This is a genomic window from Pseudomonas sp. GM49, assembly GCF_000282355.1.
Taxonomy (GTDB): domain Bacteria; phylum Pseudomonadota; class Gammaproteobacteria; order Pseudomonadales; family Pseudomonadaceae; genus Aquipseudomonas.
In genome coordinates this window covers 1-54,919 of record NZ_AKJL01000073.1, presented here as the reverse complement: position 1 = coordinate 54,919, position 54,919 = coordinate 1, and the positions used below count along the sequence as shown (strand labels likewise).

At 60.5% G+C, this 54,919-nt stretch carries 56 protein-coding genes (1 of these 56 cut by a window edge); 20 read left to right on the top strand and 36 right to left on the bottom strand.

Annotated elements, in window-relative coordinates:
* On the top strand, nucleotides 1-167 hold the 3' portion of the coding sequence (locus PMI29_RS22450) for a DUF6124 family protein (protein ID WP_007995493.1). Its footprint begins 121 nt before the window's first position; the window shows 167 of its 288 coding nt (coding positions 122-288); its start codon lies off the left edge, out of view; its stop codon occupies nucleotides 165-167.
* 181 nt (nucleotides 168-348) lie between these two features.
* Here PMI29_RS22450 and ilvD read toward each other — a convergent pair whose 3' ends face one another.
* From ilvD to PMI29_RS22470, 4 genes are all read right to left on the bottom strand, one after another.
* Entirely contained in the window at nucleotides 349-2,190 is a 1,842-nt protein-coding gene (ilvD, locus tag PMI29_RS22455) for a dihydroxy-acid dehydratase (RefSeq protein ID WP_007995492.1), read from the bottom strand.
* A 361-nt stretch (nucleotides 2,191-2,551) separates the two neighbouring features.
* Nucleotides 2,552-3,010, bottom strand: a complete 459-nt coding sequence (locus tag PMI29_RS22460) for an REP-associated tyrosine transposase (RefSeq protein ID WP_007995491.1) — start codon at nucleotides 3,008-3,010, stop codon at nucleotides 2,552-2,554.
* 192 nt (nucleotides 3,011-3,202) lie between these two features.
* Complete coding sequence (locus PMI29_RS22465; RefSeq protein ID WP_007995490.1) at nucleotides 3,203-4,399, bottom strand: MFS transporter; 1,197 nt, start codon at nucleotides 4,397-4,399, stop codon at nucleotides 3,203-3,205.
* A gap of 232 nt (nucleotides 4,400-4,631) precedes the next feature.
* Nucleotides 4,632-5,828 (bottom strand): class I SAM-dependent rRNA methyltransferase, encoded by a 1,197-nt coding sequence (locus tag PMI29_RS22470; RefSeq protein ID WP_007995488.1) that lies wholly within the window; start codon nucleotides 5,826-5,828, stop codon nucleotides 4,632-4,634.
* 153 nt (nucleotides 5,829-5,981) lie between these two features.
* Here PMI29_RS22470 and PMI29_RS22475 point away from each other — a divergent pair, with 153 nt between their 5' ends.
* Both PMI29_RS22475 and mutM read left to right on the top strand, forming a co-directional pair.
* Nucleotides 5,982-6,851 (top strand): HDOD domain-containing protein, encoded by an 870-nt coding sequence (locus tag PMI29_RS22475; protein WP_007995487.1) that lies wholly within the window; start codon nucleotides 5,982-5,984, stop codon nucleotides 6,849-6,851.
* 42 nt (nucleotides 6,852-6,893) lie between these two features.
* The gene (gene mutM / locus PMI29_RS22480; RefSeq protein ID WP_007995486.1) at nucleotides 6,894-7,706 is read left to right on the top strand and encodes a bifunctional DNA-formamidopyrimidine glycosylase/DNA-(apurinic or apyrimidinic site) lyase; all 813 of its coding nucleotides are present in this window, start codon (nucleotides 6,894-6,896) and stop codon (nucleotides 7,704-7,706) included.
* 135 nt (nucleotides 7,707-7,841) lie between these two features.
* Here the strand turns inward: mutM and PMI29_RS22485 are convergent, their stop codons facing one another.
* The 5 genes from PMI29_RS22485 to PMI29_RS22505 form a co-directional block, all read right to left on the bottom strand.
* Nucleotides 7,842-8,093, bottom strand: a complete 252-nt coding sequence (locus tag PMI29_RS22485) for a YfhL family 4Fe-4S dicluster ferredoxin (protein ID WP_003195146.1) — start codon at nucleotides 8,091-8,093, stop codon at nucleotides 7,842-7,844.
* A gap of 198 nt (nucleotides 8,094-8,291) precedes the next feature.
* On the bottom strand, nucleotides 8,292-8,771 hold the full coding sequence (gene coaD / locus PMI29_RS22490; protein WP_007995484.1) for a pantetheine-phosphate adenylyltransferase: 480 nt from the start codon (nucleotides 8,769-8,771) through the stop codon (nucleotides 8,292-8,294).
* A 115-nt stretch (nucleotides 8,772-8,886) separates the two neighbouring features.
* Entirely contained in the window at nucleotides 8,887-10,482 is a 1,596-nt protein-coding gene (locus tag PMI29_RS22495) for a GMC family oxidoreductase (RefSeq protein WP_007995483.1), read from the bottom strand.
* Nucleotides 10,483-10,560: 78 nt separating this feature from the next.
* Nucleotides 10,561-11,106 carry a hypothetical protein gene (locus tag PMI29_RS22500; RefSeq protein WP_007995482.1) on the bottom strand — a complete coding sequence of 182 codons (546 nt, stop codon included), beginning with the start codon at nucleotides 11,104-11,106 and terminating at the stop codon, nucleotides 10,561-10,563.
* A 28-nt stretch (nucleotides 11,107-11,134) separates the two neighbouring features.
* Nucleotides 11,135-12,565, bottom strand: coding sequence for a coniferyl aldehyde dehydrogenase (locus tag PMI29_RS22505; protein WP_007995481.1), 1,431 nt, complete (start codon nucleotides 12,563-12,565; stop codon nucleotides 11,135-11,137).
* A 146-nt stretch (nucleotides 12,566-12,711) separates the two neighbouring features.
* Here PMI29_RS22505 and PMI29_RS22510 point away from each other — a divergent pair, with 146 nt between their 5' ends.
* Nucleotides 12,712-13,383: a TetR/AcrR family transcriptional regulator gene (locus tag PMI29_RS22510; RefSeq protein ID WP_007995480.1), complete on the top strand. Its 672-nt coding sequence runs from the start codon at nucleotides 12,712-12,714 to the stop codon at nucleotides 13,381-13,383.
* 32 nt (nucleotides 13,384-13,415) lie between these two features.
* The gene (locus PMI29_RS22515; RefSeq protein ID WP_007995479.1) at nucleotides 13,416-14,270 is read left to right on the top strand and encodes a sulfurtransferase; all 855 of its coding nucleotides are present in this window, start codon (nucleotides 13,416-13,418) and stop codon (nucleotides 14,268-14,270) included.
* A gap of 131 nt (nucleotides 14,271-14,401) precedes the next feature.
* Here PMI29_RS22515 and PMI29_RS22520 read toward each other — a convergent pair whose 3' ends face one another.
* The 7 genes from PMI29_RS22520 to PMI29_RS22550 all read right to left on the bottom strand — a co-directional run bounded on the left by PMI29_RS22520 (nucleotide 14,402) and on the right by PMI29_RS22550 (nucleotide 22,683).
* A complete protein-coding gene (locus tag PMI29_RS22520; RefSeq protein WP_007995478.1) occupies nucleotides 14,402-15,241 on the bottom strand; it encodes an AraC family transcriptional regulator in 840 nt (279 codons plus the stop codon).
* A 3-nt stretch (nucleotides 15,242-15,244) separates the two neighbouring features.
* The gene (locus tag PMI29_RS22525; protein ID WP_007995477.1) at nucleotides 15,245-16,240 is read right to left on the bottom strand and encodes a hydrolase; all 996 of its coding nucleotides are present in this window, start codon (nucleotides 16,238-16,240) and stop codon (nucleotides 15,245-15,247) included.
* A gap of 97 nt (nucleotides 16,241-16,337) precedes the next feature.
* A complete protein-coding gene (locus PMI29_RS22530) occupies nucleotides 16,338-17,783 on the bottom strand; it encodes a M16 family metallopeptidase (RefSeq protein WP_007995476.1) in 1,446 nt (481 codons plus the stop codon).
* Complete coding sequence (locus PMI29_RS22535) at nucleotides 17,776-19,122, bottom strand: M16 family metallopeptidase (protein ID WP_007995475.1); 1,347 nt, start codon at nucleotides 19,120-19,122, stop codon at nucleotides 17,776-17,778. The genes PMI29_RS22530 and PMI29_RS22535 overlap by 8 nt, the downstream gene beginning before the upstream one ends.
* Nucleotides 19,123-19,248: 126 nt before the next feature.
* Nucleotides 19,249-19,845, bottom strand: a complete 597-nt coding sequence (rsmD, locus tag PMI29_RS22540) for a 16S rRNA (guanine(966)-N(2))-methyltransferase RsmD (RefSeq protein WP_007995474.1) — start codon at nucleotides 19,843-19,845, stop codon at nucleotides 19,249-19,251.
* Nucleotides 19,845-21,335 carry a M16 family metallopeptidase gene (locus PMI29_RS22545; protein ID WP_007995473.1) on the bottom strand — a complete coding sequence of 497 codons (1,491 nt, stop codon included), beginning with the start codon at nucleotides 21,333-21,335 and terminating at the stop codon, nucleotides 19,845-19,847. Before PMI29_RS22545 ends, rsmD begins: the two co-directional genes overlap by 1 nt.
* Complete coding sequence (locus PMI29_RS22550; RefSeq protein ID WP_007995472.1) at nucleotides 21,328-22,683, bottom strand: M16 family metallopeptidase; 1,356 nt, start codon at nucleotides 22,681-22,683, stop codon at nucleotides 21,328-21,330. Before PMI29_RS22550 ends, PMI29_RS22545 begins: the two co-directional genes overlap by 8 nt.
* Nucleotides 22,684-23,026: 343 nt before the next feature.
* Between PMI29_RS22550 and ftsY the strand changes: the two genes are divergently transcribed.
* The 4 genes from ftsY to rpoH all read left to right on the top strand — a co-directional run bounded on the left by ftsY (nucleotide 23,027) and on the right by rpoH (nucleotide 27,146).
* Nucleotides 23,027-24,484, top strand: a complete 1,458-nt coding sequence (gene ftsY / locus PMI29_RS22555) for a signal recognition particle-docking protein FtsY (protein ID WP_007995471.1) — start codon at nucleotides 23,027-23,029, stop codon at nucleotides 24,482-24,484.
* Entirely contained in the window at nucleotides 24,481-25,152 is a 672-nt protein-coding gene (gene ftsE, locus PMI29_RS22560) for a cell division ATP-binding protein FtsE (protein ID WP_007975383.1), read from the top strand. The genes ftsY and ftsE overlap by 4 nt, the downstream gene beginning before the upstream one ends.
* Nucleotides 25,149-26,171, top strand: a complete 1,023-nt coding sequence (gene ftsX, locus PMI29_RS22565) for a permease-like cell division protein FtsX (protein WP_007995470.1) — start codon at nucleotides 25,149-25,151, stop codon at nucleotides 26,169-26,171. Before ftsE ends, ftsX begins: the two co-directional genes overlap by 4 nt.
* Before the next feature lie 120 nt (nucleotides 26,172-26,291).
* Complete coding sequence (gene rpoH, locus PMI29_RS22570; protein WP_007975386.1) at nucleotides 26,292-27,146, top strand: RNA polymerase sigma factor RpoH; 855 nt, start codon at nucleotides 26,292-26,294, stop codon at nucleotides 27,144-27,146.
* A gap of 101 nt (nucleotides 27,147-27,247) precedes the next feature.
* Here the strand turns inward: rpoH and mtgA are convergent, their stop codons facing one another.
* Nucleotides 27,248-27,970: a monofunctional biosynthetic peptidoglycan transglycosylase gene (gene mtgA, locus PMI29_RS22575; RefSeq protein WP_007995468.1), complete on the bottom strand. Its 723-nt coding sequence runs from the start codon at nucleotides 27,968-27,970 to the stop codon at nucleotides 27,248-27,250.
* Nucleotides 27,971-28,044: 74 nt separating this feature from the next.
* On the opposite strand from mtgA, the gene PMI29_RS22580 reads away from it, so the two are divergent.
* The 4 genes from PMI29_RS22580 (at nucleotide 28,045) to trmB (ending at nucleotide 30,287) form a co-directional block, all read left to right on the top strand.
* Nucleotides 28,045-28,413 (top strand): DUF423 domain-containing protein, encoded by a 369-nt coding sequence (locus PMI29_RS22580; RefSeq protein ID WP_007995465.1) that lies wholly within the window; start codon nucleotides 28,045-28,047, stop codon nucleotides 28,411-28,413.
* Nucleotides 28,414-28,496: 83 nt separating this feature from the next.
* Nucleotides 28,497-28,697, top strand: a complete 201-nt coding sequence (thiS, locus tag PMI29_RS22585) for a sulfur carrier protein ThiS (protein ID WP_162130672.1) — start codon at nucleotides 28,497-28,499, stop codon at nucleotides 28,695-28,697.
* Nucleotides 28,698-28,757: 60 nt separating this feature from the next.
* Nucleotides 28,758-29,552: a thiazole synthase gene (locus PMI29_RS22590; RefSeq protein ID WP_007975390.1), complete on the top strand. Its 795-nt coding sequence runs from the start codon at nucleotides 28,758-28,760 to the stop codon at nucleotides 29,550-29,552.
* Nucleotides 29,553-29,561: 9 nt separating this feature from the next.
* Nucleotides 29,562-30,287 (top strand): tRNA (guanosine(46)-N7)-methyltransferase TrmB, encoded by a 726-nt coding sequence (gene trmB, locus PMI29_RS22595; protein WP_007995461.1) that lies wholly within the window; start codon nucleotides 29,562-29,564, stop codon nucleotides 30,285-30,287.
* Nucleotides 30,288-30,404: 117 nt separating this feature from the next.
* On the opposite strand, the gene PMI29_RS22600 is transcribed toward trmB, so the two are convergent.
* The 10 genes from PMI29_RS22600 to PMI29_RS22645 form a co-directional block, all read right to left on the bottom strand.
* Nucleotides 30,405-30,728, bottom strand: a complete 324-nt coding sequence (locus tag PMI29_RS22600) for a DUF3392 domain-containing protein (RefSeq protein ID WP_007995458.1) — start codon at nucleotides 30,726-30,728, stop codon at nucleotides 30,405-30,407.
* A gap of 9 nt (nucleotides 30,729-30,737) precedes the next feature.
* Nucleotides 30,738-31,943 (bottom strand): radical SAM family heme chaperone HemW, encoded by a 1,206-nt coding sequence (gene hemW, locus PMI29_RS22605; protein ID WP_007995456.1) that lies wholly within the window; start codon nucleotides 31,941-31,943, stop codon nucleotides 30,738-30,740.
* A complete protein-coding gene (rdgB, locus tag PMI29_RS22610) occupies nucleotides 31,940-32,536 on the bottom strand; it encodes an RdgB/HAM1 family non-canonical purine NTP pyrophosphatase (protein WP_007987823.1) in 597 nt (198 codons plus the stop codon). Before rdgB ends, hemW begins: the two co-directional genes overlap by 4 nt.
* Nucleotides 32,533-32,967, bottom strand: a complete 435-nt coding sequence (locus PMI29_RS22615) for a DUF4426 domain-containing protein (protein WP_007995454.1) — start codon at nucleotides 32,965-32,967, stop codon at nucleotides 32,533-32,535. The genes rdgB and PMI29_RS22615 overlap by 4 nt, the downstream gene beginning before the upstream one ends.
* 26 nt (nucleotides 32,968-32,993) lie before the next feature.
* Entirely contained in the window at nucleotides 32,994-33,614 is a 621-nt protein-coding gene (gene metW / locus PMI29_RS22620) for a methionine biosynthesis protein MetW (RefSeq protein WP_007995452.1), read from the bottom strand.
* Nucleotides 33,615-33,621: 7 nt separating this feature from the next.
* Nucleotides 33,622-34,761 carry a homoserine O-succinyltransferase MetX gene (gene metX, locus PMI29_RS22625; RefSeq protein WP_007995450.1) on the bottom strand — a complete coding sequence of 380 codons (1,140 nt, stop codon included), beginning with the start codon at nucleotides 34,759-34,761 and terminating at the stop codon, nucleotides 33,622-33,624.
* Between the two features lie 181 nt (nucleotides 34,762-34,942).
* Nucleotides 34,943-35,239: a DUF167 domain-containing protein gene (locus PMI29_RS22630; RefSeq protein WP_007995448.1), complete on the bottom strand. Its 297-nt coding sequence runs from the start codon at nucleotides 35,237-35,239 to the stop codon at nucleotides 34,943-34,945.
* Nucleotides 35,240-35,243: 4 nt separating this feature from the next.
* A complete protein-coding gene (locus tag PMI29_RS22635; RefSeq protein WP_007995446.1) occupies nucleotides 35,244-35,834 on the bottom strand; it encodes a YggT family protein in 591 nt (196 codons plus the stop codon).
* A gap of 10 nt (nucleotides 35,835-35,844) precedes the next feature.
* Entirely contained in the window at nucleotides 35,845-36,663 is an 819-nt protein-coding gene (proC, locus tag PMI29_RS22640; RefSeq protein ID WP_007995445.1) for a pyrroline-5-carboxylate reductase, read from the bottom strand.
* A gap of 34 nt (nucleotides 36,664-36,697) precedes the next feature.
* Nucleotides 36,698-37,384, bottom strand: coding sequence for a YggS family pyridoxal phosphate-dependent enzyme (locus PMI29_RS22645; protein WP_007995443.1), 687 nt, complete (start codon nucleotides 37,382-37,384; stop codon nucleotides 36,698-36,700).
* Between the two features lie 56 nt (nucleotides 37,385-37,440).
* Between PMI29_RS22645 and PMI29_RS22650 the strand changes: the two genes are divergently transcribed.
* Nucleotides 37,441-38,475 (top strand): type IV pilus twitching motility protein PilT, encoded by a 1,035-nt coding sequence (locus PMI29_RS22650; RefSeq protein ID WP_007995442.1) that lies wholly within the window; start codon nucleotides 37,441-37,443, stop codon nucleotides 38,473-38,475.
* 131 nt (nucleotides 38,476-38,606) lie between these two features.
* On the opposite strand, the gene PMI29_RS22655 is transcribed toward PMI29_RS22650, so the two are convergent.
* Complete coding sequence (locus PMI29_RS22655; protein WP_007995441.1) at nucleotides 38,607-39,227, bottom strand: C40 family peptidase; 621 nt, start codon at nucleotides 39,225-39,227, stop codon at nucleotides 38,607-38,609.
* A gap of 251 nt (nucleotides 39,228-39,478) precedes the next feature.
* Between PMI29_RS22655 and PMI29_RS22660 the strand changes: the two genes are divergently transcribed.
* Nucleotides 39,479-39,898, top strand: a complete 420-nt coding sequence (locus PMI29_RS22660; RefSeq protein WP_007995439.1) for an NINE protein — start codon at nucleotides 39,479-39,481, stop codon at nucleotides 39,896-39,898.
* Between the two features lie 95 nt (nucleotides 39,899-39,993).
* Here the strand turns inward: PMI29_RS22660 and PMI29_RS22665 are convergent, their stop codons facing one another.
* The 8 genes from PMI29_RS22665 to gshB form a co-directional block, all read right to left on the bottom strand.
* Nucleotides 39,994-40,392 (bottom strand): hypothetical protein, encoded by a 399-nt coding sequence (locus tag PMI29_RS22665; protein WP_007995438.1) that lies wholly within the window; start codon nucleotides 40,390-40,392, stop codon nucleotides 39,994-39,996.
* 557 nt (nucleotides 40,393-40,949) lie between these two features.
* Nucleotides 40,950-42,221: a dihydroorotase gene (locus PMI29_RS22670; protein ID WP_007995436.1), complete on the bottom strand. Its 1,272-nt coding sequence runs from the start codon at nucleotides 42,219-42,221 to the stop codon at nucleotides 40,950-40,952.
* Nucleotides 42,218-43,222: an aspartate carbamoyltransferase catalytic subunit gene (locus PMI29_RS22675; RefSeq protein WP_007939362.1), complete on the bottom strand. Its 1,005-nt coding sequence runs from the start codon at nucleotides 43,220-43,222 to the stop codon at nucleotides 42,218-42,220. The genes PMI29_RS22670 and PMI29_RS22675 overlap by 4 nt, the downstream gene beginning before the upstream one ends.
* A gap of 27 nt (nucleotides 43,223-43,249) precedes the next feature.
* On the bottom strand, nucleotides 43,250-43,753 hold the full coding sequence (pyrR, locus tag PMI29_RS22680) for a bifunctional pyr operon transcriptional regulator/uracil phosphoribosyltransferase PyrR (protein ID WP_007995435.1): 504 nt from the start codon (nucleotides 43,751-43,753) through the stop codon (nucleotides 43,250-43,252).
* A gap of 82 nt (nucleotides 43,754-43,835) precedes the next feature.
* Nucleotides 43,836-44,273, bottom strand: a complete 438-nt coding sequence (gene ruvX / locus PMI29_RS22685) for a Holliday junction resolvase RuvX (RefSeq protein ID WP_007995433.1) — start codon at nucleotides 44,271-44,273, stop codon at nucleotides 43,836-43,838.
* Nucleotides 44,273-44,845, bottom strand: a complete 573-nt coding sequence (locus tag PMI29_RS0129895) for a YqgE/AlgH family protein (RefSeq protein ID WP_033052118.1) — start codon at nucleotides 44,843-44,845, stop codon at nucleotides 44,273-44,275. The genes ruvX and PMI29_RS0129895 overlap by 1 nt, the downstream gene beginning before the upstream one ends.
* A gap of 170 nt (nucleotides 44,846-45,015) precedes the next feature.
* Nucleotides 45,016-45,915, bottom strand: a complete 900-nt coding sequence (locus PMI29_RS22690; protein WP_007995430.1) for an energy transducer TonB — start codon at nucleotides 45,913-45,915, stop codon at nucleotides 45,016-45,018.
* A gap of 65 nt (nucleotides 45,916-45,980) precedes the next feature.
* Entirely contained in the window at nucleotides 45,981-46,934 is a 954-nt protein-coding gene (gene gshB, locus PMI29_RS22695) for a glutathione synthase (protein ID WP_007995429.1), read from the bottom strand.
* 291 nt (nucleotides 46,935-47,225) lie between these two features.
* On the opposite strand from gshB, the gene pilG reads away from it, so the two are divergent.
* From pilG to PMI29_RS22720, 5 genes are all read left to right on the top strand, one after another.
* Nucleotides 47,226-47,630, top strand: a complete 405-nt coding sequence (gene pilG / locus PMI29_RS22700) for a twitching motility response regulator PilG (protein ID WP_007987791.1) — start codon at nucleotides 47,226-47,228, stop codon at nucleotides 47,628-47,630.
* A 58-nt stretch (nucleotides 47,631-47,688) separates the two neighbouring features.
* On the top strand, nucleotides 47,689-48,054 hold the full coding sequence (gene pilH / locus PMI29_RS22705) for a twitching motility response regulator PilH (protein ID WP_007995426.1): 366 nt from the start codon (nucleotides 47,689-47,691) through the stop codon (nucleotides 48,052-48,054).
* Between the two features lie 10 nt (nucleotides 48,055-48,064).
* Nucleotides 48,065-48,604 carry a chemotaxis protein CheW gene (locus tag PMI29_RS22710; protein WP_007995424.1) on the top strand — a complete coding sequence of 180 codons (540 nt, stop codon included), beginning with the start codon at nucleotides 48,065-48,067 and terminating at the stop codon, nucleotides 48,602-48,604.
* Nucleotides 48,605-48,756: 152 nt separating this feature from the next.
* Entirely contained in the window at nucleotides 48,757-50,817 is a 2,061-nt protein-coding gene (locus PMI29_RS22715) for a methyl-accepting chemotaxis protein (RefSeq protein ID WP_033052117.1), read from the top strand.
* Nucleotides 50,818-50,854: 37 nt separating this feature from the next.
* The coding region (locus PMI29_RS22720) for an Hpt domain-containing protein (protein WP_007995420.1) at nucleotides 50,855-54,919 on the top strand (4,065 nt) is incomplete at its 3' end.

The following is a 54,919-nucleotide window of genomic DNA, read 5'->3' as shown; positions in this document are numbered from 1 at the left end:
TGGCCCACGCCTGCGAATCCCTCGCCTCGGCCAATGTCATGGCCAGCGATTTCGCCGGACTGCTGGAAGGCTCGCAACGCAGCACGATGCTGGGGATCGCGCAGGTCATCATGCTGGGTGAGCTGGCGGTGAACCAGGCACTCGATAACCTCGATCCGCAGGACTAGCGGATGCGCTGTTTATTGTAGGAGCGAGCTTGCTCGCGATGGTCGTAAACGATGACGCGTACTTTCTGATTTAACGCGTCGTCCTTGCGACCATCGCGAGCAAGCTCGCTCCTACAGTGGATCGATGCAAACAAAAATGCCCCGCACTTGGCGGGGCATTTTTATGTTCGAAGCTTGAAGCTTACAGCCCGTCAAGCATCGCCTTGTTACGCACAGCACCCTTGTCGGCGCTGGTCGCCAGCAGGGCGTAGGCTTTCAGTGCGGTGGTCACTTTACGTGGACGCACCTCAACCGGTTTCCAGCCTTTCTTGTCCTGCTCGACCCGGCGAGTGGCCAGTTCTTCGTCGCTGACCAACAGGTTGATCGAGCGATTCGGAATGTCGATCAGCACCTTGTCGCCGTCCTGCACCAGGCCGATCGCGCCGCCGGCAGCCGCTTCAGGCGAAGCGTGGCCGATGGACAGGCCCGAGGTGCCGCCGGAGAAACGGCCGTCGGTGAGCAGGGCGCAGGCTTTGCCCAGGCCTTTGGATTTCAGGTACGACGTCGGGTACAGCATTTCCTGCATGCCCGGGCCGCCTTTCGGGCCTTCGTAGCGAATGATGACGATGTCGCCTTCCTTCACTTCGTCGGCGAGGATGCCGCGTACGGCGCTGTCCTGGCTTTCGAAGATCTTCGCGTTGCCTTCGAAGACGTGGATCGACTCGTCGACGCCAGCGGTTTTCACCACGCAGCCGTCCAGGGCGATGTTGCCGTAGAGCACGGCCAGGCCGCCTTCTTTCGAGTAAGCGTGCTCGACACTGCGGATGCAGCCGTTTTCACGGTCGTCGTCCAGGGTTTCCCAACGGGTCGACTGGCTGAACGCGGTTTGCGTCGGGATGCCCGCAGGACCGGCCTTGAAGAAGTGGTGCACGGCTTCGTCGGTGGTCTGGGTGATGTCCCACTTGGCGATGGCTTCTTCCATGCTGCGGCTGTGCACGGTCGGCAGCTGGGTGTGCAGCAGACCGCCACGGGCCAGCGAACCGAGGATGCTGAAGATCCCGCCGGCACGGTGCACATCTTCCATGTGGTATTTCTGGATGTTCGGCGCGACCTTGCACAGTTGCGGCACGTGACGGGACAGACGGTCGATGTCGCGCAGGTCGAAATCGATCTCGGCTTCCTGGGCGGCGGCCAGCAAGTGCAGGATGGTGTTGGTGGAACCGCCCATGGCGATGTCCAGGGTCATGGCGTTTTCGAACGCCTGGAAGTTGGCGATGTTGCGCGGCAACACCGACTCGTCGTTCTCGCCGTAGTAGCGCTTGCACAGCTCGACGATGGTGCGGCCGGCCTGCAGGAACAGTTGTTCGCGGTCGCTGTGGGTGGCCAGGGTCGAACCGTTGCCCGGCAATGCCAGCCCCAGCGCTTCGACCAGGCAGTTCATCGAGTTGGCGGTGAACATGCCGGAGCACGAACCGCAGGTCGGGCAGGCGCTGCGCTCGTACTCAGCGACTTTCTCGTCAGAAGCGCTGGAGTCGGCGGCGATCACCATGGCGTCGACCAGGTCGAGGCCGTGGGAGGCGAGTTTGGTCTTGCCGGCTTCCATCGGACCGCCGGAAACGAAGATCACCGGGATGTTCAGGCGCAGGGACGCCATCAGCATGCCGGGGGTGATCTTGTCGCAGTTGGAAATGCACACGATCGCGTCGGCGCAGTGGGCGTTGACCATGTACTCGACGGAGTCGGCAATGATCTCGCGGCTCGGCAGCGAATACAGCATGCCGTCGTGGCCCATGGCGATGCCGTCATCGACCGCGATGGTGTTGAATTCTTTTGCCACGCCACCAGCGCGTTCGATTTCGCGGGCGACGAGTTGGCCCAGGTCTTTCAGGTGCACGTGGCCCGGTACGAACTGGGTGAACGAGTTGGCAATGGCGATGATCGGCTTCTTGAAATCGTCATCTTTCATCCCCGTGGCGCGCCACAGTGCGCGGGCACCGGCCATGTTGCGGCCGTGGGTGGATGTTTTCGAGCGGTAATCAGGCATGAAGCACTCCGGGCGGCTAATCAGGTATCAAAAGGGAAGTGAGCTTCTATTGACGTCTGGAACACTCAGAAATGGCCGCGTGTCCGGAAGTTGCCGATAACTTTGCGGGATCGCCGCGCGCTTCAGCTTGAGCTCATAAACCCGCCGGGGATGACTGGCGATGAATGTTCGCGATTCTACACGGCTGGCGGCTGGAGGGAATGCCTGCAAACCTGGAGGCGGCGCTTACGAGACGTGCGGGCGCGTTTTCTGTAGGAGCGAGCCTGCTCGCGATAAACCTGAGAGCGCCGCGGGGTACCAGGTTTCCCGCGTTATCGTTGACGACCATCGCGATCAGGCTCGCTCCTACAGGGAATACGTATTAGAGCCAGATGGCATCCCACAGCGAGTAATCACCTACATGAGCGACAAGCCCGGCGCGCAATGGGTTGGCGATGATGTATCGGGCGGCTGCTTTCAAATCTTCCTCGCGACGCAAGGCCCGGTCGAAGTAACCCTTTTGCCATACAGGTGCACACAGGCTTCGCTGCTGATTGATGTGTCGTGCACAGCGGGATTTGGTGGCTTGCATCAGTTTTGGCAGATCACCGTTATGCAGTTCCACCAGCCAATGAAAGTGGTCCGGCATGACCACCCAGGCTATAGAAGTGGCATTTCCGGTTTCCTGAGCTTTTCTGAATTCCTGCACCACCAGACGACCCATGCGCCAATCGTTGAAGATCGGTTGCCGTTCATGGGTGACCGCGGTCAGGAGATAGATGCGACCAGGCTCTGAATGACGACCGGTACGTAAATTATGGGCTTTCGGCGTGTTGGACATTCCGTTGTCCTCTTCTGAGATGTGAAGAGAAACGATAGGTACGCAATGGGTGCTTGTCGCAGTGACAGTGGTTCTGGATATGTCATGTAAATGTAGGAGCGAGCTTGCTCGCGATGGACCCGAGAGCGCCGCGGGGTACCAGGCTACCCGCGTTATCGTTGGCGACCGTCGCGAGCAAGCTCGCTCCTACAGTCAGTGCCCTATCCTGGCATTCGTCAGCAACCCCCAAAGGCTGAAGGCGATGAAGCCAACAGCAATGGTCATCAGCAAATTGTGCCCGGTTTGTGCGAGCGCAGCGCTGCTGACCGCGGCGGTGACGAACATAATGCTATTGCCTGCAGATGCTGCCGTTCCGGCGCTGCTTGAGAACAGCAACATTGCTGCGGAAATTGCGGCAGGTCGCACAAGGGTGACTGCCAGAGCACTGATCAGCATCGGTATGAGCAGGGTGATAGTTGTCATCAATTCATAATTGACGATCAATGCTAACAACACACCGGCGGCACCCAGCAATCCGAGCCCGATGTTGATTTGCAGCGTGAGGGAGATGTGTTTCTGCACGGTGCTGGCAACTACTCCACCAAGGAAATAAGCCAACCCATACACCATAAGCACCAGCGCGTACTGGTATTCGGATAACTTGAACTCATCCATGAAAATCAGCGGCGTCACGCTGATCAATGCGAAATAACAGGCAAACACTAACGCGGCAATCCACCAGTAGCGGATGAAGTCTCGACTTCCAACAATGGAATTCAGCGTGCGTAGAGCGGAAACCGGTGTTCTTTGATGGCTGACTGCTTTGGAGGGCAGTATTACTTGGGCATGGATAAACATGCCGAGCGCCATGAGCGCAAAACCATAAAAACTTCCCTGCCAATCGAACGTGGTTTGCAACCATGATCCCAATAACGGCGACAGTGCAACAAAGGAGCCGCTCAGTGTCATGTAATAAATTCGCACTCGGGCGCGATCCTGTTCTTCGAACAAGTCCTCCACCAGTGCATGACCCAGCACAAAGAAACCACACCCGATTGCCTGGATGACGCGAAACAATAGGAAGCTCAGGTAGTCCGTAGCCAGCACGCACCCTATCGAGCCGAGCGTAGAAACAACGATGCACCCAAGAAGAACTTCCTTGCGGCCCCACTTATCCGAGAGCGGGCCAGTTATTAATTGAGAAATCGCAAAAACCAGCGTGAACAGGCTGGTTGATAGGGCGATTTCTGCGGTTGAAGTGTTGAATTCCCCGGCCAAGGCAGGAAAAGAAGGCAGGAGGATATTCAGCGGGAAAAAACTGATCAACGAGATGTTGGTAATGAGGATAAAGCGGGAGGCCCGTTTGCGTTTCAGGTCGCTACTTAGAGCTGGGTAAGAGGACTCAGACATTGTTTTTGTTTTCCTGAGTGATCAAGCGTTCGTGCTTGAAACCAGAAACCGATACTAGTCTGGGACGCAGGGAGTTCAATCAAAAGCGCTGTAGGAGGCTTCCTGTTTTGATGCCGGGAACCTCTGTAGGAGCGAGCCTGCTCGCGATGGACCCGAGAACACCGCGGGGCACCAGGCTTCCCACGTTATCGTTTACGACCATCGCGAGCTCGCTCCTACATTGGTTTGCGTTTTAGCTGTTTGGCAGCAAGCGGCAAGTAATGCTCTTGATGTAGCGGGTTTCAGCAATCGCAGGGTGCACCGGATGATCCGGCCCCTGGCCGCCACGTTCCAGCATCTGGATATTGCGGTCCAGGTGGCGGGCGCTGGTGAGCAGGATGTTCTGCAGGTCGTCTTCCGGCAGGTGCATCGAGCACGATGCACTGACCAGGATGCCGTCCTTGGTCAGAAGGCGCATGGCTTGCTCGTTCAGGCGGCGGTAGGCGCCTTCGCCGTTCTTCATGTCTTTTTTGCGTTTGATGAACGCCGGCGGGTCGGCCACGATCACGTCGAAGCGTTCTTCGCTGGCTTTCAGCTCTTTCAGTGCTTCGAACACGTCGCCTTCGATGCAGGTCATTTTCTCGGCGAAACCGTTCAGTGCGGCGTTGCGCTCGACACCGTCGAGTGCGAAAGCCGACGCGTCGACGCAGAACACTTCACTGGCGCCGAACGCAGCAGCCTGCACGCCCCAACCGCCGATGTAGCTGTACAGGTCCAGAACGCGCTTGCCTTTGGCGTACGGTGCCAGGCGTGCGCGGTTCATGCGGTGGTCGTAGAACCAGCCGGTTTTCTGGCCCTGGATGACCGGTGCTTCGAATTTCACGCCGTTTTCTTCCAGCGCGACCCACTCCGGCACCAGGCCGAACACGGTTTCGACGTAGCGGTTAAGGCCTTCGGCATCACGGGCAGCGGAGTCGTTCTTGAACAGGATGCCGCTCGGCTTGAGCACTTGGGTCAGCGCTGCAATCACGTCGTCTTTATGGGCTTCCATGGTCGCCGAGGCGATCTGCACCACGAGGATGTCGCCGAAACGGTCAACCACCAAGCCTGGCAGCAGGTCGGAGTCGCCGTAGACCAGGCGATAGAACGGCTTGTCGAACAGGCGATCGCGCAACGACAGGGCCACGTTCAGGCGGTGTACCAGCAGCGATTTGTCCAGCGGCAGCTTGATGTCGCGCGACAGTACACGGGCGCAGATCAGGTTGTTCGGGCTCATGGCAACGATGCCCAGCGGCTTGCCGCCGGCGGCTTCGAGGATCGCCTGGTCGCCGGCCTTGAAACCGTGCAAAGGCGTAGCGGCTACATCGATTTCGTTGCTGTAGACCCACAAGTGACCGTTGCGCAGACGACGGTCGGCGTTGGCTTTGAGGCGCAGGCTAGGCAGGGACATGTCGTCGCTCCGGAAAAAAGAGCGGGAGTATAGCGTGTTGAGCCCCCGGATTGGCCTGCAAGTGGACATGTGGCGAGTGTTGTCTTGCGATTTGGTATGTCGGATCCAACTTCATAAAGGTTAGAATCGCCGTCTGACCCAGAGTGTGTGCACATGTCCCAAGAGCTGACTTCCGAACAGATCCAACAAGCCCTGCAGGGCATCAGCGTACCGGCCCAGCCGCAGATCATGGTGGATTTGCAGATGGAGCAGTACATGCCCGACCCGGATCTGGAAGTCATTGCCAAGCTGATATCCCAGGATCCGGGCCTTTCCGGTTCCCTGCTGAAGATCGTCAATTCGCCGTATTACGGGCTGAGCAACAAGATTGCCTCGATCCAGCGTGCGGTGAATCTGCTGGGCAGCCGCTCGGTCATCAACCTGATCAATGCGATGTCGATCAAGGGCGAGATGAATGACGACACCATTGTCACCCTGAACCGTTTCTGGGACACCGCTCAGGACGTGGCGATGACCTGCCTGACCCTGGCCAAGCGCATCGGCGTTGAAAATGGCGACGAGGCGTATGCCCTGGGCTTGTTCCACGACTGCGGCGTGCCCTTGATGCTCCAGCGTTTCCCGGACTACATGGGCGTTCTGGAGCAGGCCTATGCCAACGCCAGTACCGAATGCCGGGTGGTGGACACGGAGAACCTGGTGTTCAATACCAATCATTCGGTGGTCGGGTATTTCACGGCCAAGTCCTGGCGCCTGCCGGAACACGTGAGCGCCGCGATCGCCAATCACCACAATGCTTTGGCGATATTCAGCGATGAATCTTCGCGCAACAGTGCGTTGAAGAACCTGCTGGCGATCCTGAAGATGGCCGAGCACATTTGTGCGTCGTACCGGGTGTTGGGCAATCAGACCGAAGATCACGAGTGGAACAGTATCGCGCCGCTGGTGCTCGACTATGTCGGCCTCTCGGACTACGACTTCGAGACCCTCAAACAGACGATCCGCGACCTCGGCACTCATCGTTGAGTGCCGGACCTTTCCAGGCCATGCGCCTGATCCGAGAGCGCCATGCCTGAATTGCCAGAAGTCGAAACCACCCGTCGCGGCATCGCGCCGTACCTGGAAGGCCAGCGTGTCAGCCGGGTGATCGTGCGTGAGCGCCGCTTGCGCTGGCCAATTCCCGAAGACCTCGATGTGCGCTTGTCCGGGCAGCGCATCGTGCTGGTGGAGCGGCGCGCCAAGTACCTGCTGATCAATGCCGAAGTCGGCACCTTGATCAGCCATTTGGGCATGTCAGGCAATTTGCGTCTGGTGGAGGCCGGGTTGCCGGCGGCCAAGCATGAGCATGTGGACATCGAGCTGGAGTCGGGCCTGGCCCTGCGTTACACCGACCCGCGACGTTTCGGCGCAATGCTCTGGAGTCTCGATCCGCTCAATCACGAATTGCTGATCCGCCTGGGACCTGAGCCGCTGACCGACCTGTTCGACGGCGAGCGCCTGTTCCAGCAGTCCCGTGGACGTTCGATGGCGGTCAAGCCGTTCATCATGGATAACGCGGTGGTGGTGGGCGTCGGCAATATCTATGCGACCGAAGCGTTGTTCGCCGCTGGAATCGACCCGCGCCGCGAAGCCAAGAGCATTTCCCGTGCGCGGTATTTGAAACTGGCCATCGAGATCAAGCGCATCCTGGCGGCCGCCATCGAGCGCGGCGGTACCACGCTGCGGGACTTTATCGGCGGTGACGGTCAGCCTGGTTATTTCCAGCAGGAACTGTTCGTGTACGGCCGCGGCGGCGAACACTGCAAGGTCTGTGGCACGGGGCTGCGGGAAGTGAAGCTCGGGCAGCGTGCCAGCGTCTTTTGCCCGCGTTGTCAGAGCTGATAGTCAGTCATAGCTTCAGTGAGGCTGATGACGCCTTCGCGAGCAAGCTCGCTCCCACAGGGGATTTGTGAACGGCGCAGATCTAATGTGGGAGCGAGCTTGCTCGCGATGACGCCCGAAAGAACGCTACAACATTCAAGCCTTGCCGGTAATTTTCCGGTACTTCTCCATCAACTGCTCTTCAGTCTCCGGATGAGCTTCGTCCAGTGGAATGCAATCCACCGGGCAGACTTGCTGGCACTGCGGTTCGTCGTAGTGGCCGACGCACTGGGTGCACAGGTTCGGGTCGATCACGTAGATCTCTTCGCCTTGGGAAATGGCGGCGTTCGGGCACTCGGGCTCGCAGACGTCGCAGTTGATGCAATCGTCGGTGATGATCAGGGACATGCTAACTCCAGCCGGGGCGGCAGGCCCGGGCGCAATAAACCAATGCGTACAATTGTGCCGCATTGGCGCCCGTGTTGCACGCAGGTGCGACGCACTGTAGGAGCCAGCTTGCTGGCGATGGACAAGAGGGCGCCGCGTTTATTCAGGTGGCCCTCGTTATCGTTGACGTTCATCGCGAGCGAGCTCGCTCCTACAGGGTTATTTCTTGAAGCGTTCGGTCAGGGCGTCGGCCACCGCAGGATGCACGAACTTGGTGATATCGCCGCCCAGGGCAGCAATTTCACGGACCAGCGTCGAGGAAATGAACGAGTAACGTTCGGACGGGGTCAGGAACAGGCTTTCCACATCCGGCGCGAGTTGGCGGTTCATGTTGGCCAGCTGGAATTCGTATTCGAAGTCCGACACCGCGCGCAAACCACGCAGGAACACGTTGGCATTCTGCTCTTTGGCGAAGTGCGCCAGCAGCGTCGAGAAGCCGACGACTTCAACGTTCGGCAGGTGTTTAGTGACCTCGCGCGCCAGTTCCACACGCTGTTCCATGGGAAACAACGGGTTTTTCTTGGGGCTGGCGGCGACGGCGATGATCACGTGATCGAACAGGCGCGAGGCGCGTTCGACCAGATCGCCATGGCCCTTGGTAATAGGGTCGAAGGTACCTGGGTACAACACTCGGTTCATCGCGTCGTCCTGGCGGGAATCCGTTGGGGAGTCGGATGGTATCGCAGCCTTCCCGGTCGGCCAAGTCGCCTGTTGGGTAAGAAAGCACTATAGACGATGGGAATAATCGCTATTTTCATGGATTTTTTAAACGCTCGGCCAGGGATGTCGCCAGTTGCGCCGTCAGCCCGTAGACCGATAGCTGCGGATTGGCGCCAATGCTGGTGGGGAACAGCGAGCCGTCGTGAATCGACAGATTGCCCAGTTGATGATGCCTGCCGAGGCTGTCGGTCACCGCTTTTGTCGGGTCTTCACCCATGGCACAACCGCCCATCACATGGGCACTGCCCAGGCGTGTGCGGTACAGCTCCAGGCTCAGGCCGTCGATCAGCGTGCGGGCTTCGGTGAGGGTTTTCACGTAACGGGCGTCGGCGTGCATCGGCATGACGGCCTTGGCGCCACCGGCAAACTGGATCTCAGCCATGCTGTGGAATGCCCGGCGTAAGCCATCCCAGGCGTATGGTGATAGCTGATAATCCAGCACTGGCGTGTCATCGCTGCGCAATTGAACGCTGCCACCGGGGCTGTCCGGGTGAAAACCGTCCCGGAGCAACGCCAGCATGGCGTGGGTATGGGGCAGATTGGCCATGTGCTGTGAGTTTTCCTGGCCGAAACCACCGAGCAACGTCGTGGCCAGCGCCGGGTGCAGGGGCGGGACTTCCAGTTTGTAGGACATCTTGCCGGTGGTGCCGTCCTGCCACTGGAAATGGTCAGAATAGATCGACTGCGGCGCGCCGTAGAACGGGTTGACCACTTCGTCGAACAACGCAGCGGACATGTTCACCGGGTGCAGGAACGTGCGTTTCCCCAGGCTTTTGTGCGGGTCAGGCGCACCGGAACGCATCAGCAAGGCCGGGCTGTTGATGCCACCACCGGCCAGCACGAAATGCCGCGCCTTGACCGTGATGGTGCGCCCGGTCGGCGCGACGCAGCGTTCATCCATCGCCGAACATTGCAGGCCCGTGATCTTGTCGCCGCTGATCGTGAGTTTTTCGGCGCGGGCCAGGTAAAGCAGCTCGCCGCCTTTTTCCAGGGTCGCCGGAATGGTGGTGACCATCATCGATTGCTTGGCGTTGGTCGGGCAACCCATGCCGCAGTAGCCGAGGTTCCAGCAGCCGCGAACGTTGCGCGGGATGACATGCCAGCTGTAGCCCAGCTCCTGGCAACCCTTGCGGATCACATCATTGTTGGCGTTGGGCGGCACCATCCACGGCGCGACGCCCAGACGCTGTTCCATTTTCTCGAACCACGGCGCCATTTCCGCCGGGCTGTGGCCCTTGACGTTGTGTTCTTTGGCCCAGTGTTCCAGGGTCGGCTCCGGGGTGCGGAAACTGGAGGTCCAGTTGATCAGCGTGGTGCCGCCCACCGCCCGGCCCTGGAGGATGGTGATCGCGCCGTCCTTGCTCATGCGGCCGATGCCTTCCTGATAGAGGCTGCTGTAGGCCTGGTCTTCGAGCATCTTGAAGTCGCTGCTGGTCTTGAGTGGGCCTTCCTCGATCAGCAGCACCTTGTAGCCGGCCGCGCTGAGGATTTCGGCGGTGGTGCCGCCGCCGGCACCGCTGCCGATGATCGCCACGTCCGCTTCGAGTGTCAGGTCCTGGGTCAGTTGCGAGCCGTTGCAGGTTTTCCAGCCTCGGGCCATGCCTTCGCGGAACGGATCGGGTACGGGCATCTTCGGGTTCTCTTTTTATTATTGAGGTACACGGTCAAGTGTGGGAGCGAGCTTGCTCGCGATGGGGTCGACTCGATTTCAGACCGTTGGCGGCCCGGGATACCCGCAATGCGCCCACGATTCCTTGCGGCCGTACCAGGCCATCATCACCAGTTGCAGCAAGGAACTGTGACCCATGCGCAACAGGCTCAACGAGCTGTTTTCCCAGCGGTTCAGAAACAGCCGGATATCGTCGGCGCTGGCGTTTTCCCAACTGCCCCAGATCCCGGTCAACGGTCCGCGGGTCACGGCCATGCCCAGCACATCGAAAAGTTGCCGGGTCAACTTGAGCATTTCCGGCGACAGGTGGGCGAGGTTGTAATCCAGGCTTTCAAGCGTGCCCTCGACAGCCTTGGGCATCCGTTCGGGGGTTACGGCACCGTCGAGCATGACCGGGATCAACGCCCGCAAAAACAGCAGATCGCCGCTGCGTAACGTGGTGAAACCACTGGCCGGGACACTTGACGAACAGCCGCTGAGGCTGGCGCCCAACCCTGCAGTGGCAAGAAAGGCGGTGGCGCCGAGGCTGAATTTAAGCAGACCGCGCCGTGACAGCGCGGGTGAATCGGACAGGCTTGGGTTCATTATTGTTATTACCCGACGGTGATGATCGTTAGCGGATGAACAGCTTCTGGATCAGCTTCTGGATGGATTTGCCGTACGGCGGGTAGATCAGTTTCGCCGCGTTGAACCGCTGTTTGATCAGCACGCCCTTGGCCTTGCTGAAGGTCAGGAAACCTTCATGGCCATGGTAGTGGCCCATGCCCGAGGCACCGATGCCGCCGAACGGCATGTCGTCCTGGGCGACGTGCAGCAGCGTGTCGTTCAGGCACACGCCACCGGAATGGGTTTCGTGCAGCACGCGCTGTTGTTCGCGCTTGTCGTAGCCGAAGTAATACAGCGCCAGTGGGCGCGGGCGCTGGTTGATGTAGGCAAACGCCTGATCCAGATCCTTGTACGGCACGATCGGCAGCAGCGGCCCGAAGATCTCGTCCTGCATCACCGTCATGTCGTCAGTGACATTGAGCAGCAGGCTATGGCTCATGCGGCGGCCCTGGCCCTGGTCGAACAGTGGCATCAGCAGCGCACCTTTGCTGGTGGCGTCGCTGATATAGCCGTTGAGGCGTGCCAGTTGTCGTTCATTGATGATCGCGGTGTAGTCCGGGTTGTCGGCCAGCGTCGGATAAAAGCCGCAAACAGCCGTGCGATAGGCCTCGACGAAGCCTCCGACGCGATCCTCCGGCACCAGTACATAATCCGGGGCCACGCAGGTCTGGCCAGCGTTCAAGGTCTTGCCGAAGGCGATGCGCTCGGCGGCGTCCTTGAGCGGCACGTCGCGGGAAACGATGGCCGGGGACTTGCCGCCCAGCTCCAGGGTTACCGGGGTCAGGTTTTCCGCGGCGGCGCGCATCACATGTCTGCCGATGCTGGTGGCACCGGTGAACAGCAGGTGATCGAACGGCAGGCGTGAAAACGCCACGCCCATATCGGCCTCGCCCAAGACCACGCAAACCAGGTCTTCGGGGAAGATGCGCGCCAGCAACTGCTTCATCAGCAAGCCGGTCGCGGGAGTCGATTCACTGAGCTTGAGCATCACCCGATTGCCCGCCGACAGCGCACCGACCAACGGACCGATGGCCAGGTACAGCGGGTAGTTCCACGGCACGATGATCCCGACCACGCCCAGCGGTTGGTAAACGACTTTGGCCGACGCTGGCTGGAATGCTGCGCCCACCTTGCGCCGCGAGGCTCGCATCCAGCCCTTGAGGTGTTTGCTGGCGTAATGGATGCCGTGCAGGCTAGGCATCAGCTCGGCGAGCAGGGTTTCATCGGCGCTGCGATGACTGAAGTCCTGGCTGATCGCATCGATCAGGGCCTGGCGTTCATTGTTCAACAAATCCTTTAGCGCCTTGAGCCATTGCAGGCGCTGCGCAGCCGGAGGCATCGGGTTGGCGGCGTAGGCGGCACGCTGAGCGTCGAACAGGGCCTGAAGCTCTTCCAGCGGCTGCTGTAGGTTCTGCAGGTAGGAAATTTCAGCAGTCATGGTCGGCTCCGGATTTATTGTAATGAGGCACTTTCTAGAGTTTATGCTCTATAAAGTCAAATGACATCCTGGAACAGCTTTGTTTTATCCGCTCGCGGATAGATCTAAGATGCCCGTCAACGCACTCTGAATTAAAGCTCAAGCCAATGGCCCCACGGATCAAAACCAGCGAGCGCATCGTGCAGAACAGCCTGGAGCTGTTCAATCAACAGGGCGAGCGCAGCATCAGCACCAACCACATTGCTGCCCATATGGAAATTTCCCCGGGCAACCTGTACTACCACTTCCCGAACAAGCAGGCGATCATCGCCGTGCTGTTCAGCGAGTACGAAAGCCTGGTGGACAGCTTCCTGCGCCCGCCCCAGGGCCGTGCCGCCACGGTGGAAGACAAGCGCTTCTACCTTAAGGAACTGCTGGCGGCGATGTGGCGCTACCGGTTTCTGCATCGCGATCTCGAACATTTGCTCGACAGCGATCCGGACCTGGCCGACCGCTATCGACGTTTTTCCCAGCGCTGTCTGATCCAGGGAGGGGCGATCTACGAAGGTTTTGTCGCCGCCGGTATCCTGAAGATGGACAAGGTGCAGATTGAATCCCTGACGCTCAATGCCTGGATCATCCTCACGTCCTGGGTGCGTTTCCTGTGCACCACGCGGGAGAACTCCAGCCACCTCAGCGAGCAAGCCATTAAACGCGGTGTTTATCAGGTACTGGTGCTGGAAGCCGGGTTCGTCACGGATCAGTCCCGCGATGCGGTCAATGCGTTGTTCGAAGAGTTTTACGTGCCCCTGGCCCAGGCACTGGAAGAAGTACAGTAGGATCAAGGCCGACTTAATCACAGGAGCCCGTTATGCCCATTGCGCAACTGATCAGCCCGCAAGCACTGGACCTGAAAAAGGACCAGCCGGGGCTGGTGATTCTGGATTGTCGTTTTGCCCTCGAAGACCCGGATTACGGTCAACGCAGCTATGCCGAAGGGCACATCGCCGGTTCGAGCTACGCCGACCTTGAGCGTGATCTGAGTGGCGCCGTGGTCAAGGGCGTGACCGGGCGTCATCCGTTACCCGAGCCGGCGCAGTTGATCGAGCGCCTGCAAGCCTTTGGCATCAACGTCGATAGTGAAGTGGTTCTGTATGACGACGGTCCGGGCGCCTATGCGGCGCGGGCCTGGTGGTTGCTGGCCTGGTTGGGCAAGCGCGACGGTGTGTTCATCCTCGATGGCGGCCTCAAGGCGTGGCACGCGGCTGGTTTGCCGCTGAGTCTGGATGCGCCTGCAATCACCCGTGGCTCCTTCACTGGCAGTCCTGACACGGCGTTGCTGATCAGTGCCGAGCAGCTGCAAAAGCGCCTCGCCCGGCCGGAGCTGACCCTGATTGATGCCCGCGCACTGCCGCGTTTCAAGGGTGAAGTGGAGCCGATCGATCCGGTTGCCGGGCACATTCCTGGCGCTCAATGTGCGGCGTTTACCGACAATCTGGGCAGCGACGGGCGCTTCCTCCCGGCCGATCAGCTCAAGCAGCGTTTCGCCGCAAAACTGGGCGATCGTTCGCCGAATGATCTGGTGGCGTACTGCGGTTCCGGCGTGACAGCGTGCCACAACCTGTTTGCGTTGTGCCTGGCCGGTTATCCGTTGGGTTCGTTGTATGCCGGGTCGTGGAGCGAGTGGATCAACGAGCCTGCGCGGGGCGTTGCCACCGGCGAATAAACGCCACATAACCCTGTGGGAGCGAGCTTGCTCGCGATGGGGCCATCACATTCAATATTGATGCTGATTGTTAAGCCGCCATCGCGAGCAAGCTCGCTCCCACAGGGATGGATGGTGTTTGTGAGATCTCGTTAAGCCTCGAGTCCCCGTTTTGCACTGCGATACGCTCCCGGTCCAACCCCATACACTTGCTTGAACTGCCGGCTCAGATGGCTCTGATCGGCAAACCCCAGTTGTGTCGCGACTTCCAGCGGGAGACAACCACTTTGCAGCAGCGCCCGGGCCCGGGCGATGCGCTGTTGCATCAACCAGGTGTGCGGCGGCATGCCGGTGGCCCGGCGGAACACCCGGGCGAAATGGAATGGCGAGAGATTGACCGCCGCCGCCAGCGCCTCCAGTGAGGGCGGAGCTGCCAGTTGTGCGTGCAGTAGTTCCTTGGCCAGGCTCACGGCCCGGTGTTCCTTGCCGGGTCTATCGGCCTCGGGCACCGCCGCATGACGCTGCAGCAGCGACAGCACCAGTTCGCGCCAGACCGTTTGTTGCTGCAATGCGGTGGCCGGGCTTTCCAGCAAGCGATGGAGTTGGCAGAAGCCGTTCACCAGATCCTGATCGCGATACAGCGTGGCACCGAAGGCCGGCAGGTGAAGGGTTGGCAGTTCGAGTTCGGCCAGCAGCGAGGTTATCTGCCCGCTGTCGGGATAAAACGCCCGGTAAAGCCAGCCATCCTCGGTGCCTTTGTGACCGGTGTGCAATTCATCGGGGTTGATCAGCACCAGCGTGCCGCTGCCCGCGAGGTGTTCGGCACCGCGATAGCGATAGCGCTGGGCACCGGCCATGATCATGCCGATCACATAGCCGTCATGCACATGGGGCGCGAAACGATGATCGATGTAGCGGGCGGACAATAACTCCACCCCGGCCAGTGGCGGGGTTTGCCAGAAGTGGATCGACTCGCCTTGATTTGCGCCCATGATTCAAGCGCGCCCTGTGGCGGCCAGCCACTCGGGGATGCGCCGCTCAAGGTAGTAACCGGGTTGCCTGAGCGTGCCGTCGACGAAGCCGACATGCCCGCCCTTGGCCTGCAGTTCGAATTGCGTGCACGTGGACAACTCATCGACATGCGGCAGGCTGTGGGGAAACACGAAGGGGTCGTCGGCGGCCTGTATCATCAAGGTTGGCGTGCGAATTTCGCCGAGGAAGTAGCGGCTCGAGGCGCGGCGATAATAATCCTCGGCATCGACAAAGCCGTTCAGCGGCGCGGTAACCCGGCCATCGAAATCCCAGAACGTGCGCATGTTTTCCAGCGAGCCAAGCGCGGCCAATGCGGCCAGGCCATCCTCGCGTCCATCATGCTGGAACTGGCGCTGCTTGTTCTTGATGTAGGCGACCATCTCGCGCATGAAATGCGCCTGATAGACCTTTGAGAAACCCTGGTCGATGCGGTCGGCGCAATGGTCCAGGCGGAACGGCACCGACACCGCCACGGCGCCCATCAAGTCGCTATCGCTGCCGGTCTCGCCCAAATGCTTGAGCAGGATATTGCCGCCCAGTGAGTAACCCACTGCATACAGTGGCGCGAGAGGTCGTTTGGCCCGCAAGTGCCTGATGGTTTCAGCAAGGTCTTCGCTGGCACCGGAATGGTAGCTGCGCGGCAACAGGTTGGGTTCGCCCGAACAACCGCGCCAGTTCAGCGCGACGCTGGCCCAGCCTCGGTCGCCCAGGGCTTTTTGCATACCGGCCACGTAAGGCGAATTCGACGAGCCGGTGAGCCCGTGCAACACCAACACCAACGGTGCGTCGGCGCTGTGCGGGCCGTGCCAGTCGAGGTCGAGAAAGTCGCCATCCTCAAGCCACAAGCGTTCTCGCTCGCGTTCGATGTGCACGGTTTTTCGCCACAGCGGCCCCCACAAGGTTTGCAAGTGCGGATTGCTGAGGCCGAAGGCGGGGGTGAAGGACGGCCGTTGGGACATTGCGGGGTGCCGGTGCACAGCTATTCTCGGGGAAAGTGATCATGAATCTGTCCGAAGACGCGGCGGGACAGTTCCGCGACCGCGTCGTCGTGGGTAACTAACTTGCCACAATCTTGCCAGGTGCGCGACACATGGTATTGGTTGCGCTTTCGCCCGGTGCTGGCAGCGATTGTTGATCTGTCTTCGGCCCCAGGATGACAACGCGCCATTGCTCGGCGTGGTGATGTCGGTTCAGCGCGTTTTTGATTGATGCTGGGTTCAGCTTCAAGCCAGCTTGTGTGGGAAAGTCGAGATCCAGTGGCAGATCATGGACGCCAATGTTGTGCAGCTGGCCCGAAATCTGCGCATTGGTAGCGCGGCCCAATGGTGCGCTACCGGCCAAATGCTGTTGGATATCGTCGAGTTCCTGTTGGGTTGGCCCTTGAGCGAGGAAGTCGCTGAACATCGTCTTGATATGGGCCAGCACGGCATCGGCTTGCTCCGGTCGGGTCTGCAATTCAATGCTCAGTGCTGCGTGTGCCTGAAGGGCTGAAAGGTCGGATTCCACGTGATAGGTCAGCCCTCGACGTTCACGAAGTTCATTCATCAGCCGCGTGGCGAAAATCTGGCTGGCCATCCTGAGCGCTACGTAGTCCGGACTGCTTCGCAGGACGCTTGGCTGGGCAAGCCGCAGGTAAGCCTGGGTGGATGGACGCTCGATGCGCAGCAGATTTGGGGACACCGGGCTTGTCACAGGCTGGATTGCGGCAATGGCCGGCCCCTGGGGCAATGCAGCGGATATCTGCGCACCAATGCGCTGGGCTTCCTCCTCCGTAAGGTCGCCGACCAGTGTGATCAGGGCGTTGCCTGTTGTGTAAGCCATGCGATGGAAGGCTTGTGCCTGGGTGCGGGTGATGGAGGCAAGTCCGGCCCGGGTTCCGTAGAGGGACTGAGCATAATGGTGGCCGGGAAACAGCTGGCCAAGGTTCGCTTGTCGGGCTTGTAAGGCATGGGACTGATCTTCAAGGTCCAGAAAATACTGCAGCTGGGATTTCACAGCAGGCAAGGACTCCTCAGGCAGCAACGGCTTGCCGAGTACCTGGGCAAACAGTTCCAGGGCCGGAGTGCGCCGGGCTTCGTCGCTGAGGCTGCGCAGGGAAAAAAGGCTCCGATCCTGGCTTATGTCCATAACCAGCCTTGCCCCCAGATTATCGAACGTCGCCTGTATCGCATTGACGTCCTTGCCCGCCACGCCCTCATTCAAAAGGCTGAAGGTCACCGCTGCCAGGCCGGGTTGCTGCGGGGTGTGGGCGCTGCCGGCAGCAAAACTCACCAAGGCATCAAACATCGGCAGACCAGGGGTGCGGATGAACAGGATCTTCGTTTCGCTGAGCGTTTTGTAGCCCTTGATCGACAGCGTGCGGTGGATAGCCGGAGTCTGTGGTTCATTGAGCGATTGCAGCACTGGTTTCTGGAGCGCCGTGATTGCAGCGGCATGGGCCTGAGCACTCAATAGCATGCCGGCCATGATCAATCCATTGATGAGGCCTTTGAGCTTATCCATTGTTTTTCTCCGGCAAGATTTTCGCGGTACTCAGGCGCTCACGCGTCAGGTAAGTCTTCGCGACCTGTTGAATATCCAGGGGCGTGACCTTGTTCAGCTCATCCGTATCCTGATCGACCAGCCGCCAGTCCAGGTCAATGGTTTCCAGCAGGCCCAAGTTGTAAGCCTGCCTTTCCAGATCATCCTGCGCATAAACCGTGTTAGCGATCAGGAGGTTTTTCGCGCGCTCCAGTTCTGCCGGTTCCGGTGCCTTGCTTTTCAGTGACTCGATCACTTGCCACAGACGGGCGAGGGCTTCGTCAGGGTCGTTGAGTTTGTCCGGATTGAGTTGTGTGGTGATGGTCAGCAACGAATCGCCGCGATTGAAGGCGTCGTACTCTGAGTGGGCCTCAGTGAATATCGCCTCGCCCAGTTGCAGTTGCTGTTTGATCCGCGCGCTACTGGATCCGGCCAGTAACATATTGAGCAAGCGCAGGGCATGGGCGGTCCGACGATCCAGTGCCGTGGCCAGGCTGGGCGCGTTGAAGCTCATGATCAGGCGCGGGGACGCCACCGGTTCGTGCAGGGTCAGCGATCGTTCACCGGCAGAAGCCAGCTCGAGGGGGGCAAGCGCCACAGGTGTCACACGCCGCTGCAGGTGGCCGAAGTACTGCTGTGCCAGCGCCTTGATCCGCTCAGGCGCAACATCGCCAACGACCACCAGCGTGGCATTGTCCGGCGAGTACCAGGCCTGATACCACTGCTGCAATTGAACGGCATTCATTCGCTGCAGGTCGTGCATCCAGCCAAACGTCGGGGTGCGGTTGCCGCTGGCCGGGTAGGCGATGCTGTTCAGTCGTTCGTGAGCCGACGCGGCGATTTCATCATCAACGCGCATCCGGCGCTCCTCCTGAATGACCTTGAGCTCCAGGGCGAAGTCCTGTGCATCCAGCTCGGCCGTACTCATCAGGTCGGCCAGTATTTCGAAAGCGACGCCTGTCCGGGAGGAAGGCAATGTCTGGTAAAAGGTTGTGTAGTCCGTGCCAGTCAAAGCGTTTTCACTGGCGCCAAGCTTCTCCAATATCGCCGCGAATTCTCCGGCGCAGGCTTTGCTGCTGCCCTTGTACACCATGTGTTCGAGGGCGTGGGACAGGCCCGACTGGCCGGGCGGTTCGTAGCTTGAACCGACCTTTATCCAGAGTTGGGCGGTGACGATGGGGGAGCGGTGGTCCTCGCGCACGACAACCTTGAGACCGTTATCCAGCGAGAACTCTTGTGTTGCAGGAGGTGATGCCGCGGCAGCCATGAGCGGCAACCAGGCGATAAAGGACAGCACCAATGTGCTGCGGGAGATGTTCATCCGTGTACATCCTCAGTGGTTTGCAGGTATTTACGCAAACCACTGTGGATCATCCGCAAAGGTGTCAGGCGGTAACTATGTAGTGCACTCCGCAATCGACTCGGGAGCCGTCATCTCGCCGGAGTGTCAGGCGCTTCGTTGCCACAGCGAGTAGTACACGCGCCCGGATTTCTGTTCCCGGTGCAGGCGCCAGTTCTCCGGCAGACCCAGGGTCGAAGGTGCGGACTCGCTTTCGGTGTACACCCAGGCATCTTCGGCCAGCCATTGGCGCTCTTCGAGCAACTTGCAAACGGCGGGCAGCAGGTTCTGGTTGAACGGCGGGTCGAGGAATACCAGGTCGTAGGCCGTTGCGGTCTGGGTTTCCAGATAGCGCAGGGCGTCGGCGGTCTGGACCTGGCCGTTGGTGCACCGCAGGGTGCCCAGGTGCTCCTTCAGGCTGGACACCGCGATGTTGCTGGCGTCGAGCGCCTGGCCCATGGCCGCGCCACGGGACAGTGCTTCGAGGAACAGCGCGCCGCTACCGGTAAACGGGTCGAGCACCCTGGCGCCCGGCACATAAGGTGCGAGCCAGTTGAACAGGGTTTCACGCACCCGGTCTGGCGTCGGGCGCAGGCCCGGGGCGTCGGGGAAGCTCAACTTGCGGCTGCGCCACTCGCCGCCGATGATGCGCAGCTGGTTCACGCCGTTGTGGACGTTTTTGGCGGGTTTTTTTGGACTGGCCATTAATGCTCCGGAACCCCGAGCGGCTGCTCGGAAGGTTTATCAGTAGGGGCCGGTAACGGCTTTTGCGGCACGGTCGGGCCAGCGCTGACGATGACCATTTTGTCCGTGCTCAGGTGTTTGTTCATGGCGGCTTTGACCTGCTCGACGGTCAAGGCCTGGGACTGTTGCATGAAGTCTTCCAGGTGACTCAACGGCAAGTTGTAAAAACCGATGGCGCCCAGTTGGCCGACGATATCGGCATTGCTGGCGGTGGACAGCGGGAAGCTGCCGGCCAGTTCGCGCTTGGCGTCGTCGAGTTCTTTTTCGGTCGGACCGGTTTTAAGGTAGTCGGCGAGCACGTCCTGCACCAGTTTAAGGGTGCCTTCGCTCATCTCGGCGCGGGTTTGCAGGTTGATCATGAACGGACCGCGTACCTGCATCGGGGTAAAGCCCGAATACACGCCGTAAGTCAGACCGCGCTTCTCGCGCACTTCACTCATCAACCGGGTGCCGAAGCCGCCACCACCGAGGATCTGGTTACCCATGGATAACGCGGCGTAGTCCGGATCGTCACGGTCGATGCCCAGTTGCGCGAGCATCAGGTTGGTCTGTTTGGACGGGAACTCGATATGGCCGACGCTGGCCTTGGGTTCGACAGGTTGTGCGATTTTCGGCAAGGCCGGGCCTTTGGGCAGTGCGCCGGAAACCTGTGCGGCAATCGTCTCGGCTTCTGCGCGGGACAGGTCACCGACCAGCGCGATCACCACATTGCCGGCCGCATAGGCTTTCTCGTGGAAAGCACGCAGTTGCGCCAGGGTAATCGCCGGTACGGTTTTCGCCGTGCCGTCGCTGGAATGCGCGTACGGGTGATCACCGTACAAGCGGTCCATCAGCTCCAGGCTGGCCAGTTTGCCGGGGTTCTGTTTCTGGTATTCGAAACCGGCGAGCATCTGGTTCTTGATGCGGGCCAGCGAATCTGCAGGGAAAGTCGGCTTGCCGATGACTTCGGCGAACAGCTTCAGGGCCGGCTCGCGCTTGTCCTTGGCACTCAGGCTGCGCAGCGAAGCGATTGCCATGTCCTTATAAGCGCCGTTGCCGAAATCGGCACCCAGGCCTTCGAAGCCCTGGGCAATGGCACCGACGTCTTTGCCGGCCACGCCTTCGTTGAGCATGGCGTTGGTCAACACCGCCACGCCCGGTGCATCGCCGTCCTGGCTGCTGCCGGCAGCGAAGATCAGGCGCATGTCGAACATCGGCAGCTCATGGGCTTCGACAAACAGCACCTTGGTGCCTTCGGCGGTGTTCCAGGTCTGCACGTCCAGCTTGCGGTGGTCCGGTGCCTTGCCGTTGAGTTCGGTCAGTGATTGCAGTTTCTGGCTGGCCTTGGCCTTGTCCAGGGCTTCGCTGGCATTGGTTTGGCCAGGGCGCGACAAATAGAACGCGGCGGAACCGATAATGGCGACGGCGACCAGGCCGATCAAGGCCAGGCGGGAGGGTTTACGCTCACTCATGAGTCGTCTCCAGAGGCAGTACATGGGCGACGCTGAGACGTTCGCGGGTGAAATACAGCTTGGCGGCTTTCTGGATATCTTCCGGCGTGACGCTTTCCAGGTCGGCCAGTTCGGTGTCCATCAGCTGCCATGACAGGCCAACGGTTTCCAGTTGGCCGATGGCCGTGGCCTGACTGGTGATCGAGTCGCGCTCGTAGACCAGGCCGGCAATGACTTGTGCGCGTACGCGTTCCAGCTCTTCGGCGGTTGGTGCAGTGGTTTTCAGCTGGTCGAGCAGCCTCCACAAACCGGCTTGCGCCTGGGCGATGGTCTTGTGTTTCTGTGTGTTTGGCGATGCCGACAGGGTAAACAAGCTATCGCCACGGGTGTAGGCGTCATAACTCGACGAACCGCCAGACACCAGTTCTTCTCCGCGCTCCAGTTGCGTCGGGATGCGTCCGCTGTAGCCGCCATCGAGCAGCGCCGAGATCAGGCGCAGGGCATTGACCAGGCGTTTGTCTTCGGTGGTGGCAATGCTCGGTACGTTGAAGGCCAGCATCAGGCTTGGCAGTTGGGTTTGCACATGCAGGGTGATCTGGCGCTCGCCGGGTTCGGCCAGTTCCAGCGGTTTTTTCGCGGCCGGCACATCACGCTTGGCGATCGGGCCAAAGTAGCGCTGGGCCAGGGTTTTGACTTCGCCCGGTGTGACATCGCCAACTACTACCAGTGTGGCGTTGTTCGGCACGTACCAGGTCTGGTACCAGTGACGCAGTTCTTCGACTTTCATCCGCTCAAGGTCGGCCATCCAGCCGATGGTCGGCGTGTGATAGCCGCTGGCCGGGTAGGCCATGGCCTTGAAGCGCTCGTAGGCCTTGGACATCGGCTTGTCGTCGGTGCGCAGGCGACGTTCCTCCTTGATGACCTCGATTTCCTTGGCGAACTCGCCGGCCGGCAGGCGCAGGCTGGCCATGCGGTCGGCCTCCAGTTCGAAGGCTACGCCCAGGCGATCGCGGGCCAGCACCTGGTAGTACGCGGTGAAGTCGTCGCTGGTGAATGCGTTCTCTTCGGCGCCGAGGTCGCGCAGTATCAGCGAGGCTTCGCCGGGGCCGACTTTCTCGCTACCCTTGAACATCATGTGTTCCAGGGCGTGGGACAGACCGGTGTTACCCGGCGTCTCGTAGCTGCTGCCGACCTTGTACCAGACCTGGGAAACCACCACGGGCGCACGGTGGTCTTCACGTACGATCACCTTCAGACCGTTGTCGAGGGTGAATTCGTGGGTAGGTTGCGGGTCGGCGGCCATGGCCGAAAGGGGCAGGAAAACTGTGCTGAGGAGCAGGCCTGCGGCGCGGCGGGCAAGAGCATTCATTCGTTTTTAAACCTTTGGGGCTGCCCGCTTGTTCTTAGCGTCAGCGGGCGAGAGGGTGCTAGGATACTGATCCGTTTTACTGGCGGCCACGCCTATCAGGCACTCATGTTTGATCAGGTTGTATGGGTTTGCGACGGAGTGTGGATATTTATCAGCTAAACTCCGCTTTTTCGCCGATTTTGCCGCATCTGTCCCGTGTGAAATCGTTTCCTTGAGGTGGCGTTGTTCACCTCGACAAAATGTTGCGCGTGAACAAGCTGCGTCAATCGCAGTCTGTTCTGCATCGAATTTTTATTTGCCGAGGCGCCATTGGCGCGTCGCTACCGTGAGATAGCCGTCCTCCATGTTTGGTTCCAACGACGACAAGAAGACCCCAGCTGCGGCTGGCGAGAAGAAAAGCCTGTTCGGATGGCTGCGCAAAAAGCCGCAGGAACCCGTCGTCGAACAGCCACAACCCGTTCCTGAACCTGCGCCAGCTCCGGCTCCGGCTCCGGCCCCAGTAATAGACGCGCCCGCGCCGGTTGTTCTGCCGGTCGCCGAACCGGTATTGCAACCGCAGGCCGAGACTGTCGTCGAGCCAGCCAACGAAATCATCGAAGCGCCGCTGACACCGACTGCCGAGCCATGGCTGACCTTGCCCGTGGCAGAAGAGCCCGTGGCGCTGGTCGAAGATGATCTGGCGCCCCACGTGACCCCGCCGATTCCGGCCCCGGCCCCGGCCCCGGCCCCGGCTGCGTTTGCGCCTGCGCCGGTTCATGCACTTGTGGTCGAGCCGGTTGTGGCGCTAGTCGTTGTGGCTGCGCCTGCGCCTGTATCGGTTGTAACCGAACCGGTTGCCCCGGTCGAGCCTGTACGCACCGAAGAAACCAAAGCCGGTTTCTTCGCCCGCCTCAAGCAGGGTCTGTCCAAGACCAGCGCCAGTATTGGCGAAGGCATGGCCAGCCTGTTTCTGGGCAAAAAGGTCATCGATGACGAACTGCTCGAAGACCTCGAAACCCGTTTGCTGACCGCCGACGTGGGTGTCGAGGCCACGTCGGTGATCATTCAGCGTCTGACGCAGAAGGTTGCGCGCAAAGAGCTGGCCGACGCCGATGCCCTGTACAAATCCCTGCAGGCCGAGCTGGCCGCCATGCTCAAGCCTGTCGAGCAGCCGCTGAAAGTCTCCTCACAGAACAAGCCGTTCGTGATTCTGGTCGTTGGCGTCAACGGTGCCGGTAAGACCACCACCATCGGCAAGCTGGCCAAGAAACTGCAGCTGGAAGGCAAGAAAGTCATGCTGGCCGCTGGCGACACCTTCCGCGCCGCGGCGGTGGAGCAATTGCAGGTCTGGGGCGAGCGCAACAAGATTCCGGTGATCGCGCAGCACACTGGCGCCGACTCGGCCTCGGTAATTTTCGACGCCGTGCAGGCCGCCAAGGCCCGTGGCATCGATGTGCTGATCGCCGACACCGCCGGTCGCCTGCACACCAAAGACAACCTGATGGAAGAGTTGAAAAAGGTTCGCCGGGTGATCGGCAAGCTCGATGCCGACGCGCCGCACGAAGTGTTGCTGGTCCTCGATGCCGGTACCGGCCAGAACGCCATCAACCAGGCGAAACAATTCAACCAGACCGTCGAATTGACCGGCCTGGCTTTGACTAAACTCGACGGCACCGCCAAGGGCGGGGTGATTTTCGCCCTGGCCAAGCAGTTTGGCTTGCCGATCCGCTACATCGGTGTTGGCGAAGGCATCGACGATTTGCGTACCTTTGAAGCAGAACCCTTTGTCCAGGCATTGTTTGCCGAGCGGGAGCGTTCATGATTCGTTTCGAACAGGTCGGTAAACGCTACCCGAACGGTCACGTCGGCTTGCATGAGCTGAGCTTTCGAGTCCGTCGTGGCGAGTTCTTGTTTGTCACCGGCCATTCCGGCGCCGGTAAATCCACGCTATTGCGCCTGTTGCTGGCGATGGAGCGTCCGACCAGCGGCAAGTTGCTGCTCGCCGGGCAAGACCTGAGCACCATCAGCAACGCGCAGATTCCTTTCTTGCGTCGGCAGATCGGCGTGGTGTTCCAGAATCACCAGTTGCTGTTCGATCGCACGGTGTTCAATAACGTTGCGTTGCCTTTGCAGATCCTGGGTCTGTCCAAGGCCGAGATCGCCAAGCGCGTGGACTCGGCACTGGAGCGCGTGGCGCTGTCGGATAAAACCGATCTGTACCCGGGCGACCTGTCCACCGGTCAGCAGCAGCGCGTCGGCATCGCCCGCGCCATCGTCCATCGCCCGGCCTTGCTGCTGGCGGACGAACCGACCGGTAACCTCGACCCGCGTCTGGCCGCCGAAATCATGGGTGTGTTCGAAGATATCAATCGTCTGGGTACCAGCGTGCTGATCGCCAGTCACGACCTGGCCCTGATCGCCCGCATGCGCCATCGCATGCTGACGCTGCAACGTGGTCGATTGATCGGTGACGGGGAGGCGGCCGTATGAGTGCAACACGTAGCCCCAAGGTTTCCGAGCGAGTGGCCCCGAAAGCCGCCGATCCGCAACCGCAAAAGAAAAAGCGCGACGATGACGACGGGCCGGACTTCGCCACGTTGTTCCGCGCCTGGATCGAAAGCCATCGCGCCAGCCTGGTGGACAGCCTGCGCCGCCTGGGCAAGCAGCCCATCGGCAGTTTCTTCACCTGCATGGTGATGGCGGTGGCCCTGAGTTTGCCCATGGGGCTGTCACTTTTGCTAAGTAACGTCGAGCGTCTGGGCGGTTCCTGGCAGCGCGCAGCGCAGATTTCCCTGTATCTGGACCTTGAGGCCAAGCCGGTCGAAAGCGAAGCGCTGCGCGATCAGATCAAGGGCATGCCTGGCGTGGCCGATGCCGAATATGTGGGCCGGGAGCAGGCGCTGGAAGAGTTCCAGCAACAGTCCGGTCTGGGCGAGGCGCTCAAGGAATTGCCGGAGAATCCGCTGCCGGGCGTGGTGCTGGTGACGCCGACCGAAGTCGACAAGCCGGCCCTTGAAGCATTAAGACAAAAACTATCCGAGCTGCCGAAGGTACAACAGGCACAACTTGATTTAGTCTGGGTCGAGCGCCTGGCAGCCATCCTCAAGCTGGGTGACCGTTTTGTCTTCGGTCTGACCGTGCTTCTGGTTTCTGCATTACTTTTGGTGATAGGCAATACCATTCGTCTTCATATTGAAAACCGCCGCACAGAGATAGAAGTGATTAAACTGGTCGGCGGCACTGACAGCTATGTACGCAGGCCCTTTCTATATATGGGTGCGCTGTATGGCTTCGGTGCGGGGATTCTGTCCTGGGGCGTACTGGCGTTCGGTCTTGACTGGCTGAATGACGCGGTGGTGGGGCTGGCCGGATTGTACGGCAGTGATTTTGCTCTGGCTGGAGTGCCAGTTGCCGACGGTCTGTCTCTCTTGCTTGGCGCGGTGCTGTTGGGGTATATCGGTGCATGGATTGCAGTCGCACGCCACCTGAGGGAGCTTGCGCCTAAGTAGTATCATTTTGCTCGTATTGACCTTTCAGCGTTTTTGGGTTTTAGGGAACTTGTCTTTCGGTTTCCGGTCAATTTTCGCAGTGCTGAACTGCACGAGTTTGTAAGTCGGAGGTTTTTTCGTATGACCAATTCTTTGCAACCTGCATATGCTCTGGTCCCGGGTGCGAACCTGGAGGCCTATGTGCACACCGTCAACAGCATTCCATTGCTGTCGCCGGAGCAGGAGCGTGAACTGGCCGAGAGTCTCTATTATGAGCAGGATTTGGGGGCGGCTCGGCAGATGGTGCTCGCCCACCTGCGTTTTGTCGTACATATCGCCCGTAGCTATTCCGGCTACGGCCTGGCTCAGGCTGACCTGATCCAGGAAGGCAACGTTGGCCTGATGAAGGCCGTGAAACGCTTCAACCCGGAAATGGGCGTGCGCCTGGTGTCCTTTGCCGTGCACTGGATCAAGGCGGAAATCCACGAGTTCATCCTGCGCAACTGGCGCATCGTGAAAGTCGCGACCACCAAGGCCCAGCGCAAGTTGTTCTTCAACCTGCGCAGCCAGAAGAAGCGCTTGGCCTGGTTGAACAACGAGGAAGTCCATCGCGTGGCAGAAAGCCTGGGTGTAGAGCCTCGGGAAGTGCGCGAGATGGAAAGCCGCCTGACTGGCCATGACATGGCCTTCGACCCGGCTGCCGAAGCGGACGACGACAGTGCTTTCCAGTCGCCGGCCAACTATCTGGAAGACCACCGGTACGACCCGGCCCGTCAACTGGAAGATGCCGACTGGAGCGACAACTCCAACCACAACCTGCACGAAGCACTGGAAGTGCTGGACGACCGCAGCCGTGACATCCTCTACCAGCGCTGGCTGGCGGAAGAAAAAGCCACGCTGCACGACCTGGCGCAGAAGTACAACGTGTCGGCCGAGCGTATTCGCCAACTCGAGAAGAGCGCGATGAACAAGCTCAAGTTGTCGATCGCCGCGTAACCGGCGACCTGGCAATAAAAAACGCCCCGATCATTGATCGGGGCGTTTTTTGTTTGTGCCGATGATCCCTGGTACATCGCTCCCACAGGGGATCTTCAGTGTTATTCGGCCCAAGGCGCCCGGCGCGAGTCGTTCAGCCCGATCAGATAGCTGTCCCCGCCCAACTGACTCATCTGCTGCCTGATCCAGCCGGCCCGACGTGAAACGTAGGTGGTCGGATGGCTCGCACTCCAAACCCGCGGGTTGGGCAGTACTGCGGCCAACAAGCTCGACTGCTGGCGGCTGAGGCCTTTAGCGCTCACGCCAAAGTGATGCCGGGCCGCCGCTTCGGCGCCAAACACACCGTCATCCCACTCGACACTGTTGAGGTACACCTCAAGAATCCGCTGCTTGGGCCAGAACACTTCGATCAGCCCGGTGAACCAGGCTTCCAGGCCTTTGCGCAGCCAGCTGCGGCCAGACCACAGGAACAGGTTTTTCGAGACTTGCTGGCTCAGGGTGCTGGCGCCACGGATCGAACCGCCGCGCTCGTTGTGGGCAAACGCCGCCTGAATCGCGCCGATATCGAAGCCCCAGTGCTCCGGGAATTTCTGGTCTTCGCCGGCAATCACCGCCACCTTGAGGTCGTCGGAGATCTCGTCCCAGGGTTTCCAGGTCCGTTGCAGGTCGATGGGTTCGCCGTCAAACCAGGATTCGATCTTGCGCTCGACCATCAGCGTCGTCCCTGGTGGCGGCACCACGCGAAAGATCAGCACCAGCAAGACGCTGCCACCCATGAACCAGAGTACGGCCTTGGTGAAATGACGGAAATAGATACGCAGCATAGAGATGGCTTGGCCGAACCCGTTGAGCGGGCCATTATACAGACCCTTTGGATCGAAACTGACTGGAGTTCTGCATGCTGCGTGGCTTTCTGATGCTGGCCGCTTTTTTCGGCTTCACCGGTGTCGGTCTCGGGGCCTTTGCCGCCCACGGCCTGAAAAGCCGCCTGAGCGCCGAGTACCTGGCGATCTTCCATACCGGCGTCACCTATCAACTGGTGCATGCCCTGGCGCTGCTCGGTGTCGCCGCGCTGGCCACGCAAATTCCCGGTCGACTCGCCACTTGGGCCTGCGCATCGTTTGCCATCGGTATCCTGCTGTTCTCCGGCAGCCTGTATGTATTGACGCTGACGGGCATCAGCAAGCTCGGCATCATCACCCCGTTCGGTGGCCTGGCCTTCCTGGTGGGCTGGTTTTGCCTGGGCCTGGCCGCCTGGCGTTTGTAACCTACCGCTTGACGCTTGTTGCTGACCTTTAGGTCATGATCAAGCTAGAATGCCTGCCCCTAAAAATGATGGCGGCATCCGGCATGCGCATTCAGTTGAACGGCGAATCCTTTGAACTGCCCGACGGTGAAACCGTTGCGGCCCTGCTGACCCGTCTGGACCTGACCGGACGCCGGGTGGCGGTCGAACTCAATCTGGATATCGTCCCGCGCAGTCAGCATGCAGACACCGCGTTGAACGACGGCGATACCGTCGAAGTGGTGCACGCCATCGGCGGCGGCTAGTAGCCTCGGCCGAGTGGCCACAGAATTCTGCAAGAACCTCACCCCTACAGAGGATTTCCCATGAGCATCGTTCGTAGCGACAAGCCTTTCGTCCTGGCCGGTCGTACTTACCAGTCGCGTTTGCTGGTCGGTACCGGCAAGTACCGTGACATGGAAGAAACCCGCCTGGCCATCGAAGCCTCGGGTGCCGAGATCGTGACTTTCGCCGTGCGCCGTACCAACCTCGGCCAGATCGAGGGCGAGCCGAACCTGCTCGAAGTGCTGTCGCCGGATCGCTACACCTTCCTGCCGAACACTGCCGGTTGCTACGACGCCATCGAAGCCGTGCGCACCTGCCGCCTGGCCCGTGAGCTGCTCGATGGACACAACCTGGTGAAGCTGGAAGTGCTGGCCGACCAGAAAACCCTGTTTCCCAACGTGATCGAAACCCTCAAGGCCGCCGAAACGCTGGTCAAGGAAGGCTTCGACGTGATGGTCTACACCAGTGATGACCCGATCATCGCCCGGCAACTGGCTGAAATCGGCTGCATCGCCGTCATGCCGCTCGCGGGTTTGATTGGTTCGGGTCTGGGGATCTGCAATCCATACAACCTGCAGATCATCCTCGAAGAAGCCAAAATCCCGGTACTGGTGGATGCCGGTGTCGGTACTGCTTCCGACGCCACCATTGCCATGGAACTGGGTTGTGATGCTGTGCTGATGAACTCGGCCATCGCTCACGCCCAGCAGCCGGTCATGATGGCTGAAGCCATGAAACATGCGATCGTCGCAGGCCGCCTGGCTTACCTCGCCGGCCGTATGCCGAAAAAACTCTATGCCAGCGCCTCTTCGCCGCTGGATGGTCTGATCAAGTAAGAGCCATTGATGACTGAATCGAACGACACGCCTATCCAGACGGAAGAAGGCGACGAGCGCCAACACCGCCGCATCAAGAGTTTCGTGATGCGTGCCGGGCGCATGACCGAAGGCCAGCAACGCGGCCTGGAGCAGGGCGCGCCGCTGTACGTGCTGCCGCTGGCCGATGCGCCGGTGGACTTCGACCAGGTGTTCGGTCGCTCGGCACCGCGCTCGCTGGAAATCGGTTTCGGCATGGGCCATTCGCTGCTGGAAATGGCAGCGGCTTCGCCGGATCAGGATTTCATCGGCGTCGAAGTGCACCGTCCGGGTGTCGGGGCGCTGCTCAATGGCGTGTTGACCCAGGGTTTGACCAACCTGCGGGTCTACGATTGCGATGCCATCGAAGTGCTCAACCGCTGTGTGGCCGATAACAGCCTCGATCGCCTGATGCTGTTTTTCCCGGACCCGTGGCACAAGAGCCGTCATCACAAGCGTCGCATTGTCCAGGCGTCATTCGCTGAGCTGGTACGCAGCAAGTTGAAGGTCGGCGGCATTCTGCACATGGCCACCGACTGGGAGCCGTACGCCGAATACATGCTGGAAGTGATGAACGTTGCGCCGGGTTACCGCAACCTCGCCGAAGACGGCAAGTGCGTACCGCGCCCGGCCGAACGGCCGATCACCAAGTTCGAACGCCGTGGCGAACGTCTTGGGCATGGTGTGTGGGATTTGAAGTTCGAAAAACTGGCGTAAAACCTGTGGGAGCGAGCTTGCTCGCGATGGCGGCCTGACAGTCAACAGAGATGTTGGATGTTATGGCCCCATCGCGAGCAAGCTCGCTCCCACAGTTGTTTTGTGTGTGCTGTAGGATTAGCGGCGATCCGCGACCACGCCAATCAACACCAACACCACCAGCAACACCGGCGCCAGGCTGTAGTTGTTGAACTGACTCAAGCCGCGCACGATCCATGGTGTGGCGTAGATCAGCGCCGCGCCGCTGCCAATCATGCACAGCAGGGACATCAGTGGCACGCGCAAGGCGCCGGCGATGCTGCCCAGACGCTGCTCGACCCAGCCTTTGAAATCCGCACCAAACAGCACCAGCAGGCAGCCCACCAGGGCCAGGGCGATTTCCGAGAGGTTGCTGCGGCTCCAGCGAGACACGGTGGCAAGCAGGTCGAGTACCAAATCCATTCGATTTCCTTATGTCAGAAATTTCTGCAGCAAGTCGTTGAGGAAGAGTTGTCCGCGCTCGGTGGCTACCAGACGTGACGGTTCGACCTGCAACAGGCCGCTTTGTTCGGCTTCACGGCGGCCTTCAGCAAGGCTTTCCAGCGTCATGCCGGTACGTTCCGGGTACAGCCGCGATTCGACGCCTTCAGTCAGGCGCAACGCGTTCATCAGGAATTCGAACGGCATTTCATCGTTGCCCAGCGCTTTCTCGCCGGCCCGGAAGCTTTTCGCCGGGTTCAGGTAATCCTTCGGCAAGCGGGTTTTCCAGGTGCGGACAATGCGCCCGTCCGGGTGGCTGAGCTTGCCGTGGGCGCCGGCGCCGATGCCGATGAAGTCGCCAAAACTCCAGTAATTGAGGTTGTGTCGCGCCGGACGACCGGGCTGGGCATAGGCCGAGACTTCGTACTGGGCGTAACCGTGTTTGGCCAGCAGCGCTTGCCCGGCTTCCTGGATGTCCCACAGCGTGTCGTCTTCCGGCAGCGTCGGCGGCTGGTTCCAGAACACCGTGTTCGGTTCCAGGGTCAGTTGATACCACGACAGGTGTGTCGGTTTCAGGGCAATGGCTGTGCGCAGGTCCGCCAAGGCATCGTCCAGGGACTGATTCGGCAAGCCATGCATCAAGTCCAGGTTGAAGTTATCGAACCCGGCCTGCCGCGCCATGCCGGCGGCGCGTACGGCTTCGTCGCCGTTGTGGATGCGGCCCAGGGCCTCGAGTTTTTCTTGCTGAAAACTCTGGATGCCGATCGACAGGCGATTGATGCCCAGTTTCCGGTAGGCCACGAACTTGTCTTGCTCGAATGTCCCCGGATTGGCTTCCAGCGTGATTTCGATGTCGCTGGCAAACGGGATGCGTTGTTCGACGCCTTTGAGCAAGCGACCCAGCGAATCAGCACTGAACAGGCTTGGCGTACCGCCACCAAAGAATATCGAGCTCAGCTCACGACCATAAACGGCGTGCAGGTCCTGATCGAGATCGGCCAGCAAGGCGTCGACGTACTCTTCTTCCGGCAGCACAGGGCTGGCGGTGTGGGAGTTGAAGTCGCAATAAGGGCATTTGCGTACACACCACGGGATGTGGATGTACAGCGCCAGGGGCGGCAGCACTGGCAGGGCCGCCCGAGGCGATTGAACGTCGCCGCCGAAGATCAGCGGCGACGCGGATGATTCACGGGTCATTTCAAGCCCAGACGCTGGCGCAGCAGATCCATTGCACGGGCGCGGTGGCTGATCTGGTTCTTGTCGCCCGGGCTCAACTCGGCGCTGGAGCAATCGCGCTCCGGCACCCAGAACAGCGGGTCGTAGCCAAAACCGTGTTCGCCGCTGGCCTGGGTCAGGATTCGCCCGTGCCACAAACCTTCGCAGAGGATCGGCAATGGATCATCGGCGTGGCGCACCAATGCGAGCACGCAGACGAACTGCGCACCACGCTCGGCTTCAGGCACGTCTTTCAACACGTCGAGCAGCTTGGCGTTGTTCGCCGCATCGCCTTTGCCGTCGGCATAGCGCGCCGAATAGATGCCGGGCGCACCGCCGAGGAAATCCACGGCCAGCCCGGAATCGTCGGCCAGCGCCGGCAGGCCGGAAATGCGCGCGGCATTACGGGCCTTGAGGATGGCGTTCTCGACGAACGACAAACCGGTTTCTTCGGGCTCCACGCTGCTGAACTCGCCGATCGAGCGCAGATGCACCGACTCGCCGAGCATGGCCTGGAGTTCCTTGAGTTTGCCGGCGTTATGGCTGGCCAATACGAGTTGCGTGAAGTTGATCATTGGCCGGGGAAGAGCTCTTGGTTGAAATTGATGGTGTTGATTTTGTCACCGGTCTGCACCTTGATGTCGAAAGTGCGGACCTCCGGTTGATCTACCGGATATTGCGCGATGTAGTAGATCGCACCTTGTTCGGTGATCTGTTTGAACTTCAGTGGCACGGTCTGGCTGGTCAGGTCTTTGACCGAACCGCTCACCTGGGCGATCAGTGGCTTGCCTTCCTTGAGCACCGAGATATTGATCACGCCCTGGTTCTTGCTGCGGATCAGTTCGGCGGACTTGGCAATGTCCGGGGTCAGGTAGGTGGAGTTGAAGGTGTTGTAGTGCACCGTCACGTCGCCGAAGGTTTCCTGGCGCTCGCTCTTGATGGGTTCGGCGCCCATGGCGGTGACGCTCAGGCAGGCAGTGAGTAGAAACAAAGCAAGACGACCCATGATCGTTCTCCTTGAAATAGGGTGGATCAGACCGCGACCTTGTGGTCGGAAAGTCCCGGACTGCTGACGCGGTAGATTCCGATCTCACCTAACAGATTAGGCCATAGCTTACTGGCCCACCCGTGTCGATGCTGTTGATCCACCGCAAGCCGATCAATGACCTTCGCTTCACGTTCGCGACACAAGGCTTCAAAGTCAGCGAAGGTGCAGAAGTGAATGTTCGGCGTGTTGTACCAGGTGTACGGCAGGAACTCGGAAACCGGCATCCGGCCCTTGCTCGCCAGGTACCAGCGGCAGCGCCAGTGACCGAAGTTGGGGAAGGTGATGATGCACTGTCGGCCTACGCGCAGCATTTCCTCGAGGATCTTGTCCGGGTAGTGCACCGCTTGCAGCGCCTGGGTCATGACCACGATGTCGAAACTGTTGCTGGCAAAGTTGCCCAGGCCCTTGTCCAGGTCCTGTTCGATGACGTTGATGCCCTTGGCCACGCACTCGGCAATGTTGTCAGTGTCGTTTTCCAGGCCATAACCGGTGACTTGCTTGTTATCGCGCAGCCAGGTCAGCAGTTCGCCATCGCCGCACCCGAGGTCGAGCACGCGGCTGCCGGCGGGGATCCATTCCTGGATGATTTCCAGATCAGCTCTCATGGCTTTCTCACAACGTAATGCGGTTCATGTAATTGCCGAATGCCTGCAGGTAGCGCGGGATCGGAATCAGGAAGGCGTCGTGGCCTTGCGGTGCGTCGATCTCGAGGTAGCAGACGTCCTTGCGCGCGGCCATCAGCGCGTCCACCAGTTCCCGCGAACGGGCAGGGGAGAAGCGCCAGTCGGTGGTGAACGACATCACGCAGAACTTGGCTTTGGCACCTTCAAAGGTTTTTGCCAGGTTATCGTCGAAGTTCGCCGCCGGATCGAAGTAATCGAGCGCTTTGGTCATCAACAGATACGTATTGGCGTCGAAGCGCCCGGAGAACTCTTCGCCCTGATAACGCAGGTAGCTTTCAACCTGGAACTCGACGCTGTGGAAGTCGTAGTTGAGCTTCTCGCTCTTGAGCCCGCGGCCGAATTTTTCGCCCATGGAATCGTCGGACAGGTAGGTGATGTGCCCGACCATCCGCGCCAGCATCAGGCCGCGCTTGGGGATCACGTTGTGTTCCTGGAACGAACCGCCGTGGAATTCCGGGTCGGTGAGGATCGCCTGGCGCGCCACTTCGTTGAACGCGATGTTCTGTGCCGACAACTTGGGTGCCGAGGCGATGGCCAGGCAGTGACGGATGCGGTCAGGGTAGGTGATGCTCCATTGCATCGCCTGCATGCCGCCGAGGCTGCCGCCGATCACGGCCGCGAACCGGGCGATGCCGAGACGATCGGCCAGGCGCGCCTGGCTGTGCACCCAGTCTTCGACGGTCAGGACCGGGAAATCGGCGCCGAACGGCTTGCCGGTGTCCGGGTTGATGCTGCTCGGGCCGGTGGAGCCGTTGCAGCCGCCGAGGTTGTTCAGGCTGACCACGAAGAACTTGTTGGTGTCGATCGGCTTGCCGGGGCCGATGCAGCTGTCCCACCAACCGGGTTTGCGGTCGTCGGGGCTGTGATAGCCGGCAGCGTGATGGTGCCCGGACAAGGCGTGGCAGATCAGCACGGCATTGCTCGCCGTGGCGTTGAGCGTGCCGTAGGTTTCGTAGATCAGGTCATAGGCCGGGAGCGAACGTCCACAGGCCAAAGCCAGCGGCTCGCTGAAGTGCGCCACTTGCGGCGTCACCAGACCAACAGAATCGGGGGGAAAGGCAGCTGGCATCGACCCTGCTCTCATTGAAATGAGGCGTAAGTCTAAAGACCGCTGGGGTTAGCGGCAAGCAAAGGCCGGGCCTGATTTGATTCATTCAGACCGAGGTGCCCCATTCGCGAGCAAGCCCGCTCCCACAGGGGAACGCATTCCCCTGTGGGAGCGGGCTTGCTCGCGATGAACGATGACACGGTCAGTCCGCCGGGCGCACCAGATCAGGCAAATCCGGCAACTTCTTCGGCGAGCAAATGCGCACCCGTTTCTGCCGGTTCAACTCACCGCTGATCAAACTGACCTGGCTCTTGGACACGCCAAAGGCCTTGGCCAAAAACGCCATCAGATACGCGTTGGCCTTGCCCTCGACCGGCGGCGCGGTCAGGCGGATCTTCAGGCGATCGCCGTGCAGCCCACAGAAATCATCGCTACGGGCTGCCGGTTGCAGGTGACATTCCAGAATCAGGTCGTCACCGTCCCAGCGAAACCAGCTCACCGGGTCAGATCAACACGCGGAGGATTTGCGGCATCATGGTTATGGCGGCGAGGTTGTTGATCACCAGCATGTCGATCAGTTTGATCGCCAGGAACGCAAAGATCGGCGACAGATCAAGCCCGCCCAGGTTCGGCAGGAATTTGCGGAACGGCGCCAGGGCCGGCTCGCAGATGTCGTTCACCAGTTCGGCGCCCGGGTTATGGCTGCCCGGTGCGACCCAGGACAGGATCACACTGATGATCAGGGCAAAGAAGAAGATATTCAGGAATAGTGCGGTCACACCGATGATCGACCAGATCAGCAGCTGCAGCGGATTGCCGGTGGTGCCGTAGGTCAGCAACAGGGTCAGGGCCATCAGTGCCAGTTGCACCAGGATCGCCAGCACCAGCGAGGACATGTCCAGGCCGAACACGCTCGGGATGATCCGGCGCAGCGGCTTGAGCAGCGGCTGGGTGGCCTTCACGGCGAACTGGCAGATCGGGTTGTAGAAGTTTGCCCGCACCAGTTGCAGCACGAAGCGCATCAGCACGATCAGCAGGTACAGGCTGCCGAGGGTTTGCAGCACGTAGACCGCTGCGGTGTTCAATCCAATCATGAAAAGCTCCTTATTGACCCAGTTGTTCGGCCATCTCGGCCGAGCGATGCGCGGCAGCACCGAGTGCTTTTTCGACCATGGCTTCAAAGCCATTGGCCTGGAACGACTTGATTGCGGCTTCTGTGGTGCCCGCAGGCGAGGTGACACGGCGGCGCAGCTCGGCCGCGTCGACGTCGCTGGAGACCGCCATGTGCGCGGCGCCCAGTGCGGTTTGCAGGGTCAATTGCGCGGCGATGTCCGCCGGCAGGCCGAGTTTTACGCCGGCGGCGGTCATGGCCTCGATCAGCAGAAAGAAATATGCAGGGCCGCTACCGGAAACGGCGGTGACCGCATCCAGTTGCTGCTCCTCGTCCAGCCACAGGGCGATGCCGACCGCCGACAACAGCTCCTGGGCTTGCTGGCGTTGTTGCGCCGTGACTTGGTCGGTGGCGAACAAACCACTCACGCCCTGACGCAGCAGCGCCGGGGTATTGGGCATGCAGCGCACGATCGGCTGGGCGCCGAGCCAGTTGTTCATGCTGGCGCAGGTGATGCCTGCGGCAATCGACACCACCAGTTGATGGGGCTTGAGGCTTGGGCGAATCGCTTCGCACACGGCTTTCATTGCCTGTGGCTTGACCGCGAGGACGACGACGTCGGCGCCATCGATGGCCTGGGCGTTGTCGGCGAAGGTTTCGATGCCGTGTTCAGCACTCACGCGGGCGCGGGTTTCTTCGCCCGGATCGCTGGCGCGGATCTGCGCCGCTTCCAGACCCTTGGCCCGCAGGCCGCCGATCAGACTGGAGGCCATGTTGCCGGCACCGATAAAGGCAATACGCGTCTTGCTCATGTCAGGTCCTTATAAAGAGAGTTGTCAGCCATTTTCAAGGCTGGCTGTAGTCGCGAGCGCCAAACAGGGCCGTACCGATACGGACCCAGGTGGCACCTTGGGCGATGGCCGATTCGAGATCGTGGCTCATGCCCATGGAAAGTGTGTCGAGTGGCAGGTTCAGGCTGGCTTGCAGGCTTTGTACGGCAGCAAATGCAGCATCCTGGGCGGCGCGATCTTCAGTCGGCTCAGGGATAGCCATCAACCCGCGCAACTTCAGACGCGGCAAAGCGCTGATGGCATTGGCCAGGGCCGGCAGGTCAGCCGGGGTACAGCCGGATTTGCTGGCTTCACCGCTGACGTTGACCTGAATGCAGATGTTCAGGGGCGGCAAATCGGCGGGACGTTGTTCGGACAGGCGTTGCGCGATTTTCAGGCGATCCACGGAATGCACCCAGTCGAAGTGCTCGGCGATAGCACGAGTCTTGTTCGATTGAATGGGGCCGATGAAGTGCCAGATCAAGGGCAGGTCGGCCAGTTCAAGCTGCTTGCCCAGCGCTTCCTGCAGGTAGTTCTCGCCAAAGTCGCGCAGGCCGGCGGCGTAGGCTTCACGCAGGTCTTGTGCGGGTTTGGTCTTGCTCACGGCCAGCAGCCGGACGCTGTTTTCGGCGCGGTTGGCAGCGAGTGCAGCAGCATCGATGCGCGAACTAACTTCGAGAATGTTGTCTGCTATGGTGGACATCAAGAGGCGCCAGCGGTCTGAAGGTTCGCGGCATTCTACTGGAATTGAGAGACGCTATGGATATCACCGAACTGCTGGCATTCAGCGCCAAACAGGGCGCATCCGACCTGCACCTGTCTGCCGGCCTGCCGCCGATGATTCGGGTGGATGGTGATGTGCGGCGCATCAATCTGCCGGCCATGGACCACAAACAGGTGCAGGCGCTGATCTACGACATCATGAACGACACCCAGCGGGTGGATTTCGAAAAGCATCTGGAAACCGACTTTTCCTTTGATGTGCCCGGCGTGGCGCGCTTTCGGGTCAATGTGTTCAATCAGAACCGTGGCGCGGGCGCCGTGTTTCGTACCATCCCGTCAAAAGTGCAGAGCATGGACGAACTGGGCATGGGCGAAGTGTTTCGCAAGATGACCGACGCTCCCCGTGGTCTGGTGCTGGTGACCGGCCCGACCGGTTCCGGCAAATCCACTACGCTGGCGGCGATGATCGACTACCTGAATACCCATCGCCATCACCACATCCTCACCATCGAGGACCCTATCGAGTTCGTCCACGAATCGCGTAAATGCCTGATCAACCAGCGTGAAGTCCATCGCGATACCCGCAGCTTTGCCACCGCCTTGCGATCGGCACTGCGGGAAGACCCGGATGTGATTCTGGTGGGGGAGATGCGCGATCTGGAAACCATTCGCCTGGCGTTGACCGCCGCCGAAACCGGCCATCTGGTGTTCGGCACGCTGCACACCACGTCGGCGGCGAAAACCATCGACCGGGTGGTCGACGTGTTTCCGGGGGACGAGAAGTCGATGGTGCGCTCGATGCTCTCCGAGTCGCTGCTGGCGGTGGTGTCCCAGACCCTGGTGAAGAAGGTCGGTGGCGGACGCATCGCGGCCCACGAGATCATGCTGGGGACATCGGCGATCCGCAACCTGATCCGCGAGGACAAGGTGGCGCAGATGTACTCGGCGATTCAGTCGGGAGGGTCGTTGGGGATGCAGACGCTGGATATGAGCTTGAAGAACCTGGTGACCAAGGGGTTGATCAGTCGTGATCATGCGCAGGAGAAAGCGCGGTCGCCGGAAGGTTTTTGAGGAAAATGTGTGGTGCTTTCAAGGACGCCATCGCGAGCAAGCTCGCTCCCACAGGGGGGCGCATTCCAATGTGGGAGCGAGCTTGCTCGCGATGGGGTCATTATGTTCGATACAGATTCAGGACACTGAAATCAGCGCTGAACCACCCGCAACTGATTCGGCTCTTTCGGCAGGACCCGCTTGGCAACCATGTAGTGGCTTTCCCAGTACGGTTTCTTCAAAGTGTCGATGGTCACCGACTTGCCACGACGTGGCGCGTGGATGAAGCGGTCGTTGCCCAGGTAAATGGCAACGTGATTGACCCGACGGCTCTTGATATTGAAGAAAATCAGATCGCCCGGCTTCAGGTCGTTGCGATCGACTTTCTCCCCATGACCGCTGGCCATGGCGTTGGAGGTGCGTGGCAGGTCGAACGTGGCGTCGTTGAACGCGTATTTCACCAGGCCGCTGCAATCGAAACCTTTGCTTGGGCTGCTGCCGCCCCAACGATAGGGAGTGCCGAGGACGTTCACAGCGCGGCTCAGCACGTTGCTGCTTTCCTTGGTGCCCATCGGTGGAACCAGGCCGCTTTTGTCGCTGGCCAGGGTTGGAGCATATTTATCGGATTTTTTGTCTTTGCTCGAAGGAGCAGAGGCATGGGATTTTGGGGTGTAACCATTAACGTTAGGAAGACGTTGCTCACGATTGGTGGCGTGGGCGGCCAGTGGCATCAAAAGGCAAATGGTTAGCCATGTCTTGAAAAATGAACGCATTAGGCAAGGCTCTTAATAAGTTAGCGCGCAACTTTATAACAGCTTTTTTGCCGCTTCCGAGGCCGTTGGTCGATTCAACCTGGGGGGCAATGGTGGCAAAAAAGCGGCAAAATGGCGCAATTGTCGGACAGAAGCCCGGTGTTACAAGGCTTAGACGGGAGTGACGGTAGCACCTGCCATACGTCGGGTGCCTGTAAAAAAGTCACAAAGAAATGAAGAATATTTATCTATCGTGCGAATCGAGGTCATTCATGAACCCCTATCAACAGACGATCCAGCAGCAAGACACCCACAGCAAAGTGATCGGTTACCTGCTGTGGATTTTCGGTTTTACCGGCGCTCATCGCTTCTATTACGGCAAGCCGGTGACCGGGACGATCTGGTTCTTCACCTTTGGCTTGCTGGGGATCGGTTGGCTGATCGACCTGTTCCTGATCCCGTCCATGGACCGTGAAGCGGACCTGCGGTTCACCGCCGGGCCGATCGAATACAACGTTGCGTGGATTCTGCTGACGTTTCTCGGGGTGTTCGGCGTGCACCGCATGTATCAGGGGAAATGGATCAGCGGGCTGCTGTACCTGTTGACGGGCGGGTTGTTCTTTATTGGCGTGTTGTATGACTTCTGGACGTTGAATGATCAGGTGTCGGTGCGTAATGCGCAGAGTCGGTGATTTCTGCGGCGTGGGGGCAGGCCCTCTCGCCGCAGGGTTTTACGTCGGGTGACTGATCTAGCTATCCGTCTGCTTGAGTTACGGTCTGTGAGTGGTTACTGGAATACTTTCAGTAATTGAAGTTGAAGTGTTAAAAATGCCATTGTGCTGAAGCTGTAGAAGATTGAAATGATGAAGTGGTTTGGGGTGGCCCAGTAATTTATGCTGTCGGCGAGAATCGCAAGCGATGCAATTGCAACTATTAATGCTGATATTTTTATCAAGGTTGAATTGGTGTGGCGGGCTTTTCTGTATAAAAATATTTGCATTAGGTGAAATATGAATAACACTAAGCCCGCAATCAGGATTGTGCCTATTGGTATTCCGATTGAGTCTCGATCTATGTCGTAAATGCCTGCGCTCAAATTACTTTCTATGGTAAATATTGCTACGCTGGAAGTGATCACTAAAAGCGCTGGGTAGATGTAGTTCAGGTGTTTGTAGAGAGTCTTCATGTGGGCTCTTCCTGAATGCAGAAACTCATAAATAAGGGCTTTTATAGCACTTTTTATTTTAACCAATCATGGAGCATATCCATTTTGGCTGAGGAAGTGATGGGGCATCGCATAGGCTCCCCAGTTGAACCCAGGGTTAACTGTAAAGCCGCCTGATTTTTCCTTGTGCTGTTTTTATATTAAATGATGCGTATTGAATCTGTATTCAATAACTTTGTAGGCTGTTTCTGTATGTTGCGAAGTTCCTTTCGCACAGATGATGAGAAGTCAGAAATTTCTGTTCGTTGGGTAGTTTATTCGCCATCGCTTGTAGAAGTATTCTTGATGCGGCTGTGCTGTTTGGGGAAAGGCAGTGGAGGGCGGGGCAGGAGGGCGATATGACTTCTGGACGTTGAATGACCAGGTTTCTGTGCGTAACGGACAGAACAGAGGCGCCTTCCAGTAAGCCTTCGCGAGCAAGCCCGCTCCCACATTTGATCTTTGGTGTTCACAATTACTGTGTTCATTACAGAACTAATGTGGGAGCGGGCTTGCTCGCGAATGCAGGCGACGCGGTCTTAAGCCTGGTGGCTGATCCGTCCATCCACCAGGGTATAACGCACCACACCCGGCAGGCTGTGGCCAATGAACGGGCAGTTTTCGCCCTTGGACAGCCATGTTTCACCGGCCACGGTCGAGGCCGCAGGGTCGAACAGCACGATGTCCGCCGCGCCACCTACCGCCAGTTTGCCTGCCGGCAGGCGCAGGGCCTCTGCAGGGCCGACGCTCAGGCGTTTCAGTAGCGTCGGCAGGTCCAGCAAACCGTCTTCAACCAGGGTCATCGCCAGTGGCAACAGCAGTTCGACGCTGCTGATGCCCGGCTCGGTGGCGCCGAACGGTGCCAGCTTGGCGTCACGCTCATGGGGTTGGTGGTGACTGGAGATGGCCGAGATCACGCCGGATTTCACCGCGGCGCGCAGGCCCTCGCGGTCGGCGCGGGTGCGTAGCGGCGGCTGGACGTGGTACAGGCTGCTGAAGTCGATCAGGGCTTCGTCGGTCAGGATCAACTGGTACAGGGCGACATCCGCCGTGACCTTCAGGCCCCGGGCCTGGGCCTGGGCGATCAGTTCAACACCGCGGGCGCTGGTGAGCTGGCTGAAGTGTGCGCGCACGCCCGTCTGTTCAACCAGCAGCAGATCCCGGGCCAGGGCGACGGTTTCGGCGCTTTCCGGAATGCCTGGCAGGCCAAGGAAACTGGCAGTCGGGCCTTCGTGAGCCAGGCCACCCTCGGCCAGGTCGTGATCCTGGGAGTTGAAAATCACTGTCAGGTCGAAAGTCGCTGCATAGTCCAGTGCCCGACACAGGGTGCGGGTGTTGCGGAAACTCTCCAGGCCATTGCCGAAGGCCACGCAACCGGCATCGCGCAAGGCAACCAGCTCGGCCAGCTGTTCACCGTCCAGGCCTTTGCTCAGGGCGCCAATCGGGAAGACTTTGGTGTTGCCGGCCTCACGGGCGCGGTCGAGGATCAGTTCGGCCACGGCCGAGGTGTCCAGCACCGGTTTGGTCTTCGGCGGGCAGCACAGGCTGGTCACGCCGCCAGCTGCCGCCGCGCGGGTTTCGCTGACAATCGAGCCTTTGCGGCTATAACCCGGCTCGCGCAGGGCAACGTTGAGGTCGACGAGGCCTGGAGCGGCCACCAGGCCTTTGGCGTCGATCGTGTCGACGGCGATAAAACCGGCGGGTGCAGCGCCAATGGCGACGACCTTGCAGGCTTCAATGTGGATGTCGGTCACTTGATCCAGGCCGCTGGCCGGATCGATCACGCGGGCGCCGAGAATGCTGAGCTTCACTGGGCGTTCTCCTGCTCGAATTGGCGCTGGGCAGTCTGCCCGCTCATGGCCATGGACAGCACGGCCATACGAATGGCGATCCCGTAGGTCACCTGGTTGAGGATCACCGAGTGCGGGCCATCGGCCACCGCTGACTCGATTTCCACGCCACGGTTGATCGGTCCCGGGTGCATCACGATGGCATCGGGCTTGGCCCCGGCCAGGCGTGCGGTGGTCAAGCCGAACAGGCGGTAGAACTCGCCTTCGCTCGGCAGCAGGCCGCCGGTCATGCGTTCACGCTGCAGGCGCAACATGATCACCACGTCGACGTCCTTCAGGCCTTCGGTCATGTCGGTGTAGACCTTCACGCCGTATTGCTCGATGCCGATCGGCAGCAGGGTTTTCGGCGCGATCACGCGGATGTCCGGGCAACCGAGGGTTTTCAGGGCCAGCATGTTCGAGCGCGCGACCCGCGAATGCAGGATATCGCCGACGATGGCCACCGAAAGGTTTTCGAAACCGCCCTTGTGCCGGCGGATGGTCAACATGTCGAGCATGCCCTGGGTCGGGTGCGCGTGCCGGCCGTCACCGCCGTTGATGATCGCCACTTGCGGGCAGACATGTTCGGCGATGAAGTGCGCGGCGCCGGAATCACCGTGGCGCACGACGAACATGTCGGCGGCCATGGCTTCCAGGTTGCGCAGGGTGTCGAGCAGGGTTTCGCCCTTGCTCGCCGACGACGTGGACACGTTGAGGGTGATCACGTCCGCGGAGAGCCGCTGGGCCGCCAGCTCGAAGGTGGTGCGGGTGCGGGTCGAGTTCTCGAAGAACACGTTGCACACGGTCTTGCCGCGCAGCAACGGGACTTTCTTCACGGCCCGGGCGCCGACTTCGAGGAAGGAGTCGGCGGTGTCGAGGATTTCCGTCAGCAGCTCGCGGCGCAAACCGTCGAGCGAGAGGAAATGGCGCAGCTGGCCCTGATCATTGAGCTGCAGCGGGCGCTTGGTTTCTAGAGGCGTCATCGCAAGGGGGACTCTCAATAGGGCGAATTAAAGGGCGAGGTCTTGCAGTTCGAGCGCGAGCTCGGGGCCGGACAGCTTCACCCGTTCGTGGGCCGCCAGTGACAGTGTGGCGCCAACCACGTTCGGGCGGATCGGCAGTTCGCCGGCGTCCAGGTCCAGCAGGCACACCAGCGTCACGCTGGCCGGGCGGCCGTAGTCGAACAGTTCGTTCATGGCGGCGCGGATGGTCCGGCCGCTCATCAGCACGTCGTCGATCAGCACCAGGTGCTGGCCTTCGATCTCGAACGGCAGCGCCGAAGGGCGAACCTGCGGGTGCAGGCCGCTCTGGCTGAAATCGTCGCGGTAGAAGGACACGTCCAGGGTGCCGAGGGGCTCCGCGCTGCCCAGTTCCTTGAGCAGGGCCTGGGCCACCCAGACGCCACCGGTGCGGATGCCGATGAAACGCGGGTCGCTAATGCCTCGTTTGGCCAGATAAGCGTCAAGTCGGGTCGCCATCTGGCTGATCAGTTCGGAGGGATTGGGCAGGCTCATGGTTGCTCCTTCTTGGGCCCGAGCCAGGTGGTGCTTTTGGTGGCTCGGGTGGTTGTAGCTAAGAGAGACGCATCGCGGCTCTTCAGGATTCGAACAGTGCGCCATTTTCGTCGAGCCAACCTTGCAGCAGCAGGGCGGCGGCGATGGCATCGACCGGGTTGTCGCGATAACTGCCTTTCTGGCCGCCGCGGGCCAGGCGTTCGCCCTTGGCCTCGAAGGTGGTCAGGCGTTCATCGTGGGTATAAAAGGGCAGGTTGAAGCGGCCGTTCAGGCGCCGGGCGAACTTTTCCGCGCGGGCGCACATGTCACTGGGCGTGCCGTCCATGTTCAACGGCAGGCCGACCACTACGGCATCGGGCTTCCACTCTTTGATGAGGGCATCGACCTGGTTCCAGTCAGGAATGCCGTTCTGCGCCTTCAGGGTGCACAGCTCGCGAGCCTGGCCGGTAATGACCTGGCCGACCGCAACGCCGATCTGTTTGGTGCCGTAGTCGAATCCGAGAATCAGCCGCAGGGCCATCAGGCGTGCCCCGCCTGGCTGGTCAGCAGGCTGAGGTTGACACCCAGGTGCCTGGCCGCCGCTTCCAGGCGCAGCTCGCTGCTGGTGTTGAACAGGATGTCGGCGTCAAAGGGGCAGGTCAGCCAGGCGTTCTGCGCCAGTTCGGCCTCCAGTTGCCCGGCTTCCCAACCGGCATAGCCGAGGGCAATCAGGCTTTTTGCCGGGCCGACGCCGTCAGCGATGGCGAACAGTATGTCCTGGGTGGTCGACAGGGATAACTCGTCTTCCAGATCAACGGTTGCCTGGAAACTCAGCCCCTTGGGGTGCAAGACGAAGCCGCGATCGGTTTGCACCGGGCCGCCGATAAAGATCGGTACATGCTGGCAGAGCGCTGGCGGTTCGATATCCGGGCGCAATTGCTCAAGGATATCGGCCAGGTTCAGCTCTTGCGGACGGTTGACCACCAGCCCCATGGCACCATTGGCCGTGTGCTCGACGATGTAGGTCAAGGTGTGCGCAAAGTTCGGGTCGGCCATGTGCGGCATGGCGATCAGGAATTGATGCTTGAGGTAGCTGGGGTTGACGTTTTTCATGAGCGTTAGTGTGGCGTTCGAGGGGCGAACTGACAAGCCGGGGATGCACAGGAAATGCCGTAATTCTGTAGGAGCGAGCTTGCTCGCGATGGCGGTCTGGCAGTCGACATCTTTGTTGAATGTGAAGTTGTCATCGCGAGCAAGCTCGCTCCCACAGGGTTTCGGGGTGGTCAATTGCTTGAGAGGCGATCCCCACGGGCAAATTTCCAGGTGCGGATGATTTCCAGGCGGTCGATGTCCGACAGATCCCCGGTAAACGGTGCAAACGGTGCCGCCAGGCGAACGATGCGCTGGGCCGCCTGATCCAGCAGCGGTTGCCCGGAGGACTCCAGCACCAGCACTTCATACAGCGAACCGTCACGATTGATCGACACCATCAAGCGCAAATTGCCGTAGATCTGTTTGCGCCGCGCTTCGTCGGGGTAGTTGAGGTTGCCGATGCGTTCGACTTTCTTGCGCCACTCGTCCTTGTACCAGGCACCCTTGTCGCGCATGGTCGAGGCCGCGCTCAAGCGGTGAATGCGCGGGCGCTTGGCGTACAGCTGTTGTTCGGCGGCCAGTTCCGCTTCGAGGCTGGCGATGTCGCTGGACAGTTGCTCGCTGTCGAACGTCGGCGCCTGGACCTGGGGTTTGACCTCGGTCTTGGGCTCCTCGGTCTTGGCGGGGGCTTTTTTCGGCTTCGGCGCCACAGTGGTCACGGCAGCCTTGGGCGGGGCTTCCTGCACTTCAGGCTTGGCGGCCGGCGGTGGCGTGACTTTCTGCACCTTGTTGTCCTGGAACGGCGCGACCTCGGTGGTCTTGGGAATCGCCTTTTTATCCAGGGTACCGCTGCCTTGCTGATTCTCCTGGGCCAGGAAATCGGCTTTCTCAGGCTTCTTTTCGCTTTTGAAGGTGGCGAGGGTGATTTCCAGGGTTTTGCTGATCTGCCTGGGCTCGACCACTGCAAACCCGACACCCAACAGCAAGGCCAGGTGGATCAGTGCCGCCAGAAATAGGGTAAAACCGAGGCGATCGGCCGGGCGCACGCCACGGTGGGCGAGTTCGGCAGGCAGATCGGACGGGAGGGTCATGACAAGGAAACCAACATCGCGTTTTTCACAGGCCGCGCATGATAACGCAATGTTGGTTTAGCTAATCAACGTGCCTTGAGCTTCTGATCGATGGCATCCATGAGCATGCCGCCGATGTCGGTGCCGAACGCGTTATCAATCTCGCGAATGCAGGTCGGGCTGGTGACGTTGATCTCGGTCAGGTGCTCGCCGATCACGTCCAGGCCAACGAACAACAGGCCTTTTTCCCGCAGGGTCGGGCCGACTTGCGCGGCGATCCAGCGGTCCTTGTCGGTCAGCGGACGGGCTTCGCCGCGGCCACCGGCAGCGAGGTTGCCACGGGTTTCGCCCTGGGCCGGAATCCGTGCCAGGCAGTAATCGACAGGCTCGCCGTCGATCATCAGGATGCGCTTGTCGCCGTCCTTGATTGCCGGCAGGTAGGCCTGGCCCATGATCTGCTGGGCGCCGAGGGCAGTGAGGGTTTCGAGGATCACCGACAGGTTCGGATCGCCCGCACGGTGACGGAAAATCGACGTGCCGCCCATGCCGTCCAGCGGCTTGAGGATCACGTCGCCGTGTTTGGCGGCGAATTCGCGCAACACGTCGGCGCGGCGGCTGACCACGGTCGGCGGCGTGCACTGCGGGAACAGCGTGGCGAACAGCTTTTCGTTGCAGTCACGCAGGCTTTGCGGCTTGTTGACCACCAGCACGCCGGCGCGCTCGGCCTGTTCCAGCAAGTACGTGGAGTAGACGAACTCCATGTCGAACGGCGGATCCTTGCGCATCAGGATCACGTCCAGATCGCTCAGCAGCGCGTCGCTTTCGGCGCCCAGTTCGAACCATTTTTCCGGGTTGGCGAAAACCTGCAGCGGACGCATCCGCGCCCGAGCCTGGCCTTCGCCCTGATACAGGTCGCGCTGTTCCATATAGAACAGCTCCCAACCACGCTTCTGCGCGGCCAGCAGCATGGCCAGCGAGCTATCCTTTTTATAGGAAATGCTGGCGATAGGGTCCATGACAATCCCGACGCGAACGCTCATTGGGTTTTCCTCGAAAATTGGGGGCCGGACGTTGATCTTCTGTGGGAGCGAGCAGGCTCGCTCCCACAAAAAGCGATCAGGCCAAAGGGCCGTATAAAAGTGGCGTCAGAGTGGCGCTGAGTGTGTTCCCGGTCAAGGAAAAACCACCTTGCAGGTCGGCCGATAGATTGGTTTTGGAGACTGTGCTAAAAAGGCTGCCATGTCGTGCTGGCCCTTGAGCATCAAGGGTTTCGAGCCGCGTTAACCGGCAAACGGACAATTTGTTTCGCAAAGGCGACGGTAGAGCATTTTATGGAACAGCACCCCAGCGCCTTGAAGGTCATGGTGATCGACGATTCGAAGACGATCCGTCGCACCGCCGAAACGCTGCTCAAAAACGTGGGTTGTGAGGTCATCACGGCCATCGACGGCTTCGATGCCTTGGCCAAGATTGCCGACAACCACCCCGGCATCATCTTTGTCGACATCATGATGCCGCGTCTGGATGGCTACCAGACCTGCGCCCTGATCAAGAACAACAGCGCGTTCAAGTCCACGCCGGTGATTATGCTGTCATCCAAGGACGGGCTGTTCGACAAGGCCAAGGGGCGCATCGTCGGCTCCGACCAGTTTTTGACCAAGCCTTTCAGCAAGGAAGAATTGCTTGATGCGATCCAGGCCCATGTGCCTGGCTTCGCCGCCGTTTTGCCGCAGTAGGACACGCACAGTGACGCTCGGCCATCGGGCCCGGCGCCGACAAGAAATGGGGAAGACCATGGCACGTATTCTGATCGTCGATGATTCGCCGACCGAAATGTACAAACTGACCGGCATGCTGGAAAAGCACGGTCATGAAGTGTTGAAAGCCGAAAACGGCGCCGACGGCGTGGCCCTGGCGCGCCAGGAAAAGCCCGATGCGGTCCTGATGGACATCGTCATGCCCGGCCTCAATGGCTTCCAGGCGACCCGCCAGCTGACCAAGGACCCGGAAACCGGACACATCCCGGTGATCATCATCACCACCAAGGATCAGGACACCGACAAGGTCTGGGGCACGCGCCAGGGCGCCAGGGACTACCTGACCAAACCGGTCGATGAAGACACCCTGATCAAAACCCTGAACAACGTGCTGGCCGGTTGATCGTCAGGCCATGAACGAGTCGCCGACGGCTTTCGAACTGCTGCTGCAAATCGACCAGCGCTGTCGTTTGCTGGCGGCGGACTTGCCGTCCCAGCCACCCCGGCGGGACAGCTGGAGCGGCATCGGATTTCGCCTGGGTGAGCACTGGTACGTCGCGCCCATGAGCGAAGTCAGCGAAGTCTTGCACGAGCCGCGCTCCACTCAGCTACCGGGGGTCAAACCCTGGGTCAAGGGTGTCGCCAACCTGCGCGGGCGTTTGCTGCCGGTCATGGATTTGGGCGGCTTCTTCGGGCACGAGCTGTGCGTGGTGCGCCGACAGCGGCGGGTGTTGGTGGTGGAACATGAAGAGGTGTTTGCCGGTTTGCTGGTCGATGAAGTCTTCGGCCTCCAGCACTTTGCCCAGGACAGCCTGGAGCCGGTACCGGCAGACGAGTTGAAGGGGCCGGTGGCGGCGTTCGTCAAAGGCCGGTTTCAGCGCGAGCAGAGCTGGCAGGTGTTCAGCCCGTTTGCGTTGACGCAGTCTCAGGGGTTCATGAACGTCGCGATTTAACCGGAACACCAGGGAACCTTGTGGGAGCGAGCTTGCTCGCGATGACGGACTTGCAGCCAACATTGATGTCGACTGACACAACGCAATCGCGAGCAAGCCCGCTCCCACAGGTTTCCTGGCAAGCGCAAAAGTGGGTTAACAGGCGAGGACCGATGATAAAAACAAAAGCAGGCAAGCCAATGGAAGGGTCGCGCAGCCGGTCGCAGATCATCGTGCTGTTCATCGCGCTGATCGTCTTCATCATGCTGCTGTTCGCCAACTTCGCGTACCTCAACACCCAGGCTACTTACGACAAACAGTACATCGGTCACGCCGGCGAACTGCGCGTGCTGTCCCAGCGTATTGCCAAGAACGCCACCGAAGCCGCCGCCGGCAAGGCTGCCGCGTTCAAGTTGCTCAGCGATGCGCGCAACGATTTTGCCCTGCGCTGGGGTTATCTGAAGAAGGGCGACCCGGCCACCGGGCTGCCGCCGGCCCCTGCCACCGTGCGTCCAGAGATGCGCGCGGTGCAACAGGACTGGGAGCGCCTGCTGAAAAACACCGATGCGATTCTTTCCAGCGAGCAAACCGTACTGTCGCTGCATCAGGTCGCCGCGACCCTGGCCGAAACCGTGCCGCAATTGCAGGTCGAGTACGAAAAAGTCGTCGAGATTCTCCTGCAGCGGGGCGCCCCGGCGGCCCAGGTGGCGATGGCCCAGCGCCAGTCGCTGCTGGCCGAGCGGATCCTCGGCGCGGTCAACACGGTATTGGCCGGTGACGAAAACTCACAGCAGGCCGCCGATGCGTTCGGACGCGACGCGACGCAGTTCGGCAAGGTGCTTAACGGCATGCTCCAGGGCGACCCGGCACTCAAGGTCAGCCAGGTCGAAGACCGCGACGCCCGTGCGCGGCTCGCGGACATCGCCGAGCTGTTCGAGTTCGTCTCGGGCTCGGTGGACGAAATCCTCGAAACCTCGCCGGAGCTGTTCAAGGTCCGCGAATCGGCGTCGAACATTTTCAGTCTGTCGCAAACCCTGCTCGACGAAGCCTCTCACCTGGCCAGCGGTTTCGAAAACATGGTCGGCGGGCGCACCACCGACACCATTGGCGGTTATGTGCTGGGCTTGTTGGCGCTGGCTTCGATCATCCTGATCGGCCTGGTGATGGTGCGCGAAACCAATCGTCAGTTGCGCGAAACCGCCGAGAAAAACGAGCGTAACCAGAACGCGATCATGCGCTTGCTCGACGAGATCGAAGACCTGGCCGACGGCGACCTCACGGTGACGGCCTCGGTGACCGAAGACTTTACCGGCACCATCGCCGACTCGATCAATTATTCCGTCGACCAGTTGCGCGATCTGGTCGCGACCATCAACCTCACCGCCGGTCAGGTCGCCGCCGCCGTGCAGGAAACCCAGGCCACCGCCATGCACCTGGCCCAGGCGTCGGAGCATCAGGCCCAGCAGATTTCCGAGGCCTCCATGGCGATCAACGACATGGCCGAGTCCATCGACCAGGTGTCGGCCAACGCGGCTGAATCTTCGGCGGTTGCCGAACGCTCGGTGGAGATCGCCAACAAGGGCAACGAGGTGGTGCACAACACCATCCACGGCATGGACAACATTCGCGAACAGATTCAGGACACCGCCAAGCGCATCAAGCGCCTGGGCGAGTCGTCACAGGAAATCGGCGACATTGTCAGCCTCATCGATGACATTGCCGACCAGACCAACATCCTTGCCCTCAACGCGGCCATCCAGGCCTCCATGGCCGGTGACGCCGGTCGCGGTTTTGCCGTGGTCGCCGATGAAGTGCAGCGCCTGGCCGAGCGTTCATCCGCCGCCACCCGGCAGATCGAAACCCTGGTGCGGGCGATCCAGACCGACACCAACGAAGCGGTCATCTCCATGGAGCAGACTACGACCGAAGTGGTGCGTGGCGCCCGTCTGGCGCAGGATGCCGGTGTGGCCCTGGAAGAAATCGAAGGTGTCTCCAAGACGCTCGCGGCGTTGATCCAGAGCATTTCCAACGCTGCACAACAGCAGACGTCGTCGGCCGGTCAGATTTCCCTGACGATGAACGTGATCCAGCAGATCACCTCGCAGACGTCGTCGGGTTCCACCGCCACGGCCGACAGCATCGGCAACCTGGCGAAAATGGCCAGCCAGTTACGTCGTTCGGTGTCCGGTTTCACCTTGCCGGATGCCAAGGCACAGGTTGTGGATAAAGCTTGAACCGCCCATGGGTATCTGAATTGTGATTGGAGTGGTTATGGGTGATCGGCACGACTACGTGGCCCTCGAGTGGGTCAAGGGCGAGATTGCCGAAACGCTGAAACAGGCTCATCACGCGATCGAAAACCTGCTTGATGACCCGCAGGCGACGCAGGCGCTGGATGATTGCCTGGCGTGCATTCATCAGGTCCACGGCAGTCTGCAGATGGTCGAGTTCTATGGCGCGGCGTTGCTCGCCGAAGAAATGGAACAACTGGCCGTGGCCTTGCAGGGCAACCGTGTCAGCCATCGCGACGAGGCGTTGCACCTGTTGATGCAGGCCCTCGGGCAGTTACCGATCTACCTGGACCGGGTGCAAGGCGCGCGCCGCGATTTGCCACTGGTGGTGTTGCCCCTGATCAACGACCTGCGCAGCGCCCGTGGCGAAAGCCTGCTGTCGGAAACCAGCCTGTTCAGTCCGCAATTGCTCGAGTTGCCAGCGTTGGATGCAGAAACGCTGGCGCAGCTGGAACCGGCCGAATTACCCAATGTGCTGCGCAAGCTGCGGCAGATGCTGCAAATGGCGCTGGTCGGGTTCCTGCGTGAACAGGACAGCGACACCAACCTCGATTACCTGGCCAAGGTCTTCGCCCGCCTTGAAGCACTGTGCGGCAACGCCCCCCTGAGCCCGTTGTGGCAAGTGGCTTCGGCCCTGGTCGAAGGCATGCAGGGCGGTGCGATTGCCAACAGCCCGGCCTTGCGCAGCCTGTTCAGGGATGCCGACAAGGAGCTCAAGCGCCTGCTCGAAGAAGGCATGCGCGGTATCAACCAACCGGCACCGCCGGAGCTGCTCAAGAGTTTGCTGTTCTACATTGCCAAGGCCGAACATCCCACCGGGCAGATGCTGACCATGAAAGAACGCTACTCACTGGACGACGCGCTACCCGACAGCGCGATGGTCGATGAAGAACGCGCGCGGCTGGCCGGCCCCGACCGCGATGCCATGCGCTCGGTGCTGGCAGCGCTGTGCGAAGAGCTGGTGCGGGTCAAGGAGCGCCTGGATCTGTTCGTGCGCAGTGACCGCCAGCACACCTCTGACCTCGACAGCCTGCTGGCGCCGCTGCGGCAAATCGCCGATACCCTGGCGGTCCTGGGCTTCGGCCAGCCGCGCAAGGTGATCATCGATCAATTGGCGGTGGTGCTCAGCCTCGCTCAGGGCCAGCGCGAACCCAACGATGCCATCCTCATGGACGTTGCCGGGGCCTTGCTGTACGTCGAAGCGACGCTGGCCGGCATGGTCGGGACCGTGGAACCGGAGAGCCAGGATGACAACCGCCTGCCGACCACCGACCTGACGCAGATCCATCAGATCGTGATCAAGGAGGCCCGCATCTGTTTGCAGCAGGCCAAGGACATGATCGTCGACTACATCGACGCCGATTGGGACCGCCAGCATTTGCAGGCGCTGCCGGCCTTGCTGACCCAGGTGCGCGGCGCGCTGGCGATGATTCCGTTGAGCCGGGCGGCGAGCCTGGTTGAAACCTGCAATCACTTTATCCGCGAGCACCTGCTGCTCGAACCGGGTCAACCGGGCTGGCAGGAACTGGACAGCCTGGCCGACGTGATCACCAGCATCGAGTACTACCTCGAGCGCCTCAGCGATGACCCGCAAGCGCAAGGTGAAAACCTGCTCGATGTCGCGGAAAAAAGCCTGGCGAGCCTCGGGTTTTTTCCCAGTGAGCAGCATGTGCCAGTGCTTGATGAGGTGCTCAGCCCGAGCGAAGCGCAGGTCATGCAGATGATGCAGGAGCTGGATGATCCACAGATCGTCCAGACCCTGGCCGATGTGATCGCCAGCCCGGTCTCGAGCCTGAACCCGCCGGCCCTGAACACCCCGGGCAGCCTGTTGCCGCCGCCCGCCGGCGAAGAGCCGGTGGACGAGGAACTGCGCGAGGTGTTCCTCGAGGAAACCGACGAAGTCCTGGAAATCCTGCGCGAGTACTTGCCGCGCTGGTCGGTCAACCCCGACAACCGCTCGGCCCTGAGCGAGCTGCGCCGGGCCTTCCATACCCTCAAGGGCAGTGGCCGCATGGTGCGCGCCCTGGTGCTGGGGGAGCTGGCCTGGGCCGTGGAGAACCTGCTCAACCGCGTATTGGAAGACAGCGTGGAGCCGGGCGCTACGGTGCAGCAACTGATCGGCGATGTGCTGAAGCTGTTGCCGGAGCTGGTGGCGGAATACGCCGCCAATGCCCAGCGTCAGCGCAACGATGTCGACCAGTTGGCCGCCCGTGCCCATGCCCTGGCCAAGGGCGATGAACCGGTGTCCGATGAGGATACGCAAGACGTCGCGGCCCTCGACCCGTTGTTGCTGGAGATCTTCCGCAAAGAAGCCGAAACGCACCTCGGCACGCTGGACCGCTTCCTTGATCAGGCCGCCGAACATGTGCCGTTGCAGGCCAGCGACGAGTTGCAGCGCGCCTTGCACACCCTCAAGGGCAGTGCCTCCATGGCCGGTGTCTTGCCGATTGCCGAACTGGCCGCGCCGCTGGATCAACTGGCCCGGGAATACAAGGCGCACCTGATCGCGCTGGATCTGGATGAAGTCGAGCTGTTGCTGGAAGCAGAAGGGCTGTTTCGCCTCGGCTTACGCCAGCTAAAGCGCGATCCGCTGGCGGAAATTCCCGGCGCCCGGCATTTGATCGAGCGAGCCAGGGCGCTGCAGGCCGAGCGTCTGGAAACCCTCCTGAACACACCGAACACCGGGCTGCGGATCAAGCGCGATCCGCAGTTGATCAACAACTTCCTCGCCCAGGGCATGGACATCCTGCTGGACGCCGAAAGCCTGTTGCAGCGTTGGCAGCAACACCCCGGCGAACGTCAGGAACTCAGCGCTCTGCTGGACGAACTGACCACCCTCGGCGAAGGCGCCCATCTGGCCGACCTGCATCCGGTGGATGAGCTGTGCGAAGCGTTGCTCGACCTGTACGGTGCCGTGGAAGAAAGCAGCCTGGCGGTCAGCGAGCAGTTTTTCCATGAGGCACAGAATGCCCACGAAGCGCTGATCAATATGCTCGATGAGCTGGCTGCCGGTCAGGAAGTCGGCCCGCAACCGCAACGGATCAGGGCCTTGCGCGAACTGCTCGACGAGAGCCTTGACCCATCGGCCATGGGCCTGATCCGCAGCGATGGCAGTCGCAGCCTGAGCATCCGTGAATTGGGTACGGCCACCGCCGAGCTTGAGCAGAGTGCGACGGCGCCGGGGCTGGACGATGAAATCGTCGCGATCTTCCTTGAAGAAGCGGTGGATATCCTCGAAAGCGCCGGCCAGGCCTTGCAGCGCTGGTTGCGCGACTCGGACAACGCCGCGCCGCTGTCGTCCCTGCACCGGGATTTGCACACCCTCAAAGGCGGCGCGCGCATGGCCGAGGTCGGGCCGGTTGGTGATCTGGCCCATGAACTGGAAAGCCTTTACGAAGGTCTGGTGGATCGTCGCTACGCCTACAGCGACTCATTGGCGGTGCTTTTGCAGCAGAGCCATGACCGCTTGGCGCAGCACCTTGACCAGTTACAGCACAACCAGCCATTGGGCGATTGCGCTGAGCTGATCGAGGCCATTCGCGCCTACCGGCAGGGCCACTCGTGTGCCGCCGAGGTCAGCGAACTGGCGGCCACCAATGACTCGGCCGCCCACGATCCGGAATTGCTGGAAATCTTCCTCGAGGAAGGATTTGACATCATCGAAAGCTCCGGGGCGGCGCTGGAGCGCTGGCAGGCCCAGCCTTCGAGCCGTCAGGAAGTGGAAACCCTGCTGCGCGACCTGCACACCCTCAAGGGCGGTGCGCGCATGGTGGAAATCGCCGCGATTGGCGATCTGGCCCACGAACTGGAATTCCTCTACGAAGGCCTGTCCACGGGCGTGTTGCAACCGACGGAGCCGTTGTTCGCGCTGTTGCAGCGCAGCCATGACCGCCTGGCGCAGATGCTCGATGCGGCCCGCGCCGGTGAGCCGATGCCGCCGGCCGATCGCCTGATCGATGCGATCAAGAACTTCAGCCACCCGGTCGTGCCTGAAGCGCCCGCGCCGGTTGCGCCGCTGGCCACGCCCAAGGCCGAGCCGCTGGGG

Excerpts from the sequence above, each read along its gene's own strand:
- PMI29_RS22460 (WP_007995491.1), bottom strand. The coding sequence starts at position 3,010 with ATGTCCAACACGCCGAAAGCCCATAATTTACGTACCGGTCGTCATTCA.
- metW (WP_007995452.1), bottom strand. The coding sequence starts at position 33,614 with ATGAGAGCTGATCTGGAAATCATCCAGGAATGGATCCCCGCCGGCAGC.
- PMI29_RS22635 (WP_007995446.1), bottom strand. The coding sequence starts at position 35,834 with ATGATTGGATTGAACACCGCAGCGGTCTACGTGCTGCAAACCCTCGGC.
- PMI29_RS22665 (WP_007995438.1), bottom strand. The coding sequence starts at position 40,392 with ATGAAGACTCTCTACAAACACCTGAACTACATCTACCCAGCGCTTTTA.
- PMI29_RS22545 (WP_007995473.1), bottom strand. The coding sequence starts at position 21,335 with ATGAGTGAGCGTAAACCCTCCCGCCTGGCCTTGATCGGCCTGGTCGCC.
- PMI29_RS22515 (WP_007995479.1), top strand. The coding sequence starts at position 13,416 with ATGCCCATTGCGCAACTGATCAGCCCGCAAGCACTGGACCTGAAAAAG.
- rpoH (WP_007975386.1), top strand. The coding sequence starts at position 26,292 with ATGACCAATTCTTTGCAACCTGCATATGCTCTGGTCCCGGGTGCGAAC.
- metX (WP_007995450.1), bottom strand. The coding sequence starts at position 34,761 with ATGCCAGCTGCCTTTCCCCCCGATTCTGTTGGTCTGGTGACGCCGCAA.
- PMI29_RS22550 (WP_007995472.1), bottom strand. The coding sequence starts at position 22,683 with ATGAATGCTCTTGCCCGCCGCGCCGCAGGCCTGCTCCTCAGCACAGTT.
- PMI29_RS22600 (WP_007995458.1), bottom strand. The coding sequence starts at position 30,728 with ATGGATTTGGTACTCGACCTGCTTGCCACCGTGTCTCGCTGGAGCCGC.
- PMI29_RS22530 (WP_007995476.1), bottom strand. The coding sequence starts at position 17,783 with ATGGATAAGCTCAAAGGCCTCATCAATGGATTGATCATGGCCGGCATG.
- mutM (WP_007995486.1), top strand. The coding sequence starts at position 6,894 with ATGCCTGAATTGCCAGAAGTCGAAACCACCCGTCGCGGCATCGCGCCG.
- PMI29_RS22650 (WP_007995442.1), top strand. The coding sequence starts at position 37,441 with ATGGATATCACCGAACTGCTGGCATTCAGCGCCAAACAGGGCGCATCC.
- PMI29_RS22580 (WP_007995465.1), top strand. The coding sequence starts at position 28,045 with ATGCTGCGTGGCTTTCTGATGCTGGCCGCTTTTTTCGGCTTCACCGGT.
- PMI29_RS22505 (WP_007995481.1), bottom strand. The coding sequence starts at position 12,565 with ATGACTGCTGAAATTTCCTACCTGCAGAACCTACAGCAGCCGCTGGAA.
- PMI29_RS22715 (WP_033052117.1), top strand. The coding sequence starts at position 48,757 with ATGATAAAAACAAAAGCAGGCAAGCCAATGGAAGGGTCGCGCAGCCGG.
- PMI29_RS22590 (WP_007975390.1), top strand. The coding sequence starts at position 28,758 with ATGAGCATCGTTCGTAGCGACAAGCCTTTCGTCCTGGCCGGTCGTACT.
- rsmD (WP_007995474.1), bottom strand. The coding sequence starts at position 19,845 with ATGGCCAGTCCAAAAAAACCCGCCAAAAACGTCCACAACGGCGTGAAC.
- PMI29_RS0129895 (WP_033052118.1), bottom strand. The coding sequence starts at position 44,845 with ATGAAAAACGTCAACCCCAGCTACCTCAAGCATCAATTCCTGATCGCC.
- PMI29_RS22475 (WP_007995487.1), top strand. The coding sequence starts at position 5,982 with ATGTCCCAAGAGCTGACTTCCGAACAGATCCAACAAGCCCTGCAGGGC.
- PMI29_RS22525 (WP_007995477.1), bottom strand. The coding sequence starts at position 16,240 with ATGTCCCAACGGCCGTCCTTCACCCCCGCCTTCGGCCTCAGCAATCCG.
- ftsY (WP_007995471.1), top strand. The coding sequence starts at position 23,027 with ATGTTTGGTTCCAACGACGACAAGAAGACCCCAGCTGCGGCTGGCGAG.
- PMI29_RS22675 (WP_007939362.1), bottom strand. The coding sequence starts at position 43,222 with ATGACGCCTCTAGAAACCAAGCGCCCGCTGCAGCTCAATGATCAGGGC.
- PMI29_RS22465 (WP_007995490.1), bottom strand. The coding sequence starts at position 4,399 with ATGTCTGAGTCCTCTTACCCAGCTCTAAGTAGCGACCTGAAACGCAAA.
- thiS (WP_162130672.1), top strand. The coding sequence starts at position 28,497 with ATGCGCATTCAGTTGAACGGCGAATCCTTTGAACTGCCCGACGGTGAA.
- PMI29_RS22470 (WP_007995488.1), bottom strand. The coding sequence starts at position 5,828 with ATGTCCCTGCCTAGCCTGCGCCTCAAAGCCAACGCCGACCGTCGTCTG.
- PMI29_RS22645 (WP_007995443.1), bottom strand. The coding sequence starts at position 37,384 with ATGTCCACCATAGCAGACAACATTCTCGAAGTTAGTTCGCGCATCGAT.
- PMI29_RS22520 (WP_007995478.1), bottom strand. The coding sequence starts at position 15,241 with ATGGGCGCAAATCAAGGCGAGTCGATCCACTTCTGGCAAACCCCGCCA.
- proC (WP_007995445.1), bottom strand. The coding sequence starts at position 36,663 with ATGAGCAAGACGCGTATTGCCTTTATCGGTGCCGGCAACATGGCCTCC.
- pilG (WP_007987791.1), top strand. The coding sequence starts at position 47,226 with ATGGAACAGCACCCCAGCGCCTTGAAGGTCATGGTGATCGACGATTCG.
- mtgA (WP_007995468.1), bottom strand. The coding sequence starts at position 27,970 with ATGCTGCGTATCTATTTCCGTCATTTCACCAAGGCCGTACTCTGGTTC.
- ruvX (WP_007995433.1), bottom strand. The coding sequence starts at position 44,273 with ATGGCCCTGCGGCTGATTCTCGGATTCGACTACGGCACCAAACAGATC.
- coaD (WP_007995484.1), bottom strand. The coding sequence starts at position 8,771 with ATGAACCGAGTGTTGTACCCAGGTACCTTCGACCCTATTACCAAGGGC.
- PMI29_RS22495 (WP_007995483.1), bottom strand. The coding sequence starts at position 10,482 with ATGCCCGTACCCGATCCGTTCCGCGAAGGCATGGCCCGAGGCTGGAAA.
- gshB (WP_007995429.1), bottom strand. The coding sequence starts at position 46,934 with ATGAGCGTTCGCGTCGGGATTGTCATGGACCCTATCGCCAGCATTTCC.
- hemW (WP_007995456.1), bottom strand. The coding sequence starts at position 31,943 with ATGACCCGTGAATCATCCGCGTCGCCGCTGATCTTCGGCGGCGACGTT.
- PMI29_RS22510 (WP_007995480.1), top strand. The coding sequence starts at position 12,712 with ATGGCCCCACGGATCAAAACCAGCGAGCGCATCGTGCAGAACAGCCTG.
- rdgB (WP_007987823.1), bottom strand. The coding sequence starts at position 32,536 with ATGATCAACTTCACGCAACTCGTATTGGCCAGCCATAACGCCGGCAAA.
- PMI29_RS22535 (WP_007995475.1), bottom strand. The coding sequence starts at position 19,122 with ATGAACATCTCCCGCAGCACATTGGTGCTGTCCTTTATCGCCTGGTTG.
- PMI29_RS22500 (WP_007995482.1), bottom strand. The coding sequence starts at position 11,106 with ATGAACCCAAGCCTGTCCGATTCACCCGCGCTGTCACGGCGCGGTCTG.
- PMI29_RS22485 (WP_003195146.1), bottom strand. The coding sequence starts at position 8,093 with ATGTCCCTGATCATCACCGACGATTGCATCAACTGCGACGTCTGCGAG.
- PMI29_RS22655 (WP_007995441.1), bottom strand. The coding sequence starts at position 39,227 with ATGCGTTCATTTTTCAAGACATGGCTAACCATTTGCCTTTTGATGCCA.
- PMI29_RS22615 (WP_007995454.1), bottom strand. The coding sequence starts at position 32,967 with ATGGGTCGTCTTGCTTTGTTTCTACTCACTGCCTGCCTGAGCGTCACC.
- ftsE (WP_007975383.1), top strand. The coding sequence starts at position 24,481 with ATGATTCGTTTCGAACAGGTCGGTAAACGCTACCCGAACGGTCACGTC.
- trmB (WP_007995461.1), top strand. The coding sequence starts at position 29,562 with ATGACTGAATCGAACGACACGCCTATCCAGACGGAAGAAGGCGACGAG.
- pyrR (WP_007995435.1), bottom strand. The coding sequence starts at position 43,753 with ATGAGCCTGCCCAATCCCTCCGAACTGATCAGCCAGATGGCGACCCGA.
- ilvD (WP_007995492.1), bottom strand. The coding sequence starts at position 2,190 with ATGCCTGATTACCGCTCGAAAACATCCACCCACGGCCGCAACATGGCC.
- PMI29_RS22690 (WP_007995430.1), bottom strand. The coding sequence starts at position 45,915 with ATGACCCTCCCGTCCGATCTGCCTGCCGAACTCGCCCACCGTGGCGTG.
- pilH (WP_007995426.1), top strand. The coding sequence starts at position 47,689 with ATGGCACGTATTCTGATCGTCGATGATTCGCCGACCGAAATGTACAAA.
- PMI29_RS22710 (WP_007995424.1), top strand. The coding sequence starts at position 48,065 with ATGAACGAGTCGCCGACGGCTTTCGAACTGCTGCTGCAAATCGACCAG.
- PMI29_RS22660 (WP_007995439.1), top strand. The coding sequence starts at position 39,479 with ATGAACCCCTATCAACAGACGATCCAGCAGCAAGACACCCACAGCAAA.
- ftsX (WP_007995470.1), top strand. The coding sequence starts at position 25,149 with ATGAGTGCAACACGTAGCCCCAAGGTTTCCGAGCGAGTGGCCCCGAAA.